General features: G+C 74.1%; 59 protein-coding genes and 1 pseudogene. 32 read left to right on the forward strand and 28 right to left on the reverse strand.

From position 1 onward, the window contains the following. Positions 1-434: 434 nt before the first annotated feature. Positions 435-2585 (reverse strand): alpha-galactosidase, encoded by a 2151-nt coding sequence (locus ACI78U_RS12425; protein ID WP_456875625.1) that lies wholly within the window; start codon positions 2583-2585, stop codon positions 435-437. Between the two features lie 573 nt (positions 2586-3158). Then, the gene (locus tag ACI78U_RS12430; RefSeq protein ID WP_456875626.1) at positions 3159-3398 is read right to left on the reverse strand and encodes a response regulator transcription factor; all 240 of its coding nucleotides are present in this window, start codon (positions 3396-3398) and stop codon (positions 3159-3161) included. Positions 3399-3596: 198 nt separating this feature from the next. On the opposite strand from ACI78U_RS12430, the gene ACI78U_RS12435 reads away from it, so the two are divergent. The 4 genes from ACI78U_RS12435 to ACI78U_RS12450 are packed head-to-tail and all read left to right on the forward strand — an operon-like array spanning position 3597 to position 7671. After that, positions 3597-4622, forward strand: a complete 1026-nt coding sequence (locus tag ACI78U_RS12435) for an AraC family transcriptional regulator (RefSeq protein ID WP_456875627.1) — start codon at positions 3597-3599, stop codon at positions 4620-4622. After that, entirely contained in the window at positions 4619-5989 is a 1371-nt protein-coding gene (locus ACI78U_RS12440) for an MFS transporter (protein ID WP_456875628.1), read from the forward strand. Before ACI78U_RS12435 ends, ACI78U_RS12440 begins: the two co-directional genes overlap by 4 nt. 10 nt (positions 5990-5999) lie before the next feature. Further along, positions 6000-6395, forward strand: coding sequence for a hypothetical protein (locus ACI78U_RS12445; protein WP_456875629.1), 396 nt, complete (start codon positions 6000-6002; stop codon positions 6393-6395). After that, a complete protein-coding gene (locus ACI78U_RS12450) occupies positions 6382-7671 on the forward strand; it encodes an ANTAR domain-containing protein (protein ID WP_456875630.1) in 1290 nt (429 codons plus the stop codon). The genes ACI78U_RS12445 and ACI78U_RS12450 overlap by 14 nt, the downstream gene beginning before the upstream one ends. Here the strand turns inward: ACI78U_RS12450 and ACI78U_RS12455 are convergent. From ACI78U_RS12455 to ACI78U_RS12465, 3 genes are all read right to left on the reverse strand, one after another. Continuing rightward, the gene (locus ACI78U_RS12455; RefSeq protein WP_456875631.1) at positions 7643-9571 is read right to left on the reverse strand and encodes a CheR family methyltransferase; all 1929 of its coding nucleotides are present in this window, start codon (positions 9569-9571) and stop codon (positions 7643-7645) included. The two genes, ACI78U_RS12450 and ACI78U_RS12455, sit on opposite strands and share 29 nt — an antisense overlap. 4 nt (positions 9572-9575) lie before the next feature. Next, the gene (locus ACI78U_RS12460; protein WP_456875632.1) at positions 9576-10598 is read right to left on the reverse strand and encodes a chemotaxis protein CheB; all 1023 of its coding nucleotides are present in this window, start codon (positions 10596-10598) and stop codon (positions 9576-9578) included. 78 nt (positions 10599-10676) lie between these two features. After that, positions 10677-11126, reverse strand: a complete 450-nt coding sequence (locus ACI78U_RS12465) for a hypothetical protein (RefSeq protein WP_456875633.1) — start codon at positions 11124-11126, stop codon at positions 10677-10679. A 205-nt stretch (positions 11127-11331) separates the two neighbouring features. Here ACI78U_RS12465 and ACI78U_RS12470 point away from each other — a divergent pair, with 205 nt between their 5' ends. The 5 genes from ACI78U_RS12470 to ACI78U_RS12490 all read left to right on the forward strand — a co-directional run bounded on the left by ACI78U_RS12470 (position 11332) and on the right by ACI78U_RS12490 (position 15221). Then, complete coding sequence (locus ACI78U_RS12470) at positions 11332-12012, forward strand: ATP-binding protein (RefSeq protein WP_456875634.1); 681 nt, start codon at positions 11332-11334, stop codon at positions 12010-12012. A 159-nt stretch (positions 12013-12171) separates the two neighbouring features. Beyond that, positions 12172-13014 carry a hypothetical protein gene (locus ACI78U_RS12475; protein WP_456875635.1) on the forward strand — a complete coding sequence of 281 codons (843 nt, stop codon included), beginning with the start codon at positions 12172-12174 and terminating at the stop codon, positions 13012-13014. A 64-nt stretch (positions 13015-13078) separates the two neighbouring features. Then, on the forward strand, positions 13079-13750 hold the full coding sequence (locus ACI78U_RS12480; protein ID WP_456875636.1) for a chemotaxis protein CheB: 672 nt from the start codon (positions 13079-13081) through the stop codon (positions 13748-13750). A gap of 54 nt (positions 13751-13804) precedes the next feature. After that, positions 13805-14530 carry a Crp/Fnr family transcriptional regulator gene (locus ACI78U_RS12485; protein ID WP_456875637.1) on the forward strand — a complete coding sequence of 242 codons (726 nt, stop codon included), beginning with the start codon at positions 13805-13807 and terminating at the stop codon, positions 14528-14530. A 124-nt stretch (positions 14531-14654) separates the two neighbouring features. Beyond that, positions 14655-15221: a dihydrofolate reductase family protein gene (locus ACI78U_RS12490; protein ID WP_456875638.1), complete on the forward strand. Its 567-nt coding sequence runs from the start codon at positions 14655-14657 to the stop codon at positions 15219-15221. A gap of 93 nt (positions 15222-15314) precedes the next feature. On the opposite strand, the gene ACI78U_RS12495 is transcribed toward ACI78U_RS12490, so the two are convergent. After that, positions 15315-16493, reverse strand: a complete 1179-nt coding sequence (locus ACI78U_RS12495; RefSeq protein WP_456875639.1) for an MFS transporter — start codon at positions 16491-16493, stop codon at positions 15315-15317. 257 nt (positions 16494-16750) lie between these two features. On the opposite strand from ACI78U_RS12495, the gene ACI78U_RS12500 reads away from it, so the two are divergent. The 5 genes from ACI78U_RS12500 (at position 16751) to ACI78U_RS12520 (ending at position 20967) form a co-directional block, all read left to right on the forward strand. Then, positions 16751-17719 (forward strand): AraC-like ligand-binding domain-containing protein, encoded by a 969-nt coding sequence (locus ACI78U_RS12500; RefSeq protein WP_456875640.1) that lies wholly within the window; start codon positions 16751-16753, stop codon positions 17717-17719. 161 nt (positions 17720-17880) lie between these two features. Continuing rightward, positions 17881-19116, forward strand: a complete 1236-nt coding sequence (locus ACI78U_RS12505) for an acyl-CoA dehydrogenase family protein (RefSeq protein ID WP_456875641.1) — start codon at positions 17881-17883, stop codon at positions 19114-19116. Between the two features lie 180 nt (positions 19117-19296). Then, on the forward strand, positions 19297-19785 hold the full coding sequence (locus tag ACI78U_RS12510) for an STAS domain-containing protein (protein WP_456875642.1): 489 nt from the start codon (positions 19297-19299) through the stop codon (positions 19783-19785). Continuing rightward, positions 19766-20539 carry a GAF domain-containing protein gene (locus ACI78U_RS12515; protein ID WP_456875643.1) on the forward strand — a complete coding sequence of 258 codons (774 nt, stop codon included), beginning with the start codon at positions 19766-19768 and terminating at the stop codon, positions 20537-20539. The genes ACI78U_RS12510 and ACI78U_RS12515 overlap by 20 nt, the downstream gene beginning before the upstream one ends. 17 nt (positions 20540-20556) lie before the next feature. Then, on the forward strand, positions 20557-20967 hold the full coding sequence (locus tag ACI78U_RS12520) for a hypothetical protein (protein WP_456875644.1): 411 nt from the start codon (positions 20557-20559) through the stop codon (positions 20965-20967). A gap of 14 nt (positions 20968-20981) precedes the next feature. Here ACI78U_RS12520 and ACI78U_RS12525 read toward each other — a convergent pair whose 3' ends face one another. The 8 genes from ACI78U_RS12525 to ACI78U_RS12560 all read right to left on the reverse strand — a co-directional run bounded on the left by ACI78U_RS12525 (position 20982) and on the right by ACI78U_RS12560 (position 27282). Then, positions 20982-21665 carry an ANTAR domain-containing protein gene (locus ACI78U_RS12525; RefSeq protein WP_456875645.1) on the reverse strand — a complete coding sequence of 228 codons (684 nt, stop codon included), beginning with the start codon at positions 21663-21665 and terminating at the stop codon, positions 20982-20984. A 227-nt stretch (positions 21666-21892) separates the two neighbouring features. Further along, entirely contained in the window at positions 21893-22618 is a 726-nt protein-coding gene (locus ACI78U_RS12530) for an ANTAR domain-containing protein (protein ID WP_456875646.1), read from the reverse strand. A gap of 181 nt (positions 22619-22799) precedes the next feature. Then, positions 22800-23837, reverse strand: a complete 1038-nt coding sequence (locus ACI78U_RS12535) for an alcohol dehydrogenase catalytic domain-containing protein (protein ID WP_456875647.1) — start codon at positions 23835-23837, stop codon at positions 22800-22802. 84 nt (positions 23838-23921) lie between these two features. Beyond that, positions 23922-24617, reverse strand: coding sequence for a PAQR family membrane homeostasis protein TrhA (gene trhA / locus ACI78U_RS12540; RefSeq protein ID WP_456875648.1), 696 nt, complete (start codon positions 24615-24617; stop codon positions 23922-23924). 750 nt (positions 24618-25367) lie between these two features. After that, complete coding sequence (locus tag ACI78U_RS12545) at positions 25368-25679, reverse strand: type II toxin-antitoxin system PemK/MazF family toxin (protein WP_456875649.1); 312 nt, start codon at positions 25677-25679, stop codon at positions 25368-25370. Further along, the gene (locus tag ACI78U_RS12550; protein WP_456875650.1) at positions 25669-25902 is read right to left on the reverse strand and encodes a hypothetical protein; all 234 of its coding nucleotides are present in this window, start codon (positions 25900-25902) and stop codon (positions 25669-25671) included. The genes ACI78U_RS12545 and ACI78U_RS12550 overlap by 11 nt, the downstream gene beginning before the upstream one ends. A 478-nt stretch (positions 25903-26380) precedes the next feature. Beyond that, positions 26381-26587: a hypothetical protein gene (locus ACI78U_RS12555; protein WP_456875651.1), complete on the reverse strand. Its 207-nt coding sequence runs from the start codon at positions 26585-26587 to the stop codon at positions 26381-26383. Between the two features lie 230 nt (positions 26588-26817). Beyond that, a complete protein-coding gene (locus ACI78U_RS12560) occupies positions 26818-27282 on the reverse strand; it encodes a hypothetical protein (protein WP_456875652.1) in 465 nt (154 codons plus the stop codon). Between the two features lie 189 nt (positions 27283-27471). Between ACI78U_RS12560 and ACI78U_RS12565 the strand changes: the two genes are divergently transcribed. The 3 genes from ACI78U_RS12565 to ACI78U_RS12575 all read left to right on the forward strand — a co-directional run bounded on the left by ACI78U_RS12565 (position 27472) and on the right by ACI78U_RS12575 (position 28312). Further along, positions 27472-27609: a hypothetical protein gene (locus ACI78U_RS12565; RefSeq protein ID WP_456875653.1), complete on the forward strand. Its 138-nt coding sequence runs from the start codon at positions 27472-27474 to the stop codon at positions 27607-27609. A 34-nt stretch (positions 27610-27643) separates the two neighbouring features. Continuing rightward, the gene (locus tag ACI78U_RS12570; protein ID WP_456875654.1) at positions 27644-27853 is read left to right on the forward strand and encodes a hypothetical protein; all 210 of its coding nucleotides are present in this window, start codon (positions 27644-27646) and stop codon (positions 27851-27853) included. 132 nt (positions 27854-27985) lie between these two features. Next, complete coding sequence (locus ACI78U_RS12575) at positions 27986-28312, forward strand: hypothetical protein (protein ID WP_456875655.1); 327 nt, start codon at positions 27986-27988, stop codon at positions 28310-28312. 68 nt (positions 28313-28380) lie between these two features. Here ACI78U_RS12575 and ACI78U_RS12580 read toward each other — a convergent pair whose 3' ends face one another. The 5 genes from ACI78U_RS12580 to ACI78U_RS12600 all read right to left on the reverse strand — a co-directional run bounded on the left by ACI78U_RS12580 (position 28381) and on the right by ACI78U_RS12600 (position 32358). Beyond that, a complete protein-coding gene (locus ACI78U_RS12580) occupies positions 28381-28650 on the reverse strand; it encodes a hypothetical protein (protein ID WP_456875656.1) in 270 nt (89 codons plus the stop codon). Then, a complete protein-coding gene (locus ACI78U_RS12585; protein ID WP_456875657.1) occupies positions 28650-29306 on the reverse strand; it encodes a class I SAM-dependent methyltransferase in 657 nt (218 codons plus the stop codon). The genes ACI78U_RS12580 and ACI78U_RS12585 overlap by 1 nt, the downstream gene beginning before the upstream one ends. A gap of 339 nt (positions 29307-29645) precedes the next feature. Then, positions 29646-30251 carry a dihydrofolate reductase family protein gene (locus tag ACI78U_RS12590; protein WP_456875658.1) on the reverse strand — a complete coding sequence of 202 codons (606 nt, stop codon included), beginning with the start codon at positions 30249-30251 and terminating at the stop codon, positions 29646-29648. Between the two features lie 371 nt (positions 30252-30622). Next, positions 30623-31153, reverse strand: a complete 531-nt coding sequence (locus tag ACI78U_RS12595) for an AAA family ATPase (RefSeq protein WP_456875659.1) — start codon at positions 31151-31153, stop codon at positions 30623-30625. 1025 nt (positions 31154-32178) lie between these two features. Next, positions 32179-32358: a hypothetical protein gene (locus ACI78U_RS12600; RefSeq protein WP_456875660.1), complete on the reverse strand. Its 180-nt coding sequence runs from the start codon at positions 32356-32358 to the stop codon at positions 32179-32181. A 282-nt stretch (positions 32359-32640) separates the two neighbouring features. Between ACI78U_RS12600 and ACI78U_RS12605 the strand changes: the two genes are divergently transcribed. Beyond that, on the forward strand, positions 32641-32946 hold the full coding sequence (locus ACI78U_RS12605; RefSeq protein ID WP_456875661.1) for an antibiotic biosynthesis monooxygenase family protein: 306 nt from the start codon (positions 32641-32643) through the stop codon (positions 32944-32946). Between the two features lie 263 nt (positions 32947-33209). Here the strand turns inward: ACI78U_RS12605 and ACI78U_RS12610 are convergent, their stop codons facing one another. Together ACI78U_RS12610 and ACI78U_RS12615 are read right to left on the reverse strand one after the other, a co-directional pair. Further along, complete coding sequence (locus ACI78U_RS12610; protein WP_456875662.1) at positions 33210-34094, reverse strand: MBL fold metallo-hydrolase; 885 nt, start codon at positions 34092-34094, stop codon at positions 33210-33212. A 50-nt stretch (positions 34095-34144) separates the two neighbouring features. After that, positions 34145-34810 (reverse strand): GntR family transcriptional regulator, encoded by a 666-nt coding sequence (locus ACI78U_RS12615; RefSeq protein WP_456875663.1) that lies wholly within the window; start codon positions 34808-34810, stop codon positions 34145-34147. 252 nt (positions 34811-35062) lie between these two features. Between ACI78U_RS12615 and ACI78U_RS12620 the strand changes: the two genes are divergently transcribed. The 11 genes from ACI78U_RS12620 to ACI78U_RS12670 all read left to right on the forward strand — a co-directional run bounded on the left by ACI78U_RS12620 (position 35063) and on the right by ACI78U_RS12670 (position 45927). Continuing rightward, the gene (locus ACI78U_RS12620) at positions 35063-36826 is read left to right on the forward strand and encodes a PEP-utilizing enzyme (protein ID WP_456875664.1); all 1764 of its coding nucleotides are present in this window, start codon (positions 35063-35065) and stop codon (positions 36824-36826) included. Between the two features lie 10 nt (positions 36827-36836). Then, positions 36837-37715 (forward strand): PEP/pyruvate-binding domain-containing protein, encoded by an 879-nt coding sequence (locus tag ACI78U_RS12625; protein ID WP_456875665.1) that lies wholly within the window; start codon positions 36837-36839, stop codon positions 37713-37715. 106 nt (positions 37716-37821) lie between these two features. After that, positions 37822-38667, forward strand: a complete 846-nt coding sequence (locus ACI78U_RS12630; protein WP_456875696.1) for an FAD binding domain-containing protein — start codon at positions 37822-37824, stop codon at positions 38665-38667. Then, a complete protein-coding gene (locus ACI78U_RS12635; protein WP_456875666.1) occupies positions 38664-40793 on the forward strand; it encodes a xanthine dehydrogenase family protein molybdopterin-binding subunit in 2130 nt (709 codons plus the stop codon). Before ACI78U_RS12630 ends, ACI78U_RS12635 begins: the two co-directional genes overlap by 4 nt. Beyond that, positions 40790-41245: a (2Fe-2S)-binding protein gene (locus ACI78U_RS12640; RefSeq protein ID WP_456875667.1), complete on the forward strand. Its 456-nt coding sequence runs from the start codon at positions 40790-40792 to the stop codon at positions 41243-41245. The genes ACI78U_RS12635 and ACI78U_RS12640 overlap by 4 nt, the downstream gene beginning before the upstream one ends. Next, a complete protein-coding gene (locus ACI78U_RS12645; RefSeq protein ID WP_456875668.1) occupies positions 41242-42090 on the forward strand; it encodes a fumarylacetoacetate hydrolase family protein in 849 nt (282 codons plus the stop codon). Before ACI78U_RS12640 ends, ACI78U_RS12645 begins: the two co-directional genes overlap by 4 nt. Before the next feature lies 1 nt (position 42091). Then, on the forward strand, positions 42092-42385 hold the full coding sequence (locus ACI78U_RS12650; protein WP_456875669.1) for a putative quinol monooxygenase: 294 nt from the start codon (positions 42092-42094) through the stop codon (positions 42383-42385). Next, positions 42378-43061 carry a phosphoglycerate mutase family protein gene (locus tag ACI78U_RS12655; protein WP_456875670.1) on the forward strand — a complete coding sequence of 228 codons (684 nt, stop codon included), beginning with the start codon at positions 42378-42380 and terminating at the stop codon, positions 43059-43061. The genes ACI78U_RS12650 and ACI78U_RS12655 overlap by 8 nt, the downstream gene beginning before the upstream one ends. Before the next feature lie 37 nt (positions 43062-43098). Next, positions 43099-43800 (forward strand): SRPBCC family protein, encoded by a 702-nt coding sequence (locus ACI78U_RS12660; RefSeq protein WP_456875671.1) that lies wholly within the window; start codon positions 43099-43101, stop codon positions 43798-43800. A 22-nt stretch (positions 43801-43822) separates the two neighbouring features. Further along, on the forward strand, positions 43823-45238 hold the full coding sequence (locus ACI78U_RS12665; protein ID WP_456875672.1) for an aldehyde dehydrogenase family protein: 1416 nt from the start codon (positions 43823-43825) through the stop codon (positions 45236-45238). 407 nt (positions 45239-45645) lie between these two features. Continuing rightward, positions 45646-45927 (forward strand): hypothetical protein, encoded by a 282-nt coding sequence (locus tag ACI78U_RS12670; protein ID WP_456875673.1) that lies wholly within the window; start codon positions 45646-45648, stop codon positions 45925-45927. 35 nt (positions 45928-45962) lie between these two features. Here ACI78U_RS12670 and ACI78U_RS12675 read toward each other — a convergent pair whose 3' ends face one another. The 5 genes from ACI78U_RS12675 to ACI78U_RS12695 form a co-directional block, all read right to left on the reverse strand. Then, the gene (locus ACI78U_RS12675) at positions 45963-46331 is read right to left on the reverse strand and encodes an adenylate kinase family protein (RefSeq protein WP_456875674.1); all 369 of its coding nucleotides are present in this window, start codon (positions 46329-46331) and stop codon (positions 45963-45965) included. A 49-nt stretch (positions 46332-46380) separates the two neighbouring features. Further along, positions 46381-47262 (reverse strand): alpha/beta hydrolase fold domain-containing protein, encoded by an 882-nt coding sequence (locus ACI78U_RS12680; protein WP_456875675.1) that lies wholly within the window; start codon positions 47260-47262, stop codon positions 46381-46383. A gap of 84 nt (positions 47263-47346) precedes the next feature. Continuing rightward, entirely contained in the window at positions 47347-47979 is a 633-nt protein-coding gene (locus tag ACI78U_RS12685) for a WS/DGAT domain-containing protein (protein WP_456875676.1), read from the reverse strand. Between the two features lie 54 nt (positions 47980-48033). Beyond that, the gene (locus ACI78U_RS12690; protein WP_456875677.1) at positions 48034-48303 is read right to left on the reverse strand and encodes a hypothetical protein; all 270 of its coding nucleotides are present in this window, start codon (positions 48301-48303) and stop codon (positions 48034-48036) included. 75 nt (positions 48304-48378) lie between these two features. Next, positions 48379-49350 (reverse strand): M12 family metallopeptidase, encoded by a 972-nt coding sequence (locus ACI78U_RS12695; protein ID WP_456875678.1) that lies wholly within the window; start codon positions 49348-49350, stop codon positions 48379-48381. Positions 49351-49944: 594 nt separating this feature from the next. On the opposite strand from ACI78U_RS12695, the gene ACI78U_RS12700 reads away from it, so the two are divergent. Further along, positions 49945-50472, forward strand: a complete 528-nt coding sequence (locus tag ACI78U_RS12700) for a hypothetical protein (protein WP_456875679.1) — start codon at positions 49945-49947, stop codon at positions 50470-50472. A gap of 645 nt (positions 50473-51117) precedes the next feature. Here ACI78U_RS12700 and ACI78U_RS12705 read toward each other — a convergent pair. After that, positions 51118-51618, reverse strand: a complete 501-nt coding sequence (locus ACI78U_RS12705) for an ATP-binding protein (RefSeq protein WP_456875680.1) — start codon at positions 51616-51618, stop codon at positions 51118-51120. 216 nt (positions 51619-51834) lie between these two features. Here ACI78U_RS12705 and ACI78U_RS12710 point away from each other — a divergent pair, with 216 nt between their 5' ends. Then, positions 51835-53082, forward strand: a complete 1248-nt coding sequence (locus ACI78U_RS12710; RefSeq protein WP_456875681.1) for a PP2C family protein-serine/threonine phosphatase — start codon at positions 51835-51837, stop codon at positions 53080-53082. A gap of 91 nt (positions 53083-53173) precedes the next feature. Here the strand turns inward: ACI78U_RS12710 and ACI78U_RS12715 are convergent. Beyond that, positions 53174-53437, reverse strand: a pseudogene (locus ACI78U_RS12715) (STAS domain-containing protein); the annotation flags it as partial. 121 nt (positions 53438-53558) lie between these two features. Here ACI78U_RS12715 and ACI78U_RS12720 point away from each other — a divergent pair. After that, the gene (locus ACI78U_RS12720; protein WP_456875682.1) at positions 53559-54908 is read left to right on the forward strand and encodes an ANTAR domain-containing protein; all 1350 of its coding nucleotides are present in this window, start codon (positions 53559-53561) and stop codon (positions 54906-54908) included. The last annotated feature ends 267 nt before the right edge of the window (positions 54909-55175 follow it).

Consider the following 55175-nt stretch of genomic DNA (forward strand, 5'->3'; position numbering starts at 1 on the left):
GAGGAGAGGATCCGCACGGCCACCGACCGTGCCGTCGCCCTGGCCGCCTGCCTGGTCGAGACCACGGTCCTCACGGGCCGGACCCTCGAGGCGCTGGCGGTCCGGGCGGAGGCGGGGGGGGGGCCCCCCCCGGCCCCCCCGCCCCCCCCCCCCCCCACGCGGCCGCCCCCCCCCCCCCCCCCCCCCCCCCCCCCCCCCCACCCCCCCCCCCCCCCCCCCCCCCCCCCCCCCCCCCCCCCCCCCCCCCCCCCCCCGCGGATCGGACACGGCCTGCCGGCGCCGCGGCGGCCGGCGGCTGTTCCGGGGTGCTCAGCGTGGCGCCGGACCTGCCCCGGACGCGCCGCTGCACCACCGCCCGCGGGCTGCCTCACCGTGGGGAGTGCGCTCCAGCGGGGTGGGGCCGCCTCTCACCCCGGGCGTAGGGGGCGCCGGGGTCAGCCGTCCTCGACCGCCGTGCAGCGCACCAGCAGCAGGTGCTCGGGGTGCACCGGCGGGACCTGCAGGCCGGCGACGGCCAGGCCGCGGCCGGTGAGCACGACGCCGGCCTCACCGGCGTCGGCCTCGCCGGCGCACCACGGCGGCAGGCCGGGCCAGGCGCCGCCGGTGTCGGTGCCCGGGGGCTGCAGCCGCACGCGGTAGCGGCGGTCGGGGTCCAGTCCCGGCAGGCGGGCGGGCCCCGGCGGCCAGGTCACCGAGCGGCCGACGGCGACCAGCGCGAAGAGGGCGTCCCCGCCGTCGGCCGCCACGACCCCGTGCACCTGCACGGCGGGGTCGGGGTGATCGCCGTTGACCACGGTGCCGCGGTGCAGCAGCGGGCGGAGCTCCTTGTGCAGCGCGATCCACGCGGCCAGCTCCTCGCGGTCCTCGGGTGAGGCACCGGCGAGGTCCCACTCGGCACCCATGTGCCCCCACAGCGCAGTGCCGGCGCGGAAGGACAGGTCGTGGGTGCGGCCGGTGGTGTGCGAGCGCGGCGGCCCGACGTGGGTGCCGACCAGCTCCGGCGGCAGCAGCAGCTGCGTGTACCGCTGGATGCCCTGCCGCTCGAGCGCGTCGTTGGTGTCCGACGCCCACACCCGGTCGGTGCGCTGCAGGATCCCCAGGTCCACCCGACCGCCGCCGGAGGCGCAGGACTCGATCTCCAGGCCCGGGTTGGCCGCCCGCAGCTCGTCGAGCAGCCGGTAGGTGGCACGGGTCTGCCCGTGCACCCCCGGCTCGCCGCCGGGGGTGTGCCCGGCGTCGACGAGGTAGCGGTTGTGGTCCCACTTCAGGTAGGCGATGGCGTACTCGTCGAGCAGCGCCTGCAGGTGGGAGCGGACGTGCTCGTAGGCGCCCGCGTGGGTCAGGTCGAGCACGTGCTGGTTGCGGGAGGGGTCGCCGACCCGCCCGCCGGCGCTGAACAGCCACTCCGGGTGCGCGCGGGCCAGCTCGGAGTCCAGGTTGACCATCTCCGGCTCCACCCACAGCCCGAACTCCATGCCCAGCTCGTGCACCCGGTCGACCAGCGGGTGCAGGCCCTCGGGCCAGACGTCGGCCGAGACGCGCCAGTCCCCCAGCCCGGAGGTGTCGTCCCGGCGGGAGCCGAACCAGCCGTCGTCGAGGACGAAGCGCTCGATGCCCAGCCGGGCCGCGATCTCCGCGAGCTCGGTGAGCCGGCCGAGGTCGTGGTCGAAGTACACCGCCTCCCAGGTGTTGAGCGTCACCGGCCGCGGCCGGGCGGGGTGGGTCGGCCGGGCCCGCAACCACGCGTGGAACCGGCCGGCGACCTCGTCCAGACCCTGCCCGTGGGAGGCGTACAGCCACGGGGAGGTGTAGGTGGCCCCGGCCGCCAGCTCGACCTCGCCCGGCAGCAGCAGCTCGCCGGCGCCGAGCACGCGCGCCCCGTTGTGCAGCCGTTCGGCGTAGTGCACCTGGTTGCCCGACCAGCCCAGGTGCACCGCCCACACCTCGCCCGCGCGGAACGAGAAGCCGGGGGTGCCGGCGCAGAGCAGGTGCACCGCGTCGAGCCCGGTGCGGCCGTTGCGCACCTCCCGGGAGTGCAGGCCCGCGGTGAAGGGGGTGCGCTGCGGTACCCGCTCGAGGGTGTGCCGGCCGGTGAAGTCCAGCAGCTCGCCGGCCTGCGGCGGCACCGGCAGGACCAGCCGCAGGGCGTCGAGGCGGAACGGCTCGCCGCCGGCCGCGCGGTCGCCCTCGGCCGTGTTCGTCACCGCGGCCCGGGCCCGCAGCAGGCCGGAGGCGGTGAGCTCGAGCTCGAGCACCACCTCCAGCCGGGCGACCGGGTCGTCCGCGCGGGCCACGAGCCGGGTGGTCCCCTCGGCGGTGACGGCGACCTCCCGGGAGCGGAGCCGCAGCGCCGGTGACCAGTCCCGGCCGGCGCGCGAGCCCTCCAGGCCGGGCCGGCCGACCCAGCCGCTCGCGTGCTCGGGCAGCAGGGTCAGCCGGCGCACCACGTCGGTCGGGTGGTCCCCCACCGACGGCGCCGCGGCCCGCGCCAGCCCGGCGAGGGCGTCGGCGGGGAGGTCCCCCAGGTCGGCGCCCCAGTACACGACCTGGGGCAGCAGACCACCGACCGGGTCCAGGGCCAGCACGACGCTGGTCCCGGCGGTCCGCCAGTGGACCAGCCGGTCGGCATCGCCGGACGGGCCGGGCAGCGACGGTCCGGTCGGCGCCGGGTCGGTGCTCTGGCGTTCGGTCGCCGCCTCGGAGGCCGTGGGCGGTGTCGGGGCGCCGTGGGACGTGCTGGTCAGGGTGGTCTCCGGGGTTCGGGCGATCGGGCCCGGCCCGATGCGGGACGGTCCGCGGGGCGGGCGGGCCGGCGGTCGGTGGACGGGTCCGGGACCGGACCTCCGGTGTCCCATGATGACGTCCTGCCGGGGACCCGCTGCACCCCGTGCGAGCCCGCCCGTCATCCCATCCCTCCCGGGTGAGTCGGCAGCGCCGATCCGGCGGGACGGTGTCGGCCATGGACGCAGCAGTGCGCACGTCGATGACGCGGACGACGACCTCTCGCGGGAGCGGCTCCACCAGCTCGCGGTGGCACCGGGACGCGGCGCGCTTCCTCGCCGGGTGCATCGGTACGGGAGCCGTGCTCGGGGTCGCGGTGGAGGCGGTCCGGAGACCGCACGAGTGAGCCGGCGGGCGCCGGCCTCCGCTGACCGGCGTCAGAACGCGCCCAGGGCACGCGCCGCGTCCACGACGCGGTCGCGGTCGGGGACGGCGAGCTTGCCCAGGAGCCGGCGCACGCGGCCGCGGACGGTGTTGGTCGAGATCGACATGGCGGCGGCGATCTGTCCCGTCGACCTCCCGGCGGCGAGGTGCCGCAGCGTCTCGAGGTCACGCTCACTCAGGGTCGGCGTCGCGACGGCGCGGACCGCACCGGCGCCGCTCGAGGGGTGCTGCATCGCTGTGCCTCGCTCCGTCCGGTCCGGCCGCGGCACGGGAGTGCGCGACCGGGCTCCTGGATCCGGTTCCGCTCCGGCAGGTCGGCGCGGCCTGCGCCGCCCGCTGCCGGTGCGCGCGACGATAGGGAGGCGACCGGGCCCCCGCTTCAGCGATCCGGACGGTGTACTTGCTGTTTTCGGACAGCGCTGGGGGGACCGGTGGACCGCCTCGTCCGCTACGCCGCGTTGACGGGCTTCCCGGAGGTGGCCCGCTCGTGCGGCCTCGACCCGGAGCGGTCGATGGCGGGCGTGGGCCTGGACATCGGCGGTCTGGCGATGCAGGACGAGTGGATCCCCGCCGTGCGGGTCGCCCGGCTGCTGGAGTCGGCCGCGGCCGAGTCCGGCCGCGAGGACTTCGGCGTCCGGATGGCGGGGACGCGCCGGCTGTCGACGCTGGGCCCGATCAGCGTGGTGCTCCGGGAGGAGCCCGACCTGCGCAGCGCCCTGGACCTGCTGATCCGCTACGAGCACGTCTTCAACCCGATCCTCGACCTGCGCCTGGTCGAGCACGACGGCCTGGCCACGGTGCAGACGTGGCTGGAGTTCGGTGAGCCCGTCCCGGCCCGCCAGGCGCTCGACCTCACCGTGGCCGGCCTGGTCGGGGTCGTCCGCGCGCTGGTCGGTGCCGACTGGCAGCCGCTGACGACCTGCTTCGCCCACCGGGCACCGGCCGACCGCGGCCCGTTCCACGAGGTCTTCGGCCCCGGGCTGCGGTTCGAGCAGGCGTTCACCGGTGTGGTCTTCCCCGCGCGCGACCTCGACGCCGCGACGGTGACCTCCGACCCGGTGCTGCGGCCCTACACCCAGCCGCTGCTCGAGTCGATCGCCTCCCCCCGCGCGGTGACCGCGGTCGACCGGGTCCGGGCACTGGTCGACCTGACCCTGCCGCTGGGTCGGTGCTCGATGACCCAGATCAGCCGCACCCTCGGCGTCCAGCCGCGCACCGTGCACCGGCACCTCGCCGAGGCCGGCGAGAGCTTCACCGGCATCGTGCAGGCCACCCGCGCCCGGCACGCCGAGCGCTACCTCGCCAACGACGGCTACTCGCTGACCGAGGTCTCCCGGCTGCTCGGCTTCGCCGCCCCCAGCACCTTCTCCACCTGGTTCCGCCGGCAGTTCGGCACCACGGCCAGCGAGTGGCGCAGCCGGTCCCGGGCCGACGCCACGTCCGGGTCCCGTGGGTGACCGCGCCATCCCCGGCCGCGGGTGGGGCCCGCCCGGCCTTCCCGCGGATCGTCTTCACCCTGTCCTTCGCGCTGCTGCTGTCGGACTTCATGTGCCGGCAGGTCCTGGCGGCCGTCTTCCCCCAGCTCAAGGCGGAGTGGGGGCTGTCGGACACCCGGATCGCCGCGCTGAGCAGCGTCGTGCCGCTGACCGTGGCCGTGCTGACCGTGCCCCTGTCGGTGCTGGCCGACCGGCTCGGCCGCCGCCGGGCCGTCACCGCCATGGCCGCCGGGTGGAGTCTGGCCACCCTGGGCTCGGCCCTCGCCGCGGACTACGGGCAGCTGCTCGCCGCGCGAGCGCTGGTCGGGGTCGGGGAGGCCGCGTACGCCAGCGTCGGCCTCGCCCTCGTCCTCGCCCTGTTCCCGGCCGACCGCCGCGCGACGCTGGCCGGGGCCTTCACCGCCGGCGCCTCCTTCGGCGCCGTGCTCGGCATCGCGCTCGGCGGCGCCCTGGCCGCCCGGTTCGGTTGGCGGTGGTCGGTGGCGGCCATGGCGGCGATCGGGTTCGTCCTCGTCGCGCTGTACCACCGGCTGGTCACCGACGAGCAGCTGGCCCGGCACGAGCAGGTCGACGGGGCGTCCGGCGCGCCCGCGGGCACCACGGGTCGGCGGGTGCGGCTGTCGGCCCTGGTCTCCCCGCCGGCGGTCGTCTGCGCCTACGTCGGCAACGGCCTGCAGCTCCTCGTCGCCGGGGCGCTGCTGACGTGGCTGCCCAGCTACCTGGAGCGCACGTACCGGGTGCCGCTGGGAGCCGCCGCCGGGCTGGCCGCGGCCCTCGTCCTGGTCATGGGCATCGGCATGATCGGCTGCGGGGTGCTCGCCGACCGGCTGGCCCGCGCCGCACCGCGGCGCACGTGGACGACCGCCCTCGTCTGCTCCGCGTCGTCGCTGGTCCTGCTCGGCGTCGCCTTCTCCCTCCCGCCGGGGCCGGCACAGCTGGCCCTGCTCGCCGCCGGGGCCCTCACCACCGCCGGCACCACCGGCCCGGCCGGCGCGCTGGTCGTGTCCCTGACCGCCGCCTCCGTCCGGGCCGGCGCGCTCGGCGTGCTCGCTCTGGCCGGCAACCTGCTCGGCCTGACCGCCGGTCCCCTGGTCGTCGGGGTGCTCGCCGACCGGATCGGCCTGGCCGAGGCGCTGCGATGGGTATCGGTCGTGTCCCTCGCCGCCGTGGCCGTCTTCGCGATCGGCCGCCGCGCGGCGCCGGACGGCACCACTCCACCGGCAGCGGCCCCGGACCCGGCTCGTCCGACCGTTCGGGTCCCCGTCCTCCGGCGGCGACGGCGGGGAGTCGGCAAGATGGACACCGGACGGTGCACGGAGCGGCCGTGAGGGGGTCGGTGTGGAACCCGAGGACCCGGGGCGCAGGGCGGCAGAACGCGCCGCGACGGCCGCCCGCCGGACGCGGGAGCTCTCCGAGCGGCTCGCCCGTCTGACCGCCGGGGAACCGCCGGACGCCGAGGACGTCCAGGAGGCCCGGGCGCAGGCCGCGCTCGCCGCCGAGCACGCCCGCGAGTCGGCCGAGCGCGCGCGCCTGGGCCACGAGCGCGCGGCCCGCTCGCACGAGCGGACGGCGGAGGTGCACGAGTCGGCCGCGCGGGCCGGCGTCGGCGACGTCGCCGGCCACCGCAGCCGGGCGGAGGGCCACCGTTCCGCGGCCGATGAGGACAGGCACGCCGCCGAGGAGGACGCGGCGGACACCCGGCACGGGGAGGAGGTGCCCGGTGGCCCTGCCTGAGCCCGGACCGGCTCTGCCGCCGGCCTCCGTCGACGAGGTCCTCGCCCTGCTCGCCGACCTCGACGTCCGCGACGAGGAGCTGCAGGTCGTCTCCGAGGAGCTGCGCGCCCAGCAGGAGCAGATCGCCTCCCTGCTGGCCCGCCACGAGAGCGAGCTCCGCTGGCGCAGCCACCTCGCCGCCCTCGTGCCGCTGGGACTGGCGCTCACCGACGGCAACGGCAAGCTGCTCGAGGTCAACCCCGCGCTGGCCACGACCCTGGGCGTGGGCTTCGGCCGGCTGCACGGCAAGCCCCTGTCGGTCTTCCTGGCGCCGGCGGACACCGCCGCCTTCCGCACCGCCCTGCGCCGGCTCGCCGCGGCGGACAGCGGCGAGCAGCACCTGACGGTCACGGTCCGGCCGCGCACCGGGCCGGAGGTGCGGTCGGAGCTGTTCGGCTTCCCCGAGCGGTCCGCTGCCGCCCCGTCCGCCGCGCGGGTGCAGTGGGTGGTCGCGCCGGCCGCTCCGGAGCCGGGGCCGGACGACGCGGGCGAGCCGGGTGCGGCCGACGTCCTGGGCCTGGCCGCCGCGTTCTCCCAGCTCTCGGCGCTGCCGGTCGCCGAACCCGACCGGCAGCGGATGCTCGGCCGGATGGCCACCCTCGTGCGCAGCGCGGTCCCCGGCGCCGACTGGGTCAGTGTCGCCCTCGGCTCTCCGCTGGACCCCCAGCGGCTGGGCAGCGACTCGGCGGAGGCCCAGGACTTCGACGGCCGGCAGGTCCAGGTCCAGGAGGGCCCCTGCCTGGACGCACACGCCACCGGGCGGCCGGTGACCACCCCGGACGTGAGCGCCGACGAGCGCTGGCCGCGGTTGGCCGCGGCCTCCGGCTCCGCCGCCGTGCGCAGCGTCCTCGCCGTCCCCGTCCTGGACGGCGACGAGAGCATCGGCGTCATCAACATCTACGGGGCCCGGCCGCACGCCTTCGGGCCCGCGAACCGGCGCATCGGCGAGCTGGCGGCCGCCGCGGCGACCGGGGTGCTGCAGAGCGTGGGCGAGCGGGAGTCGCTGCGCACCCTCGCCGCCCACCTGGAGCGCGCGCTCACCTCCCGGGCCGTCATCGACCAGGCCAAGGGGGTGATGATGGCCCGCCTGGGCGTGGACGCCGACGAGGCGTTCGCCCGGCTGGTGACCCTGAGCTCCCACCTCAACGTGAAGCTGCGCGACCTGGCGCGGCTCGTCGTCGAGGGCGACCGGGACGTGATCGCCCGGATCAGCGCTCGCTCGGGTCCATCACGATGACCGCGCCGCCGCGCTCGCCGGTCCGCTGGAAGAAGGCGCTGACGGTGACCCGCACGTGGACCGGCCGGCCCCGCCGGTTGACGCCGTCGAGTTCGACGGTGTCGTGCGAGGGACCCTGCTCGGCCACCTGACGGCGCAGCAGCGGGTGCAGCTGCGACACCGGCAGGCCGATGTCGAGGTTGAGCAGGTGCTGGCCCCTCACCTCGTCCTGGCGGATCCCCCAGAGGTCCTCGGCGGCGGCGTTCCAGGCCAGCACGCGCAGCGCCGGGTCGACCACGGCCACCCCGGCGCGGAAGCTGCCGAGGACGCCGGCCATGAACTCGTTGAGCGCGGTCACCTCGTCGGTGCTGCCCCGCAGCTCCTCGTTGGTCGCGTGGAGCTCGTCGTTCATCGACTGGAGCTCCTCGTTCATGGTCTCGAGCTCCTCGTTGGTCGACTGGAGCTCCTCGTTGGTGGTCTCGAGCTCCTCGACCGTGGACTGGAGCTCCTCGTTGGTGGTCTCGAGCTCCTCGTTGGTCGACTGCAGTTCCTCGTAGGCGGTCTCGAGCTGCCGGTTGGCGTACTCCAGTTCGGTCTGCAGCCTCCGGTACTGCGTCACGTCGACGAAGATGATCGTGGTGCCCAGCAGGGCGCCGCCCTCGCCGTACAGGGGGCGGACCTGGACGTCGAAGACGGTGACCTCCTGTCCCGGCCGCCGGCGCTCGACCCCGCGCAGCCAGACCGGCCGGCGCTCGGCCACCGCCTCGGCGATCGCGCCGCGCAGCTCGACCGGGCGGTAGGAGCTCTCGAGGTCCTGGAACGGGCGGCCGACGTCCCGGTCCTCGACGCCGAGCACGTGCTCGGCCTGGCGGTTGACCATCGCCACCCGCCCGTCGGCGTCGAGCGCGAGCTGGGCGGTCGGCGCCGAGAGCATGACCTCCTGCCGCAGCCGGGACAGGCTGCGCTCGTCGAACGGCGGCGCGTCGGCCGACTGTGCGGGGACCGCCGGCCGCTCCGGCGCCGGTCGCGTGCTCCGCTTGCGGAAGAACCGGCGGGTGAGGTCGACCGGGACGAAGAGCTGGTTGTGCGACAGCAGCATCTCCGCCTTGCCGAGGAACAGGACCCCCGACGGGTTGAGCGCGAAGTGCAGCCGGCCGAGGATCCGGCTCTGGGTCTCGGCGTTGAAGTACATGAGCGTGTTGCGGCACAGCAGCAGGTCGACGTGCGAGATCGGGGCGTCCTGCACCAGGTCGTTGCGGCCGAAGATCACCGACCGGCGCAGGTCCTTGCGGAAGGTGTACCGGGCGCCGTCGGCCTGGAAGTACGCCTCGACCTGCTCCGGGGTCAGCCCGACCAGCTCCCGCTCGGTGAACGAGGCCTGCCGGGCCTGGGCCAGCGCCTCCTCGTCGACGTCGGTGGCGTAGATCTTCACCCGCTGCCGGAACTCGTCGGCACCGAGGACGTCGGCGAGCAGGATCGCGAGGCTGTAGGCCTCCTGCCCGGACGCGCAGCCGGCGCTCCACACCCGGATCGTCGGCCCCGCCGCGGCCAGGACCTCGGGGAGGACGTCGTCGCGCAGGTGCTCCCAGGACGCGGCGTCGCGGAAGAAGCTCGTGACGTTGATCAGCACCGTGTTGAACAGCGGCGTGAACTCGTCGGGGTGGACCTCCAGGTAGTCCTGGTAGTCGCTCACCGACGAGATGCCCACGTCGGCCATCCGCCGGCGCACGCGGCGGACGAGGCTGGGCCGCTTGTAGCCGGTGAAGTCGAACCCGCGCTGCTCGCGCAGGTAGACCAGCAGGGCCTCGAAGTCGGGGTCGACGTCTCCCCCGCGGTCCGCCGGCGCCTCGTCGGCCGGCAGGTCGTCCCCGTCCTCGACGCCGTTCTCGACGTCGTCGGGCCCGGGCTGCTGGTGGGTCACCGGGTCACTGCTCCCCCGCCTGCTCGGGCACGGCGGTGCCCTCGAGCTCGCCGCCGCGCAGCAGGCGACGGATCAGCAGGGCGGCGGCGTGCGCCTCGTCGTGGCGCCGGGAGAACGTGTCCGCGGTGTGCGCGTGCCCGCGCCGGCGGGCCCGGTCCCTCATGCGCAGGCTCAGCGCCGCCCGCTCCTCGAGCCCGCGCAGTGCCATCCACAGCGCCCCCTCCAGGGCCTCCGACTGCTCGGCGGCCAACGCCTCCGGCGACCAGGCGTGGCCCACGCGGCACCGGTACCGCTCCAGGCCGCCCTCGGTGATCGTGAACAGGGCGCCGTTGCAGGACGGGCAGCCGAAGCCCGACGGGACGCCGGGCCGGTCGTCGTCGTTCAGCGCGGCGGCGTCGAACTCCGCCATCGCCGCCTCCTTGTCCATCAGCTCGGTCACGGCCGGGGGGTCCACCACGACCTCCTCGGTCACCAGGTCGAGGAGCAGGGGGCCCATCTTCGCCGCCGGGGCCACGTGGTCGACGGCGGCCTCCTCGATGGCGTGGGCGGGCATGCTCGGGTAGAGCGCGTCCTCGGGGTCCTGGGCCACGCACACGCCGCCGCGCTCGCGGACGGCGATCGTCCCCGCCGTCCCGTCGTCGAGCGCCCCGGACAGGACGACCGCCACCACGCGCGGGCCGGCGGCCCGGGCCGCGGAGCGGAACAGCGCGTCCACGGCCGGGCGGTGGCCGTTCTCCCGCGGTCCGCGCGAGAGCATCAGGCGGTCCTCCACGACCAGCAGGTGGTGGTCGGGAACGGCGACCGTGACCGCGCCCGACCGCAGCGGGGCTCCGTCGACCGCCCGGTGGACCGGCAGCGGGCAGACCCGGCCGAGGATCTCCGGCAGCGCACTGCGTCCGGTCGACGGGATGTGCAGCACCACCAGCACCGCCGCCGGGAAGTCCACCGGCAGGGTGCCGAGCAGGGTGCGCAGTGCCTCGACGCCACCCGCCGAGGCGCCGACCACCACGAGATCACGTCGCGCCACGACCGGACTCCGTCTCCGCACCGGACCCCTCGCGAGGTCCTGCGAGCACCGTAGTGCCCCCGTCGGCTGCCGCCCCGCTCAGTGGCTGCGCCACGGCTCGGGGCCACGGACGTCGCCGGTCCGCTGGGCCGCCCGCGCCTGCTTCCGGACGTCGCGGGCATCGGCGCGGGCACGGGCGCACCGCTGGAACAGCACCGTCAGCCGGCTCGTCTGGGCACGGGTCCGCAGCACCGCGGTGGCGGTCCGGCCCAGCCCGGGATCGTCCCCGGCGAGCAGGGCGTCCAGGACGGGGGCGTCCACCGGCACGGTGTCCTCGGGCCACATCCGCAGACCGACGTCGCGGAGGGCCTCGTCGGCGACCACCGCGAGGTACCGGTCCTCCTGCTCCGGCCACGCGGCCCCGGCGAGACGGGCGTCGAACTGGAACCGCGACCGGTCGCCACCCATCGCCAGGTACCGGCACCAGAGCTCACCGGCGCTCAGGCCGCTGAGCCGGCAGGCCAGCGACAGGTCATCGGGTGCCACCATGCCGCTCCGATCCCCCCCTACGGGCAGTTCCCGAGCCCCTCCAGACTAGGTCCGGCGGCGCGGCTGAGCACCTCCGTGCATGCGCCCGCTCCGGCTGGGTACCGCGGATCGGACGGAGCTGGAACAGACGGGTCCGCCGGCGTGCACCCGCCTGCGCGCGGACCGACCCGCGCCCCAGCGGAGCCCGACACGGAGGACGGGGCGCATGGGTGTGAGCGTGTGGGCGCGCCGACCCCCGCCACGAACGACCCCCGACGGCGGGACGGCGTGGCAGCAGCAGCCGGCCGACCTCGCCGCCCTCGCGGGGTTGCGGCGCGGACTGCGCGCGGTCCTGCGCAGCGGTGGGCTGCCCCGCGGCGCCGACGACGGTGAGCGGCTGCTGCTGGTCGTCGAGGAGCTGGCCTCCAACGCCCTGCGGCACGGCTGCCCCCCGGTGCACGTGGCCGTCACCGCCGCTCCCCTCGGCTGGCTGGTGGCCGTCGACGACGCCGCCACCGGCCGGTCGCCGGTGCCGGCGCTCGACCGCGATCCGGAACACGGCGGCATGGGCCTGTCCGTGGTCGCCCACCTCTGCGGGTCGCACGGCTGGGACGTCGCGGGGGACCACAAGAGCGTGTGGGCCCGGGTGCCCTACCTCGAGCTGCTGCCCGAGGAGAGGATCCGCACGGCCACCGACCGTGCCGTCGCCCTGGCCGCCTGCCTGGTCGAGACCACGGTCCTCACGGGCCGGACCCTCGAGGCGCTGGCGGTCCGGGCGGAGGCGGCTGGCCGCACCGACGCGGCCAGGAGGTACCGGGCCCGTGCGGCGCGTGCGCGGGAGGAGGCGCAGCGGGCCCGGGCGGTGGTCGAGGCGGCCGCGGGAGCACCCGGGCAGCACGCCGGCTGACGCGCCGTCCCACCCCGTCGCGTCCCGGCCACGGGACGCCGACGAGCGCCCAGCCGGCACCGTGCAGGACCTGCTCGCCCGCGGCCGTCGTGCTGCCGACACGGGCGACACCCCGTACCGGCCCTTGTCGACGGCCTCCGCCGGGGGAACCCTGACTGCATGGAGGGTCCCGAGGAGCGGCCCGCCCCCGAGCAGGCGCACGGTGGCGAGGCGCCCGGTGGCGACGCGCCCGGTTCCGCCCGGGACGCCTCCGAGCGCCTCCGGCGGGACGTGCGAGAGCTCCAGGAGCGGCTGCGCCGAGGCGCTCAGGCGGTCGCCGCCACCGAGGGCCGCATCGCCGCCACGCTCCTCGAGATGGCCGATCGGGCACTGCGGGAGACCCGGCTCGAGGACGCGCAGCGACTGCTACGCCAGGCCGCGGCGGCGTTCCGGGGTGCGGAGCACGAGCGGCTGCGGGCGGAACGCTGGCCGGCGGCCACCGCCCCCGACGCGGAACCGGCGGGTGCCCCGAGCCGGCCGCCCGCCGACGACCGGGCACGGGAGGACGAGGCCCGGGACCGCGACCGGGCCGCCCGTGATCGGGACGACGCGGCCGAGCGCCGGGAGCAGGACGCTCGCCGGCGCGACGAGGAGGCCACCGGACGCGACCACCGCGCCGACCTGCGCGGCGAGGAGGCCGACCGCAGGGAGGTCGCCGCCGCCGAGCGCCGTGCCGGACGAGCGAGCCGCGCGGCACCTCCCGGGGCAGGTGGTGAACAGCGAGCCGTCGACGCCGAGGTCGAGGCGAGCCACCGGGCGTGGACCGAGGCCGACCGAGCGCAGGCCGCGGCCGACCGGGCGGCCGACGCAGCCGACCGCCGTGCCGCGGAGGACGATCGTGCGGCGGCGGCCCGGGACCGCGCGGCCGCCCGGGCCGACCGCCGCCGCGCCGCCGGCGACCGCGCCGCCGCCCGGGCCGACCGCGACGGGTCCCCCGACGCCGGACCGGCAGACCGGTCGTAGCCGCGCCGCGCCGAGGACGCGCGCCGCTGTGTCAGGGACCTGACACAGGAGTACCGTCGATCGGGTGGGAACGCCGACCGCTCCCGACCGGCGCCCGGGCTTCTCCGTCGTCGTCCTGGCCGCCAGTCTCGGCGGTCCGCGGGCGCTGCGCACCGTCGTGTCGGGGTTGCCGGCCGACTTCCCCGTACCGGTCCTGGTGGTGCAGCACCGCGGTCCCGGCCACCCGGACCTGCTGACCGACCTGCTGCGCGCCCGGGCGGACCTCCCGGTGCGGACCGCCACACCGGGTCCGCTGGTCCCCGGGGTGACGGTCCTGCCGGCGGGGACCACCGCCGACCTGGCCGCGGACGGGCTGCTGACGCTGCGGTCCCACCCGACGGCGACGGCTGCGGACGCGCTCCTCCTCGGTGCGGCCGCCGCGTTCGGCCCGCGCGTGCTGGCCGTGGTACTGACCGGCCGGTTGTCCGACGGGGCCGCAGGCGTCCGCGCGGTGCGGCGGGTGGGCGGGCGGGTGCTGGTCCAGGACCCCGAGGACGCCGAGGCGCCGGGCATGCCCAGCGCGGCACTGGCCACCGGCTGCGTCGAGCACGCCCTGCCGCTGCCGCTCGTCGCCCCCGCGCTGGTGGCGTACACGATGGCACCGGGCGCGGCAGACCTGCTCGCCGTCCCCGTACCGCCGTGGGCCCGGCTGCCCCCCCCCGCTCGTGCCGGCCTGACCCCGGTCCTCCGGGAGTAGCCTGATCGCCCCGGAGACGACGGGAGCACCGCCCGACCGATCGGGAGGCGGCCCGTGCCGACCGACAGCACCGCACCGGATCCGCGGCGCAACGTCCTGCTCGGCCTCCTGCCCGCGGACGAGTTCCGCAGGCTGGAGCCGCTCCTCGAGGTCGTCCCGCTCGACGTCCGCGACGAGGTGTACGAGGCCGGGAAGTTCATCGAGCACGTCTGGTTCCCCGTCGACGCCGTCCTGTCGGTGGTCGCCACCGTCGAGGGCGAGGCGACGATCGAGGTCGCCACGGTCGGGTTCGAGGGGATGTCGGGCCTGTCGGCGTTCCTGGGGACCGCCGAGAGCCCACACGACTGCTTCTGCCAGGTCGCCGGCACCGCCGCGCGCCTGGCGACCGGCGACCTGCGCCGGTTCCTCACCTCCGACGGCGCGCTGCACGACCTGCTGCACCGCTACACGCAGGCGACGATGGTGCAGCTGGCGCAGAACGTCGCCTGCAACCGCCTGCACACCACCGAGGAGCGCTGCGCCCGGTGGCTGCTGCAGACCCGCGACCGGGTGGGTGCCGACGAGTTCAGCCTCACCCAGGAGTTCCTGGCCCAGATGCTGGGCGTGCGCCGCGGCACGGTGTCCCTCACCGCCGGGGTGCTGCAGCAGGCCGGGGTCATCCGCTACGCCCGCGGGCGGATCACCGTCGTCGACGCCGACGCCCTGCACGACGCGGCGTGCGAGTGCTACGACGTCATCCAGGCCGAGTACCGGCGCCTCACCGCGGCTCCCGGGCCCTGACCGCCGCCGCCGCACCGGCCCCACCCGCGTGGACTCCTGGCCGGTCGGGAACCGGCGCGACCGATGAGATCGGCTGCGTCCGCCGGTCGGAGCTCCCGGACCGAGCCGTGGACCGGGAGGACGCATGCGGAAGATCGTCGTGCAGATGATGCTGTCACTGGACGGCTACTCCGAGGGGCCCGATCACGACCTGAGCTGGCACCGCGTCGACGAGGACCTGCACGCGCACTTCAACGAGCACCTCGCGACCATGAGCGCCTTCCTCGAGGGCCGGGTCACCTACGAGCTGATGGAGGCGTTCTGGCCGACCGCCGACCAGGACCCGGACAACCCGCCCACCATGCGGCAGTTCGCCGGCATCTGGCGGGCGGTGCCGAAGATCGTCTTCTCCCGCACGCTGCAGGAGGTCGGCCCCAACGCCTCACTGCGGGCAGCGGTGGACCCCGAGGAGATCCGCGCACTCGAGCAGCAGCCCGGCGGGGACATGACGCTCGGCGGGGTCGACCTGGTCGAGACCTTCCGCCGGCTGGACCTCGTCGACGAGTACCGGCTCTACGTCAACCCGGTCGTCGTCGGCCGCGGCCGGCGGCTGTTCGAGACCGCCGACCACCCGACCGACCTGGAGCTGGTGGAGACCCGGCCCTTCGGCAACGGTGTCGTCCTGCTGCGCTACGCGGTCCGACGCGCGTAGGTGTCCCCGAGTGCCACCACGAGCGCGGCAGCCACCCCACCGCCGTCGCGGCGGTCCGCTCCGGGCGCCTCGGCGCTCCTGACCGGCTGCCGCTCACGGGAGGGCGCCGACCCGCGAGCTGCGCACGACGTCGAGGCTCAGCGCCGCGCCGGCGCCCGCCACGAGCCCGCCGAGCAGGAACGGGACGAGGAAACCACCCGTCGTCTCGGCGAGCCAGCCACCGAGCGGCGGGCCGGCGAGCTGCGCCAGGCCGAAGGCCAGGGTGCAGCGGCCGAAGGCGCCCGCGAACTCCCGCGGGGTCAGGGAGTCCGACAGGCGGGCGGCGATGACGGCCGGCAGCCCGGACATCGTCAGCCCGAACAGCAGCGCCGACGCCGACGCGAGGGGTTCCACGCCCAAGGGCACGAGCAGGATCGCCGCGGCCATGAGGAGGTAGCCGCCGACCAGCGTGGGACCGCGCCCCCACCGGTCCGACAGCGGCCCCAGGACGACCCCGCCGGCGACCAGCCCGACGCCGACGAGGGTGTACACCGCCGAGGCGTGGCCGGGCGAGAAGCCGGCGTCGTCCTCCAGCGCGGTGACCAGGTAGCTGGTGTAGACGGAGTAGGCCAGGCCGTAGGCGGCGTACCCGCCGGTCAGGCCGATCCACCCGGGGACCCGCCGCAGCGCGCCGGTGCGCACGGGGACGTCGTCGTCACGGTGCCGGGCCGGGCGGAGGAGCAGCAGGCACAGCACGAGGGCGAGGACGGCGATCGCCGTCTCCACCAGGTACACCGTGCGCCAGGAGGCGTCTCCGCCGGCGGCCTGCAGGGACCAGGTGAGGGCGCTGGCGAGGACGATGCCGCCGCCGATGCCCGAGCCGGCGACGCCGATCGCCGCCCCGCGGCGGGCGGGCCGGACGACGGAGCCGGCCAGGCCGGGCGCCGGCACCCAGATGAAGGCGCCGCCCACGCCGGTCAGCGTGAGCCCGGCCGCCAGGGTCCCGGCGCCCTCGGCCCGGGTGAGCAGCGCCAGCCCCAGCGCGCTGCAGGCCAGCCCGGCCTTGATGAGCGCCGCCGGCCGCGCGCGGCGCGACAGCGCGCTGACCGCCACGGTGCCGAGCAGGTAGGCGGTGACGTTGGCCGTGGCGACCAGCCCGGCGAGCGCGTAGGACCCGAGCAGGTCGCGGTTGATCGCCGGCAGGAGCAGGGCGTAGGAGAACCGGCCGAAGGCCTGCGCGACGGCGGAGGCGAGCGCCACGAGCAGGACGAGCCCCAGCGGACGCACCGGCACGCCGCCACCTCCGCACCCGTCGACGGACGACGCCCCAGCGGCGCCGCGCCGAGTCCACCACGCGCCACGCGGGAGACGTCGAGCGCTCCCCGTCCGCGAGCGGTGTCCGACCTGTCGACCCTCGAGGACCTCGAGTCGCTCGTGCCCCGGCGCGGCCGAGCCTTCCCCCGACCCGCCGCCGGCGGGAGGATCTCGACCGTCGTCCCGGCCTCCGCCGGGCTCCGCGGCCAGCGCACGTCACGTGGGAGGGACGGCCAGTGGCGGTCTGGGACGTCACACGCCTGCCGGAGAGGGACCAGTTCGACTACTGGCACGAGGTCATCTGCCAGGCGTTCGTCCCGCTGACCCCGCGCCGCGAGGGGAGCGGTCCGGGGTTCGCCGCCACGGTGGAGACCCGGCCACTGGTCGAGGTCAACCGCGCGCGCATCTTCTCCCAGCCGCAGGCCACCGACCACGGACCGCGCGAGGTCGCGGCGACCGACGGTGAGTTCTACTTCGTGAACCTCCAGCTCGCCGGGCGGTGCCACACCCGCCAGGGCGGCGAGGAGTCGGTCGTCGAGCCCGGGCAGTTCGTCGTCGTGGACACCACCGAGCCGTACCACTTCGACTTCGACACCGAGTGGCAGATGCTGTCGTTCCGGATCCCGCACCAGCAGCTGCGGTCACGGCTGGCCGGCCGGCGGCCACGGACGGGTGTGGGTCTGGACGGCACGGGCGCCGGCGGGGCGGTCACCGCCCTCATGACGGCGCTGTGGCAGGTGGGCGAGGCCGGCGAGCGGACGACCCTGCGGGACCTGGAGCAGGCCCTGGCGTCGGCGGTCGCCGCGGCCACGGCAGCTCCCGCCGGGAGCCCGGGCGCCATCGACCGCACCGCCCTGCGGGCTGCCGTGGTGCAGCACGTGCGGGACCACCTGACCGACCGCAGCCTGTCGGTGACCACCGTCTGCCGGCACTTCGCCATCTCCCCCCGGACCCTGCACAACGTCTTCGCCGGGTCCGAGGACTCCTTCGCCGCCACGGTGCGCGCCCACCGCCTCGACCGCTGCGCCGACCTGCTCGCCGATCCGGGGGTCTCCCGGACGGTCACCGACATCGCCGCGGCGCACGGCTTCGACGACCCCACCTCGTTCAGCCGCGCCTTCCGCCGCCGCTTCGGCGCCAGTCCCCGGGACGTGCGCCGGTCGGCCACGACCGGCCCGCGGACGTCGCACGCCACCACGCGCTGAACGGCCGGTCGGGAGGCGGGCCGACGGCGTCCCGGCCACGCTCCGCGGGGTGCACGAACTGCACGGGATCCGTGCACCCGGAGCCAGGACGGCCCGGGCGAGCGGGGCGACCCTGGCCGGTGCCCCGGGCACCGCCGGGTCCGTCAGCGAGGAGCACCGCGATGACCGTGTCGTTCACCCTCACCCCCGAGCAGGAGCAGCTCAAGGCGGTCGCCCGCCGGTTCGCCGAGGAGCACCTGCGCGACCTCGCCGCCGCCGTGCGGGCGGAGCCGGACCCGCTCACCCGGGCGGTGCTCGCCCGACCGGTCTTCGAGAAGGCGGTCACCGCCGGCTTCCTCAGAGGTCTGATCCCGGTGCCGTTCGGAGGTACGGCCTCCAGCGGGGTCGACGCGGCGATCTTCATCGAGGAGTGGGCCACCCGCAGCCCGGACTTCGTCATCTCGATGGCCGGCCCGCTGATCGCCCTGGCACCGGTGTACGAGGCGGGGACCCCGGAGCAGATCGAGCGGTTCGTCGCACCCTTCCTCGTCGACCACGGCGCGCCCGTCGCCGCGATGGCCTACAGCGAGCCGGGAGGGAGTGCGAACTTCGACGCTCCCGCCCCCGCTGAGGGCACCCGCACCACCGCCGAGCTCGACGGCGACGAGTGGGTGGTCAACGGGCGCAAGGCATGGGCGTCGCACCTGTCCGGGTGGGACGGCGACGGCCCCGACGTCATGACGATCGTCTGCCGCACCCCGGGCGGCATCTCCCTCGTCGTCGCCGAGCGGGCGCAGCTGGCCGGCCGGATCGAGGTGGAGGAGCACTACGACCTGGTGGGCCTGCGCGGCTGCCTGACCTCCCGGATCAGGCTGCACGACGTGCGGGTCCCGCGCGGCAACCTCATCGGCGCCGAGGGCCAGGGGGTCGCGCTGACCCGGAGCGCGTTCCTCGGCAGTGGCGCCTCGATCGGCACGTTCGCGGTCGCGGCCATGCGCGCGGCCTTCGACGTCGCCCATCGCTTCGCCCTCACCGAGAAGCGGGGCGGCGCGGTGCCGATCATCGAGCACCAGGCCGTCGCCGACGTGCTCGCCGACGCCAAGGGCAGGATCGAGGCGGTGCGCCTGCTGAGCTGGCGGGCGCTGGACGCCGTGCTGTCGCAACACCCCTCCGCGCTGGAGCTGGCCCTGCACGCCAAGGTCCTCGGTTCCGAGACCGGCGTCGCGGTCATCAACGACCTGGTCAAGATCGTCGGCGTCTCGGCGTACGACCGCAGCTTCCCGCTCATGGACCTCCTCGCCGACGCGTTGGCCTACCCGATCATCGAGGGCAGCAACACCGGGGTCCGGCGTCGCCAACTGCACGGCCTCCTCCGCCGGCCCGACTACGACCCGCTGGCGGCGTCCGGCATGGCGTGAGGCCGCCCCACGGTGGTGGAGACGGTGGCCGGCCCGGACCGCCACTGGCCGCCGGTACCGGGGACGGGCTACCGTGACGGACGGGTCGAAACACCCGGCCCGATTCGTGCGCGCTCAGCCGTCGTGAGCCCGGCGATCGGGGCCGGCTGCCGTGGCGCGCATCCGAGTCCAGGACGTGCCGTGACGACGACCTCCCTCTCCTCACCGGAACCGGCCGTGGCCGGGCTGCTGGTGACCCTCGACCTCCCGACCCGGCGGGTCGTGGTGACCGGTGAGCTGGACCGGGCGACCTGCCGGCACCTGACCGCGGCGTGTCCGGCGCTGGCCGCCGCCGCCGCGCCGGCCTGGGTCCTGGACGTGACCGGGCTGACCTTCTGCGACGCCTCCGGGCTGCGGGCGCTGGCCGACGTCCGGCGTGCCGCCGCGGACGCCGGTGCCACGGTGGTCGTGATCGGTGCGCGCCCGTTCGTGCGAGGGGTGCTGACGCTGGCCGGGCTGGGCGACGTGCTGACGCCGGTCGCGCGGACCACCCCGGCGCCCGCCGGCCGCCGTACGGGCCGGACCCCCGCCGCGCCTGCGGCAGCTCCGGACGGCTCCGCGGCCCGCCCGGCGCGTCCTCCCCGGACCGGAGCGCTCCCAGGAGGGCGGCATGCCTCCGGTCGGGCCTGACGCGGTCACGGGGCCGGACGGGCCGAGGGGCTCGGAGGGTCCGGAGCGGCTGGCGGCCACGCTGGTGCAGATGGCCGGCCTGGTGCTGTCGCAGGAGACGGTCCGGTCGGCGGTGGAGCTGGTCACCGCGCTGGCGTCGGCGACCGCGCCGGGCACCGACGGGGCGGCGGTCACCGTCGTCGACGAGCACGGCACCCGCACGATGGCCGCGACGAGCGAGCTGGCCACGCAGGCCGACGCCCTGCAGTACTCCCTCGACGAGGGCCCGTGCCTGACCGCCTGGCGCACCGGGCAGCTCGTGCGCATCGACGACGTCGCCGGCGACCGGCGCTGGCCGGGATGGAGCGAGCAGGCCACCCGGCTGGGCGTCCGGTCGGCGTTGAGCGCCCCGCTGGTCACCGACGGGACGTCGATCGGCGCGATCAAGCTGTACGGGCTGCAGCCGGGCCGGTTCGACGAGCACGACGAACAGGTGATGACGCTGTTCGCCCGGCAGGCGGCCATCCTGCTGGCCGCCACCCGGGACCTGTCCGGCGCCCGGGAGCTCGGTCGCCGGCTGACCGACGCCCTGGCCGGCCGGGACGTGGTCAGCCAGGCCATCGGCGTGCTGCTGGCCCGCGGCGCGCCGGACCGGGAGGTCGCCTTCGCCCGGCTGGCCGCCGCCGCCGAGGGCACCGGCCGTCCGGTGCACGACATCGCCCGGGACCTCCTCGCCGCGCTCCCCCGCGGCGTCGGCGAACCGCCGACGTCCTGAGTCGACGGGCGGCCGAGGTGACGGACCAGGACCGGCACGAGCGGGTGGAGGCCGCGCGGCTGCGCGCGGAGATGACCGTCCGCGAGCTGTGGCTGCGCTACATCGCCCTCGGCGGCAACGGCGACCTGTTCGACCTCGACGCCTACCTCAACGGGCTCCTGCCGCTGGCCGACTTCGACCAGAACGTGCTCGCCGTCGCCGTCAACGAGCGGCTCGAGGAGCTGTACCGCGCGGCCCGCGTCCCGCTGGCCACCCCACCGCCGGGCCCGACTCGCGATCCTGCGCCGGCGGAGGAGCTCCGCGCCGTCATCGCCAGGCTGCTGGACCTCGACGGCGCGAGCGGGACCACGCGGCCGCAGGCGGAGGACGCGCCACCCGCGTCACCGCGGCCGGCGACACGTCACGGGGAGGACAGCGCCACCGCCTGATCCCGGACGGGGCCTCAGCGGCCGAGGGCGCCGGTCCGGGTGAGCTCCTCGGCCACCACGTGCAGCTTCTGGTTCGTGTCCTGACTCGTCTTCGCCAGCAGGGCGAACGCCACCTCGGCGGTGATCTTGTACCGCTCCATCAGGATGCCCTTGGCCTGGCCGATCAGGTCCCGGCTCCCCAGGGCCGTGGCGATGTGGTCGAGGTCCTGGGCGTCGGCGACCGCGACGGCGGCGTGGGCAGCGAAGAGCAGGCCGACGTGCTCGGACTCGTCGGTGAAGGCCGCGGACCGGCGAGCCAGCAGGTTCAGCGCCCCGAGGTCGTTCTCGTGCACGAACAGCTGGAAGCACAGCATGCTCCGCACGCCCAGCTGCGCCAGGGCCCTCCGGCTCAGCTCCGGCCAGCGAGGGTCGGTGGCCAGGTCGTCGACGCGCACGGTCCGCTGCTCGTACATGGCGTCCAGGCACGGACCCTGGTGTGCCTCCTGCTGCAGGTCGTCGAGGCGTCGCGCGACCTCACCGGTGACCGCTGCCGACACCACCCGCCGCCGGGACTGCACCAGGCTGATGCTGGCCTCGTCGGCTCCCGGGATCGTCCCCCGCACGGCGGCGACGATGACCTGCATCACCGAGCTGGCGTCGGTGTGGCGCTGCATCTCCCGCGCGAGGTCGGCCATCACCCGCGAGAGGTCCGCCCGCACGGCCTCCCCGGTGGCCTGCGAGGACGGCCGCCCACGGTGGTTACGTCCGGCGGTCTCGGGTGTCTCGGGACGCTGCGTTCCCGGCCCCTGCCCGGGACGGGGACTGTTCTCATCCACCCCCGAACTGTGGCACGTGCGGCGGCCGACCGGAACGGACTCGCGCGAACACCCACGTCCGGTCGTCCGCACGCGAAGGACGTCGCCGGCGCCGCCCGCTGCGGGCTGTCTCAGGGGCGGCTGACGCCGTCGACGATGTCCTGGGCGATGTCGCGGACCTTGCGGTTGGACCGCTGCGAGGCGGCCGCGAGCAGGTGGAAGGCCGCTGCCGCGTCGCAGCGGCGCTGGCTCATGAGGATGCCCTTGGCCTGTTCGATCACCGCCCGCGTCTGCATGGCCCGGTCCAGGTTCTCGGCGAGGTCCCGGGTGCTCTCGTAGAGGTGCATGTTGTGCACCGCCACGGCGACGTAGGAGGCGAACGCCCGGGCGACGTCCCTGGCCTCGTCGTCGAAGGCGTCGGCCTCGACCGCGTAGAGGTTCAGCGCACCGTGCACGGCTTCCCGTACCGGTACCGGGACGGACAGGGAGCTCAGCGAGCCGCGCTCGACGCACACCCGGGCGTAGTCGGGCCAGCGCGTCTCCTCGCGGGCGTCGGTGATCTCCCGGATCTCCTCACCGACCGCCGCCTCCAGGCAGGGGCCGTAGCCGCGACCGTACTGGGACTCGTCGAGGTCGATCGCCAGCTTGCCGGTGTAGGCGGCGGTGGTGGCCCGGTCGTTGACCACCAGGCTGATCGAGGCCTCCTCGACGCCGGGTGTCACGCGCTTGGCGAGGTCGGCGACCTTCTGCAGCATCCCGTCCAGGGAGCTGTCGTCGAAGGACATCCGCCCGAGTTCGGCGAAGGCGTCGTGGACGTCCCCGGGTCCGGGCGGCGGCTGGTCGTGGTCGGTGCTCATCGCGGTCCGCTCCGTCGCGCCCGGCTGGTCGACGAGGGGTCGCGACCCCGGGACGGGCCGTCCCTGGCGGGTGGCCCGTGATCTGCCAGGCCGGCTGCACGACCTGTCCGGAGCCGCCGGCGCGGCTCCGTCAGCAACGTACCCGGCCGCCGGGTCGTCGTGCCCGGGCTCCCGGCCCGCGTCAGCGGCCGGGGTCGACCACGGTCATCCCGGCGACCGTCGCCCGGTCGAACACGGGCAGCAGGGCGGCCGCCTCCTCCAGACCGATGGTGCGCTCGACCAGCCGCTGCGGCTGCAGCGAACCGCGCTCCACGAGCGCCATCATCGGCGGGTAGTCGGCCGCGGCCATCCCGTGGCTGCCCAGCAGGTCCAGTTCCCAGCCGATCGCCCGCGCCATCGGGACCCGCGGGTGACCGTCGACCGGCGGCAGCAGCCCGACCTGCACGTGCCGCCCCCGCCGGCGCAGGCTCAGGATCGAGTCCGCGCAGGTCTGCTCGCTCCCCACGGCGTCGACGGCGACGTGGCTGCCGCCGCGGGTCAGGTCCACGACGGCCGCCGGGACGTCGCGACCGTCGGCGTGCACGGTGTGCTCCGCGCCGAGATCGGCGGCCACGGCGAGGGCCTCGGGGTTGCGGTCCACCGCCACCACCCGGGCCCCCAGCGAGCGGGCGATCGCCACAGCGCTCAGGCCGACGCCACCCGCACCCACCACGGTGACCCACTCCCCCTCGCCGACCCGCGCGCGGCCGACCAGGGCCCGGTAGGCCGTGGCGAACCGGCACCCCAGCGCGGCCGCGGCGACGGGGTCGACCCCGTCCGGGATGCGCACCAGGTTGGTGTCGGCCGCGTGCAGGGCGACGTACTCGGCGAAGGACCCCCAGTGGGTGAAGCCCGGCTGCTGCTGGTCCGGGCAGACCTGGGCCTCCCCGGCCCGGCACCACTCGCAGCGTCCGCAGCCGCAGACGAAGGGGACGGTCACCCGGTCACCGGGGCGCCAGCGGGTGACGCCGGCACCGACCTCGACCACCACCCCGGCGAGCTCGTGCCCCGGCACGTGCGGGAACACCACCTCGTCGTGTCCCGCCCAGGCGTGCCAGTCGCTGCGGCACACGCCCGTGGCCGTCACCCGCAGCACCACCCCGCCGGGCGGGGCGGTGGGCTCGGGCACCTCCAGCACCCGGGGCCGGGCCCGGACCGAGTCGACGACGACGGCGCGCACCGGCACATGCTGTCAGGCGTCGGCGCCAGGGCCCGGTGAGCCGCCCGGCGAGCGCTCCACTGGCGCCGGGTGCCGCGACCCGCCTCACGCGACGAGCAGCCCGATGGCCACGAAGTGGCAGGTGGCGGCGACGCAGACGAAGGCGTGGAAGACCTCGTGGTAGCCGAACACCGTCGGGAACGGGTCGGGGCGGCGGCGGTGGTAGGCGACGGCACCTGCGATGTAGAGCAGGCCGCCGACGATGACGAGCACCGCGGCGGCGACACCGCCGTCGGTCCACAGGGCGGGCAGGGCGAGCGCGTTGACCACTCCCAGCCCGATGAACGCCCCGCCGACGAGCCACTCGGGTGCGTCCATGCGGGCCAGGCGGACCCCGATCCCCACCGCGGTGAGCGACCACAGCAGGACCAGGCCCACCAGGCCGTGGCTGCCGCCCGCGGCGAGCAGCAACACGGGAGTGGCCGTACCGGCGATCAGCAGGAAGATCATCACGTGGTCGGCCCGCTGCAGGACGCGGCCGGCGACCGGACCCCAGACACCCCGGTGGTAGAGGGCGCTGACGCCGAACAGGCCGCTGAGGCAGCCGGTGTAGACCGCGACACCGACCACCTGCCTGGCCCCCTGGGCGGCGACCTGGAGCAGCGTCCCCGCGACCAGCGACGCCAGGAACCACAGCAGGTGCAGCCAGCCGCGCAGCAGGGGTCGGACGTACTGCACGCCGCGCCGGGCGTCGTAGTGCCACGTCACGCCCGCGCTCAGCTGCCCGTCCGTCCGGCTCACCTCCCCGGTCATCGGGCCACTCGGCGGTCGTCCTGCGGGACCGGGCGCCCGGTGCCCGCGCCGGGCTCGCGACGAGCGGCGGCACGGCGGCCGCTCGAAGGCGCACCGGGCCTCCACGACGTCGACGGCGGTCGGCCGCTCGGAGTGCGACGACGGGGCGGTCCCTCCCGCCGCCGGCACACGTCCGCGCCGGGGTGCACGGGCCGGGGACCTCGGCCGGCGGACACCGGTGACCGCTCGGTCACCGGGACCGCCCGGTGGCACGCATCCGTACGCAGGTGTCCCGGGTGATCCCCTCGCCGGCCATGTCACTCCCGGCCGGGATGTGCATCCCGGCGACGCGGGGTGGCCATCGCCACTGGTCTCGTGCCCGGCGGACCCCTCTGTGCGCAGCCGTCCTACCCGTTCGGGAGACCTGCGAATCCCGCCACCGACGCCCGGCACGCACACGCCACGGCTGTCGGGCCGACGGTGTGGACCTGCGCCCCTCGACCCCGGCCACCGGCAGCGGGTCCGCGCCTGTTCGCCGGACTCCTCTGCGCAGGTCGAGCCGCACACGGCACCAGGAGGGCGGTACCGCCTGTCGCCATGCCCTGAGTCCTACGCGGCGGTCAGGGGCGCTGCGCGATCCACAGGGAAGCCGGCACCGCGAGCAGCACCGGCACGGTGAGGGCGGTCCGGTCGTCGTGCGGGAGGATCATCGACAGCACTGCGACGCCACGCCCCGCCAGAGCTCCTCCGACCCGCCCGCTAGAGGCTCAGGACGAGTCGCAGCGCCGCGTCGACCCGCCGCATCTCCTCGGAGCCGAGGTGACCGGCGCTCGCCCCCAGCCGCTGCGGATCCACCGCGGCGGTCTGCTCGGCCAGCACCCGGGTCAGCCGTCCGCCGATCTCGACCTCGGGCCGGAAGCTGGCCGCCCGCGCCGATCTCGAGGTCGGTGCCACCAGCCAGGTCGACAACGGCAGCAGGTCCGACTGGACCACCACGGCGAACCGCTGCCCGGACTGTTCGTGACCACGGGTGTCGCGCGGCGCCCGGAGGCGGAACACCTCACCACGCACGCAACGTCTCCATGTCCCGCAAGACCTGCGCCGCCTCGGCGCGGTCGGCCTCATCGGCGGCCAGCTCGGCCGCCTCTGCCTGCAGCCGCTCGGCCGCGACCGCGCGGGCGGCCCGGATGAGCGCGCTGCGCACGGCCGCGGAGACGGGGGTGCCGTCCTGGGTCAGCACGGCCAGGGCGCGCAAGGCGTCCTCGTCGGGCCGGAAGGTGATGGTGTCCGCCATCCAGCCAGTGTCACACGAGTTGTAAGACGCACAGGTCCGGCGAGATCTCGCCGTCGCATCCCGCTGTCCGTCAGGCAGCGACCGGCCCGCCGTCCGGACGCATCACGCGCAAGGCGTTCGTGGACCTGACACGTCGTTGAGGCGATCGAGCCACCGGAGTAGGAAGCGGGAGACCGCTCCCCCAGGAGGCAGCCATGCGTGGCAGACACCGCCTGCTCCGCTCCGCGCTCGCAGCGGCCGCGACAGTCGCGGCCGGCCTGCTGAGCAGAGCGATGGCCAAGGCCGTCAGTGCTCCCGAGGACGGAACCGTCGGCCCCCTCCCGGGTCCTCAGGCGGGGATCCCTGGCTGAACGGCGGGCATGGTCCGCCCTCTGCGCAGGGGCTGGCCGATGACGTCAACACAGTCCGTCACCGGCTCTGTGTCCGAGGGCGCAGTCGGGCTGAAGGGTCCTGCGGCGAGGCGGACACCGAGCCGGTCCTACCTCCACATCCCGATCAGGTCGACCGCCACGAACGGGGCGGACCACAGCGCCACGGACACGCTCCACCACGAGCGCGCCGACAGCGGCGTGCGGCGCCGGAGGAACCCGGTCAGCGGTGCGGCGAGCAGGGCGAACAGCAGCCACAGCGTCCCCGTCGTCCAGAACGCCACGGAGAGGCCGTCGTCGAGGAGGGTGGGATCCACGGGACCCCAGCCGGCGAGCCCGTCAGGCAGGTGAACACGAGCGGAAGGCGGCACAGCATGCCCAGGGCCAGTCCCACCGCCGCGCACAGCACCCAACTCGCGGACGCCGGCAACGACCGTCCCGCGCCACCGGACAGCGGCGCTCCGGTCCCCTGCGACTCACTCATCCACGGGCCGACGGTTCGCGGCGCCGACCTCGCGCGCACCACGTCCGACAGCACGTCCCGTCATCAGGGGCAGGGATCACCGACCGGCACGGCCGACAGGTGGACATCGCCGGTGGGGGTGTCGTCGGACGAGTACGTCTCCGACTGGTTGCAGACCACCCAGTCCGGCAGGACCGTCCGGCCCCACGCGCGGGCGTCGTAGACGATCACCGTCGCTCCGGTCTCCTCCAGACCGACGACGGCCATCCCCACGGGCGCCCCGCGATAGCCCGGGAGGGGATGGCCCACCTCGGGGAGAGAGGTCAGGCCGGGGGTCGGCGCCGGTGCTGCGTCGATCACCGGGGACGCGGTAGGAGCGGTCGCAGCCGGCTGGGGCGTCGGCTGCGATGCCACGACGACCACCGTCGCGGCCGCGGAGGCCAGCACCGCCACGGTCAGTGCGGCGACGGCGGAGCGCGGCGTCCGGCGCGGCGGCGGCTCGGACGCCGCACCGAACAGATCGGCCAGGTCATCGGCCGGCTCGCTCATCCCGGTCCTCCAGAGGGGAGATGTGCGGAGGACCGTAGCGGTCCGGAAGCCGCCGTCGCGGCACGACCGAGTCGAAGCGGCGCCGCGCCGCCCGCGGAACGCGAGTGGGCGGGTGCCAGGACCACACGGATGGGAGCGGGTCGCGTGCGCAGGTGGATGGCGGCAGCCACGGGAACGGTCGGCGCGGCCGTGGGTGCAGGAGCCGTCCACCTCGGCAGCGACGACTTCCTCTACGGCGGCCGGGAGCACATCGACCTCGACCGCTGGGCCCAGGCAGAGGACGCGTGGGCGCAGGACATGATGCCGGGCGCGTCGGGCCACGGATGAGCTGTGCGGCGCCGATCTCCCGTGCATCCAGGCGGTGCAGTCGGAGACGCTGACGATGTACCGGTTCGACGACCGGGAGGACGCCGTGGCCGTGGCACGGGAGTTCGCCGGCGAGGCGTACCTCTCGGGCTGGATCGTCGTCCGCTTCGAACGCGATGGCCTGACGGCGGAGGAGCGGCGAGAGTTCGCCAACACCCTCGACTGCATCGACGTCGGGGTCCCCGGAGGTGGCCCGGAGTGTTGAGCGCTCAGCGCCTGACGGTTCCTCGGCAGGCGCCGTGGCGACCCGTCGATGGGAAGCCGGGTCGGGGACGTGTCCCTGGAGGGCCCACTCCGGAACAGCTCCCGGGGTTGCTCGGTGCAGGACGATCCCCACATGGACGAGGTCACAGCACCGGACCTGCGTGGACTCAGGCCTGATGACGCGAGGCTCGTCTGTTACGAGCGAGACCTCGCGTTGAACATCGTCGTCGATGACCTGGTCGAGGTGTGTGGGATCGACTCGTCGCGCGCACGCATCACCGAGCAGGAGCCGAGCCCTGGCAGCCGCACCGGTTCCAACGGTGTCGTCGCCCGGCTCGGCATCGTGGACGACGGCCCCGAGGTGGGGGTCCGAGAGCCTCGACGGCCGCCCCCGTCGCTGCACTCGCCGGGAGCGGCGCGCGACGATGGCCCAGCGCCCGGCAGCGCCGGCAACTGGTAGTCCCCGGTCGCACGAGTTCCTGGAGCCGCCCCCGCGGTGAGTCTGGCCGCTGTCCCCGAGCGGCCCGTTCACGGCGGCGGCTCGGAGGGGCCCCACACCGACCCGTCCCAGCGGAACGTCCGACCGCCGGGACCGTCCCACAGGTCGCCGATCTCAGGTGGGTCCCGGTCCGGCACGATCGGGATCACCACGCCCTCGTCCTCGGCAGGGTCGAGCACGTGCAGGTCCTCCCCCGGGGTGTAGGTCCGGCGGCCGTGGCGCAGGTCGTCCACCAGGCCGGCCAGCCGATCCCAGGCACCGTCGGTCACCAGGTCGTTGATCTCGCACCGGATGCACATCAGGGCTCCTCGGCTGTGCCTGCGCCCCAGTAGAAGGGGCCGCTGCCCGCCCTGACCGTGACGTCCCAGCCCAGGTCCCGGAGGCGTGTCTCGAGATCCGCGGGCTGGTGGGGGACCTTCACGGCGCGGTACGCGGTCCCGTCCCTGAGGCGACGTTCGATGACGGAGGACTCCTCGCCGTGGACGAGCTCCTCGGGCGTTCGGGCGTTGTCGTCGACGAAGAACACACGACCGCCGGGCCTCAGACAGTCACGGACCATCACCCAGAACCGTTCGAACCGGTGCAGTGGAACGTGGGAGAGCCAGAAGCCGAAGAAGACGACGTCGTACTCGTGCTGAGGCCTCCACGCGAAGAGGTCCGCCTGCACGAAGCGGACCCGCGCCGCGCCGACGCGGGCCTGAGCGCGGGCGAGCATCTCCGGAGAGGCGTCCACGGCCGTGACGGTCTCAGCGGTACGGAGCAGTTGCTCGGTCCACACACCGGGGCCGCAGGCGAGCTCCAGGACGTCGCCGGCCGGGCCGAACCGGCCCAGTGCCCCGGCCAGCTCGCGCGCAGCGTCCTCGTCCACGGCGTACTCGTCCACCGCCGCTCTGTAGTAGGCGGCCTGCTCTGCCAGCAGGTCGTCATCACCGTCCAACCGCTCAGTCTCGTGCAACCACCCTCCCGGCACCCTCGAGCGTGGGGACCGGACACCTGAGCTCAGTGGACGAGCGCGTGACGGCCCGGTCGGCGAGCACCGGGACGACGAGCAACCCGCCCCTCGAGGGTGTCCCTGGGACCGGCCTCCGTCCCAGAGCGGCCCACTGCGGGACACGCTTCGAGGCCGAGGGAGTTGCTGGGTCCGAAGTGGCGCTGCGACAGGAGATGGCGGAGCTCAGGTGCCGTGGAGCAGCCGCACCTGCCGGCTCACGATCAGGACCCACGCGGGAGTCCCAGGCCGGTCGACCGCGGTCTGTGGTTCTGGCGGCGGTCCGGACCGGCGGACGGGGCGACGTCACGCAGGGGCGCCGAGCGGCGGGTGCTCGAGCACGCGGGGCTCGTACTCGACCAGCTGGATGCGGCCGTCGAAGGTGCGGTGCCCGATCATCTCGAGGGCGACGTCCGGATAGCCGTCGTAGATGCGTTCTGCGCCCGTGGCCCCGGTGATCACCGGGAAGATCCCGACCCGGAAGCGGTCGACCAGTCCGGCTCGGAGCAGGGACCGGCACAGGCTGAGGCTGCCGATCGTGCTGAGGAGCCCCGAGCCGTTCTCCTTCATGGCGCGGACCGCTTCGACGGCGTCGTCGCGGACCAGCGTGGAGTTGGCCCACGTCAGCGGCTCCGCGAGCGAGGAGGAGAACACCACCTTCGGCGCTTGGGTGAGCTCGTCGACGGACGCCTCTTCCTCGGGCCTGAACTCGTCTTGACCATCCGGGACCTCGCCGGCGGCGAAGCCCGACATCAGGCGGTAGGTGTTCGCTCCCATGAGGTAGGTGACCTCGGGCTGCTCGCCGAGCCATGCGAGGTACTCCGGGCCCTCGAGGCCCCAGAACCCGGGCCATCCCTCTCCCGATGCGTAGCCGTCGAGGGAGGTGATGAAGTCGACGAGAAGCTCCGACATGGCGGTGTCCTTTCCTCGGGTGTCAGGAGGTTGGACCGGCCGGGGGCCACGAGTTCATCGGCCGCGCGGTGGGGTGCCGGGGAAACCGTCCTGAGCGGCCCACCACGGGACATCGGCCCTCGTCAGAGGATCACCCGCCGCTGCTTGCGTTCGAGTGCCCATCCTCCGAGGGAACGGACATCCACGGCCGTCTGACCGTTGGCGACCGTCAGCCGACGTGGCACTGGGGAGACGGACGGCCACCTGCACACGACGACTCTCGTCTCCCCCGACCTGTCCTCGAAGGGACACCGGCCCGTGGTGCACGCCGGCTGCGGCACCGCGGGCGGTCAGGACGGCGCCTGAGCGACTGTCACATGGGCGGGTCGAGGTCAGCTGTCGGTGCACGACGGCCATCGGTGTGCCGCCCAGGCCGTCCAGCCCGGCCAGCCCGCCGGCGGGTCGGGGATCTGGCCGCCCTCGAGTTCCCCGGCGTCCGGGACCTCGAACTGCTGCCGCCACTGATCGAGATCGGCTTCGCTCATCGGGAACGTCTGCTGTGGTGCCGTTTCCTGACGGTGCGCGATGCGGGCGACCTGGACGTCCTCGTCCACCGGCAGGTACACGACGCGGCACGCCGCCCGGTTCGCTCGGGCCAGCCACCGCAGTGCCGACCGTTCCTCGCGGGCCCAGAGCCCGTAGTCGAGCACGACGCTGGTCCCCAGCCGCAGCGCCTGCAGGGCGACCGAGATGAGCCGCCCCTCCAGGACGAAGCGCCTTCCACCGGCCAGGTTGTCGCCGAACAGCGGGATCATCCACTGGTCCGGGGTCAGCCGGAGCGCTGGGTGGGTCCTGGCGAGCTGCTCGGCCCGGGTGGTCTTCCCGGCGCCGGGCAGCCCGACCACGAGGAACAGCGTGGCCACCCGCTGGTCCGTGGTTCCCGGTGGCGAGCCGGCCTGGACAGCAGCCGACGGCGGCCCGTCGGGCCGGCCGTCGACGGCGGCGGATCCGGCTGCGGGATGAGCTGGGGCCGGCTCGTCGGAGGGTGGATCGAGACGCCGCGATGGAGGCATGGCTCCCCTGACCAGGCAGGATGGCCCGGCAGCACGGACGTGGGTGAGGGCTGCCGGCGGGACACCGATCCGGCGGTACGCCTGGGACCGCCACCACGAGGGCAGCGGAGCTGGCCGCCTCGGCGGCTGGCGCGGTACCGCCGCTAGACGGCGGTCCGGACGATCATGCAGGCGAAGCAACCCATGCCGTCACCGTAGCCGAGGGCAGCCGAGCGTCACCGTCCGCCGGCTGACTGCGGAGCGACTTCCCCTCCCCCACCTGGGGATGTCGAGATCACGAGCCGACACACCCGTGCACCTGACGCCCAGCGGGAGGCAGCCGACCGGCTCGACCAGGCGCTCCGCTGGTGACCGCTGCCGTCCCTCCGGCCGCGTTGCTGTACTCACGCGAGAGGCGGGCCACCCTCGTCGTGTGGCCCGCCTCTGACCTGCGGTCCCGCTGTCGGGCTGACAGGACGTGGACCTGCGACCCCTCGACCCCCAGTCACGGTCGGGCCATTCGCCCACATCCGCGCGGGTGCTGTACGTGCAGGTCAGCGGCTCACAGCGTGCGCCGCCACCCGCCGGCAGTCATGGCCGATCGGCGCGCGTTGCCGTACCCCTTGCCGTACTTCTCCCCCGCAGCCGGGCGTGTCTGCGACAGCAGTGACAGCTCAGGTGACCTCCCGCGTCGCTGCGGGCGGAGGCGCTCACATCCACGTGCAATCGGCACTGGTACCCCCGTCGAGGGCGAGCTGACTGTGCGCGGGGTCGGCCGTGCCCCGAGGTCTTCTCCAGCCGAAGCACTCCTGCCGCACGAAACCGAAGCGGAGGAGTCGCACGACGACGCCGGCGATCTCCGGTCCGGTCACAGCGACACCCTCGCCGATGGCTGGTCAGACGATGCGCAGATCGATGTGCACGTCCTGGCGGGCTGCGTGGGTCATGGCGACGACCAGTTCGAGTGCCATCTCCTCGAGGTCCTCGAACCTGCCGGCCTCGGTGGTACCGACACCCGGCACGTCGATCACCCAGTGGTCACCCTCGCTGATGGCGGTCGCGGTGAAGTCGGCCATCCGTCCTCCCCATCGCTGCCAGCGGCCGGTGCGACCGGGGTGTCGCGTCAGCCGACTGTCGACTACCCGCGTCGTCTGGGCAGCCGGAGCCTGGACGGGCCGGGCTCGTGTCGAGGTGGAACCTGGCCGCCGACCCCGCCTGACCAGTGGACAGCGTGACGCCCCGCGGCGAGACCCAGCCGGCCCCGGGACGACGGTGATCCCTGGCGTCAGGGTTTCACCGCCCGACCCACGGACACCGGAGAAGCTGCAGGAGCGGATCCTTCGGCGAGGGAGCGGACGATGATGACCGTGCTCACCACCAGCACGCTGCGGCCTGGAAGTGAGCAGGAGTGGGACGCAGTGATGCGGGATCGCCTCGAGGCCGCACGACGCATGCCGGGCTGGGTCTCCGGCCAGGTGTTGATCCCCGAGGACGACCCGCTGTCGCGGGTGATCGTCGGCACCTGGAACAGCCGCGAGGACTGGATGGCCTGGCACGACGATCCGGCTTTCCTCGACAAGCGCACAGTGCTCGAGGGCCTGGAGTCAGCGCCCAACGTGACCCGGTGGTTCTCCGTCGTGGCCGATGCCGGGGTGGGCGGGTGAGGCACCTGCACGTGGGCTCGAGATCGGTCCGCCTCCCGCTGGGTCGAGCCGCCCGCCTCGGCGGCAGCGGCGCCCGTGCCCGTCACCGACGACGGCCGCTCCGCCCCTCAGCGCGAGGCCAGCCGGCCAGACGAAGAGCGCCTCGCCTCCCCAGGCGACGACCACCGCAGGACCGGCAGGCTCCTGGTGGGCCCTCATCGCGGCCACGACGTCAGGGCCACTGGAGCGCTCGGGATGGCGCAGCTGCCACACGGCGTCGGGGCTCAGCAGCTGCGGGGAGGGACCGGTGCGGCTCGGCGGGCGGTGAACCTGTCGAACAGCGAGCCGGCGTTGAGGGTCTCGACGTACTCGAGCATGTACTCCTGGCCGACGTCGACCGGGCCGAGCTTCGGGAACTTGACCCGTTCCTGGGTCTCCTCCCTGGTCCAGCCGGCGGCCACGGCCTCGGCGACGGCCGCCTTCCAGCTGAGCAGCACCGCCCGCTGCTTGTCGACGTAGGACAGGTCCGTGACCGGCCCGTGGCCGGGCACGACGACGTCGACGTCGAGCGAGCGGATGATCTCCAGCGACGCCAGCCACTGGTCGACGTCGCTGGTCATCAGCCACGTCTGGCACTCGCAGAAGACGCTGTCCCCGGTGAAGACCATCCGCTCCTGCGGCACGTACACGGCCAGCTGGCCGGGTGTGTGCCCGGGCGTGTGCAGGAGGTGGAAGTCGTGGTCGCCGACGCGTAGTGACAGGTCGCCGGTGAAGACGACCTGCCCCTTGTTCGGGTCCTCGTAGTACTCGTCCCGGTCCGGGAACAGCTCGATGCCGTCGGGGTCGTCGGTGCCGAGGGCTTCCCGGGCGTACGCGAACGGGTCGAGCTCCGGGTAGACGGTCATGAAGTTGTCGTAGAGCCCCTTGTGGTTGACCACCGTGCCGGCGCCACGGAAGTAGTAGTTGCCGAAGATGTGGTCGACGTGGTGCTCCGTGTTGATCAGGTACTGGACCCGACCGAAGGACTCGACGAAGCGGCGCATCTCCACCGCCCGGGTCGGCAGCTGGGGCGTGTCGATCACGACCGGGCCGGCCGAGGTGACGACGAAGCTGGGATTGCACCCCCGCACCTTCGTCTCGGTGAAGACACGGTCGTTGAGCTGCTGCATCGAAGCCTCCGTCGGCTCGGGTCGGTGCTCGGAGAGGGAGGACGGGTCGGTCAGTCGTCCTGCGACGCGGTGATGCGCTTCACCACGGAGGCGCCGAAGAACTCGATGTGGGCGCGCATCTCCTTGCCCGCCAGGTCCGGGTCGCGGAACTGCACGGCCATGAGGACCGGGCGGTGGAGCTCGGCGATCGCGTGCAGGTCGGAGTGGCCGCGCAGGACGCTCACCACGGTCCGGGCTTCCACCCGCAGGGAACGCCAGACCTCGAGCAGCACCTGGTTGCCCGATGCCTCCACGATGAGCTCGTGGAACCGCGTGTCGTGGACCAGGAGCGCGTGGAGGTCGTCGTCGGCGGCGGCCTGCCGCATCCCGGCCAGCTGTTCCTCCAGTGCCTGCAGCTGCGCCTCGGTCATGCGCGTCGCGGCCTCGCGGCCGGCGACCTCCTCGAGGGCCGCCCGCACGGGGTAGATCTGGCCGAGCTCCTCGACGGTCACCTCCCGGACCCGGGCACCCTTGTGCGGCTGTGACTCGATGAACCGCATGGCCTCGAGGTCGCGCAGCGCCTCCCGGACCGGAGCCTGACTCACGCCGAACTCGGCGGCCAGGACGCTCTCCTTGACCCGGTCCCCCGGGCCGTAGGTGCCGTCGAGGATGCGCTCGACGATGCGGTCCTTGATCTGTTCACGCAGGGCACCGTTGCGGTGCAGTGGCCGGTCCACTCGTTCTCCCTGGGGTGCGGACCGCCCCCGGCGGCCTGTCTGGTCATCGATAGTACGGGCACGGATCGTGCTGTCAATTACGGTCATCGAGAGCCATGGCGGCGCCGCATGCGGTCCAGGTCACGGAAAATCGGGTCCAGGGGTTGACGCGCATCACACCCGTCCGCCAGATTATCGATAGTTCGGCCGACCCAGCGAGGTAGCCGACGTACCGCCCCTCACCGATCCCGACACCCCTACACCGGAGTGGGCATGAGCGACGACAACGTCCTGGCGACCTTCTTCGGGGACGACGAGTTCCCCGTGCAGTGGGAGGCCGGCCAGAAGGAACTGTTCTGGGTGCACGACGACCTGCACATCCCTAACCCGGTCTCCCCCATGTACGCCGACATCGGCGGGTGGTGGCTGAAGTGCGACTACATGTTCCGGCGCTTCGGTACCCCGTTCGCCTCCGACTGGATCTCCAAGATCGTCAACGGCTACGTCTACACCGCGGCGATCCCGGCGACGCCGGGTCTGTCGGCCGAGGCCTCCGAGTACGGCGCCCGCTACACCCCGCGCGTCCCGCTGGACCCGCAGGACCCCGCCGAGCTCGGCGGCTACATGGGCTGGACGCTCCCGTACTACGCGGAGAACTTCCTCGTCTGGTGGCGCACGCGCCTGCGGCCGGAGATGGAGCGCAACTTCGTCCGCTTCGACGAGTACGACTACGCCGGCGCCAGCCTGGTGGAGCTCGCGATCCTGCTCGAGGACGCGATCGACATGCACGACCGGCACTGGCAGATCCACTGGGTGCTGAACTTCGCCCAGTTCTCCTCCACCCTGGCCCTCAACGCCGCGATCGCCGCCGCCAAGGGCGAGGGCGACCACTCGGCACTGATGGGCCGGCTGCAGAGCTCCACGGAGAACCGCAACTGGGACTCCATCGAGGAGCTCTGGAACATCAAGGAGTGGGTCAAGAAGGAGCAGGGCGAGGTCGCCAAGGCCTTCACCCGCGCCACCGCCGGTGACGTGATCCGCGCCCTGGAGGCCACCGACGCCGGCCGCGCGTTCCTCGCCGAGCACATCGAGCCGTACCAGAAGGTCTTCGGCTACAAGTCCATGTACGCCCACGAGTTCTCCTTCACGACCTGGCGGGAGAACCCGGCGCCGATCGTCGAGGCCGTCCGCGGCTACCTGGAGTCCGACTACGACTACCCGGCCGAGCTCAAGGCCGTCGCCGAGGACCTGGAGAGGGCGAAGGCCGAGGTGTTCGAGGGCGTGGAGCCCGGCCCGGCGCGGGAGGAGCTGAAACGCGCGCTCGACCTGAGCCTGCGGATGAACCCGCTCACCCCGGACCACCACTTCTACATCGACCAGGGCACCAACGCCCGGGTCCGGCTGGTGCTCATCGCCATCGGCGAGAAGCTGGTCGGCGACGGCAGGCTCGACGACCCCGAGGACGTCATGTACCTCAAGTACAACGAGCTTCGTCGCCTCATGGCCGGCACCAACTCGTTCGACGCGCAGGAGCTGGTCGGGGACCGTCGCGACGCCCGCGAGGACGCCTACGAGCTGCGCCCCCGCGACTGGGTCGGCACGGCCACCAAGGAGGCCGTGGCGTTCCCCTACCTCGCGCTGTGGGCCTTCCCCGAGAAGCTGGAGCGCCCCGCGCCCTCGCACGCCGGCGAGATCCCGGGCCTGCCCGCGTCGGCCGGCGTCGTCGAGGGGACCGCGCGGGTCGTCCTCTCCCCGGAGCAGTTCAGCGAGGTGCAGCGCGACGAGATCATCGTCTGCCGGATGACCAGCCCCGCCTGGGTCGTGCTGTTCACCAAGATCTCCGGCCTCGTCACCGACGCCGGCGGGATGGCCTCGCACCCGGCCGTCGTCTCCCGCGAGTTCGGCATCCCGGCCGTCGTCGGCACCTCCGACGCCACCCGGCGCATCTCGACCGGAGACCGCATCCGGGTCAACGGCTCCACAGGCCGCGTCGAGATCGTCGGCGCCGTCCCGGCCGCGCCCGCCCCGGCCCTCTGAGGAGAACCCGATGACCGCGATCCTCCCGCCCCCGACCACGCAGCAGCCCGGCGCCGTGTCGACGCACGACCAGCCGCTCGTCCTGCCCTTCAGCGACCCTCGCTGCCGCGTGGTGGAGCTGACCGGCGGCAAGGGCGCCAGCCTCGCGACCATGACCGCCGAGGAGCTCCCGGTGCCCCCGGGCTTCGTCATCACCTCGGCGGCGTTCTCCGCCGCGGTGGACGAGGAGGCACTCCGCGAGGCCATGCGCCGCAAGGACATCGACGCCGCCCGGGCCCTCGTCGCCGCGGCGAGGCCCCCGCGCGAGCTCATCGAGCGCGAGTACGCGAAGCTGCAGGGCCTGGTCGCCGTGCGCTCCTCGGCCTGCGCCGAGGACTCCGCGGGCGCCAGCTACGCCGGCCAGCAGGAGACGTTCCTCAACACCGACGGCCTCGAGGCGGTGCTCCACAACGTCGTCGAGTGCTGGCTGTCCTTCTTCACCGACCGCGCCGTCTTCTACCGGCAGGAGAAGGGGTCGCTCGAGGACGTCGCGATGGCCGTCGTCGTCCAGCAGATGATCGACAGCCAGAAGTCCGGCGTCATGTTCACCGTCGACCCCGTCCACGGCCGCAAGGACCGGATGGTCGTCGAGGCCGCCCGCGGCCTCGGCGAGGCCGTCGTCTCCGGCGAGGTCACGCCCGACAACTACACGCTGTCCCGCCAGGGCGTCGTGAAGAAGTCGAAGGTGGTCGACGCCGAACGGGTCCTCTCCGACGACGAGTGCGTCGCCCTCGCGCAGATGGGTCAGAAGCTGGCCGACCTGCACGGGGTCCCCCAGGACATCGAGTGGGCCTTCGACGCCGCCGGGGACCTCTACCTGCTGCAGTCCCGGCCGATCACCACCGTCTGAGCGGCGGTTCCGCCCGGAGGCGCGGCGACCCGACCGCCGCGCCTCCGGCGGAGCACTGCCCGCCGACGTCCCCGAAACACGATCAGGAGCACACGACGTGACCTGGATGGCGCCCCGCACCGTCGCCGAGGCGGTGGAGCTCAAGGCCGCCCACCCCGACGCCACCGTGGTGGCCGGCGGGACCTTCGTCGGCATCCTCACCCGGCAGGGCCTGCTCGCCAGCGAGGACTGGATCTCGCTGCAGAACGTCCGCGAGCTGCGGCTGGTCTCGACCAGCGCGGAGCTGGCCCTGGGCGCGATGGTCACCCACCGGCAGATCGAGCTCCACCCCGAGATCGCCGCCGGGTGGCCGGGCATCCAGCGGGTCTTCGCCGTCGTCGCCAGCCCCCGGGTGCGCAACGCCGCCACCATCGGCGGCGTCCTCGGCGACGCCGACTACGCGTCCGATCCGCCGGCCATGCTCGTCGCCTGCGACGCCTGGGTGGAGGCGCTGAGCGTCCGCGGCCTGCGCCGGATCCCCGTCACCGACCTCATCGTCGACCACTACGAGACCAGCCTCGAGGAGGACGAGCTCATCACCCGGGTGCTCGTCCCGCGCGGCCGCCACCACACCACGTATCGCAAGCTGCTCACCCGCAGCCGGGAGGACCGGCCGAGCGTCTCGGTCGCCGCCGCCCTGCACGAGGGCACGGTCACGGTGGCCGTCGGTGCGGTCACCGGGCGCCCGCAGGTGTTCCCCGACCTGTGCGCGACCTGGGTGCCCGGCAGCGAGGACAGCGTCCGCGACATCGCCCGGGGCTACGCCGAGCGCATCGACCCGATCAGCGACAACCGCGGATCGGCCGCCTACCGCACCCGCGCCATCGCCGTCGAGGTCCGCCGCGCGCTGGAGGACCTCACACCGGCCGCCCTGAGCTCGCGCAAGGCCACCATCCAGGAGCACGTGGCATGACCGATCCCCGCATCCGCGCCCAGATCCGCTACCCCAACGACCTCACCGTCCCCGGCATGTGGCACGCCCGGCTGGTCCGCTCCCCGCACGCCGCCGCCCGCGTCACCGGCGTGGACACGTCCTCCGTCCCGGACGGCGTCGTCGTCCTCACCCCGGCCGACGTCGAGCACCTCGGCCGCTACGGCGCGCAGATCGCCGACCAGCACGTACTGGCCGGGATCGCCCGGCACGTCGGCGACCCGGTCGCCGTGGTCGCCGCCCGCGACGAGGCCACCGCCCGCGAGGCGGCCGCGCTCGTCGACGTCAGCTACGAGGAACTGCCCGCGGTCTTCGACGAGCGCGACGCCCTGCGCCCCGGTGCCCCGCTGGTGCACGAGACCATCCCGGTCAGCCGCAGCGACTCCGCCTACTTCGGCATGCGCCCCCTGGACGGGACCAACACCTGCCACCGGTTCCGGATCCGCACCGAGGGCATCCCGCAGGGCGAGCCCCACACCGCCGACCCGGTGCCCGACGACGTGGCCGAGGGCTTCGGAGCCGCGGACGTGATCGTCGACGAGACCTTCGCCATGCCGGCGGTGCAGCACGTGGCCATGGAGCCGCACGCCTGCATCGCGACCTGGACCGACGGGCGCCTGGAGCTGGTCACCGGCACCCAGACGCCGTTCAACATGCGGCAGGACCTCGCCGGGCTGTTCGACCTGCCCGAGACCGACGTCCGCATCGTCGTCCCGCCCATGGGCGGGTCGTTCGGCGCCAAGACCTTCGTCCGCACCGAGGCCATCGCCGCCGCCGTCGCCCAGCGGCTGGACCGGCCGGTACGGCTGGCCCTCGACCGGGACGAGGAGTTCGTCACCCTCACCCGCCACGCGGCGACCGTGCGGATCCGGCTCGGCGCCACCCGCGACGGGCGGTTCGTGGCCAAGCGGGTGTGGTGCTGGGTCAACACCGGCGCCTACGCCGACTGCGGGCCCGGCGTGGCGATGAAGATGGGCTACGCCGGCGTCGGCCCCTACCGGTTCGACGCCGTCGCCGTCGACTCCTACTGCATCTACACCAACCTGCCCCCGGCCGGCGCCTACCGCGGCTACGGAGCCACCCAGTCGGTGTGGGCCTCCGAGCGGGTCACCGACCTCATGGCCGAGCGGCTCGGGATGGACCCGGTCGAGCTGCGCCGCCGCAACCTGCTGGTCGACGGGGACGTCTACTGCACCGGCGAGACCATGCACGACGTCCACTTCGAGGAGCTGCTCGACGACGCGGCCCGGGCCGTGGACTGGCAGCCCGGCGGGCCGAACCCGGGCAAGGGCATCGCCGTGATGCTCAAGGGGATGCAGACCCCGAGCCGGGCCGAGGTCGGCATCCGGCGCACCGGCCCCGACCGCTACGAGGTGCTCAGCGCCACCACCGAGATGGGACAGGGCTCAGCCAGGGCGATCGCCCGGCTCGCCGCCGACCTCCTCGGCGTGGACGCCGACCGGGTCGACGTGCCGCCCCCGGACACCGACCGCGTCCCCTACGACACCCGCACGACCTCCAGCCGGTCGACGCACATGATGAGCCGCGCGCTCGAGGTCGCCGTCACCGACATGAAGGACAACGGCACCGACTCCGGGCACGGGCGCATCGCCAACGACGGTGGCCTCGACGTCGACACCGGCCAGGGCGTGGCCTCCTCGCACTGGCACCAGGGCGCCGCTGCTGCCCAGGTGGACGTCGACGAGGAGACCGGCGTCCTGACCCTCCGCCGGCTGCACGCCGCCTCCTACGCCGGGCGGGTGGTGAACAGGGCCGCCGCCGAGCTCCAGCAGGAGGGGTCGATGGTCATGGCGATCGGCACCACCCAGTTCGAGGAGATCGTCTTCGACGAGGGCCAGGTCGTCGGCCCCAACCTGTCGGACTACAACATCCCGTCCGCACTGGACTGCGCCGCGATCAGCCAGACCATCCTCGAGGTCGAGGGCGCCGAGGTGCACGGACTCGGCGAGACGGCCCTGCCCCCGGTGCCGCCGGCGATCGGCAACGCCCTGGCCAGCCTCGGCTACCGCCCCACCCAGCTGCCGCTGACCCCGGAACGGGTGCTCGCGGCGGCTCACGAGACGGTGAAGGAGAAGGAGCCCGCGTGAACATCACCCTGCAGATCAACGGTGCTCCGGTCGACGTCGACGTCGACGAGGGCGTGATGCTGCTCGAGGTCCTGCGCGACCAGCTCGGCCTGCTGGGCGCCCGCGGCACCTGCGGCGTGGGCCTGTGCGGCGCCTGCACGGTGCTGCTGGACGGTCAGCCGATCTCCTCCTGCATCCTGCTGGCCCCGCTCGCCCAGGGCCGGGCCATCACCACCGTGGAGGGCCTGCCCGACGACGACCCGGTGGTGCAGGCCTTCGACCGGCACCACGCCTTCCAGTGCGGCTACTGCACCCCCGGGATGGTGCTCACCTCCAAGGCCTTCCTCGGCGAGTGCTCGGCCGCCCGCACCTGCCCGTCCCGCGAGCAGATCGCCGAGGCCCTCGGCGGCAACCTCTGCCGCTGCGGCTGCTACGTCAAGATCATCGACGCGGTGCAGGAGGTCGGGTCGTGAAGTTCGTGACCTACGCGCCCCCCGACGGCGCGGCGAGGGTCGGCCGCCTCGACGGCGGGACCGTCCTCGACGTCGGCTTCGACGGCGACATGATCGCCTTCATCGAGGCCGGCGCCCCGATCGGGGTCGAGCACCCGGTGCCGGCCGCGCGCCTGCTCGCCCCGCTGCAGCCCCGCTCGTTCCGGGACTTCCTCGCCTTCGAGGGACACCTGAAGAACGCGTTCAAGAAACTCGGCCGGGACATCCCCGCCGAGTGGTACGAGGTGCCGGCCTTCTACCGCAGCGTGGGGACCACCGTCACCGGCCCGGACACCGAACTCACCTGGCCCTCCTACACCCGCCAGCTCGACCACGAGCTCGAGCTCGCCGCCGTCATCGGCCGGCCGTGCAAGGACGTCGATGCCGCCGAGGCGCTGGAGTACGTCTTCGGCTTCACCATCTGGAACGACGTGTCCGCCCGCGACGTCCAGCGCCGCGAGCTGCCGGTCGGGATGGGGCCGGCCAAGGCCAAGGAGTGGGACGGCTCCAACGTCCTCGGTCCCTGCATCGTCACCCCCGACGAGATCGACCTCAGCACCCTTGAGCTCGAGGTCCGCGTCAACGGGGAGCGCTGGGGCGGCGACAGCACCGCCGCCATGCACCACGGCTTCGGTGACCTCATCGCCTACGCCGCCCAGGACCAGACCCTGCTCCCCGGGGAGGTGCTCGGCTCGGGCACCGCCACCGGCGGCTCGGGACTGGAGCTGGACCGGTGGCTGCAGCCCGGGGACGTCATCGAGATGGAGGCCGGCCCGATCGGCGTCCTGCGCAACACCGTCGGAACACCCCACAGGAAGGACCACTGACATGGCGTTCGTCGTCGCGGCGATCTGGAAGGCCAAGCCCGGAGAGGCCGATCGGGTCCGCGAGGTCATCGAGAAGATGACGCCGCTGTCCCGCGCGGAGCCGGGCAACCTGTACTACCAGGCGCAGGTCAGCCCCGAGGACCCCGAGACGTTCTTCCTCTACGAGCAGTACACCGACGCGCAGGCCTACGAGGACCACAAGAACACGCAGCACTTCCAGGAGAACGTGTTCGGCTACGTCCTCGAGCACCTGGCCGAGCGCAACGTGAAGACCTACGAGACGATCGATGCCTGAGCGCAGCGACGTCGCGGTGGCGCACCGGCTCCTGCTGGTGCGCCACAGCGCGATCGCCTCCCACCGCGGCGACGTCCCCCTGACCGACGAGGGGGTGCAGATCGCCCTGCGCACCGGCCGCGAGCTGGGCAAGGAGAACCCCGCCTTCCGGGTGCTCACCGGCGGCACCCTGCGCACCCGGCAGACCGCCGACGCCGTGGCCGAGGGCGCCCGCAGCGAGGGCGCGCAGGTCGACGGGCCGCGGGTGGCGTTCGCCCTGCGCAACCCCGACGTCTACGTCGCCGGCGAGCGGGTCGACATGGTCAGCAGCGCCGCCGCCCTCGCCGAGCAGGTGCCCGGCATGAGCGAGGACGAGGCAGCCGCCAACCCGTTCTTCGCCGGGTTCTTCGACCACCCCGACCGGATCGGCTGGTGGCTGCGGCTGTCCGCCGTCCCCGGCGACGACGCGGCCACCCTCGCCCGCCGCATCGACGTGTTCGCCGGAAGCCTCGCCGACCCCGGCGGGCCCGCCGGCGGGCTGACCGTCGCGGTCACCCACTCCCCCGTCCTGCGGGCCTGCGCGCTGGCCCACCTCGGCGACGACCCCGGCGAGCCGCCGTGGGTGGGCGGCCTGGAGTACGCCGTCCTCCCCGACCGCACGCTGCGGGTCAGCCCCTTCGCCGTCGACCCCACCTGACGTCGCCGGTCCCCGGCACGACGCCCCGGAAGCAGACATGGAACTCCAGCAGACCTTCACCGTCCCCGTTCCCCTCGACATCGCGTGGAAGGCGCTCAACGACCCCGAGCGCATCGCACCCTGCATGCCCGGCGCCACCCTCGAGGCGGTCGAGGGCGACGCCTTCACCGGCAGCGTCAAGGTCAAGCTCGGCCCCATCGGGCTCACCTACCGGGGCAGGGCCCGGTTCGTCGAGGCCGACCCCGCGACCAGCACGGTCGTCATCGAGGGCACGGGCAAGGACGCCAAGGGCAACGGCACCGCCAGCGCCACCGTCACCGCCGTCCTCACCGAGGACGCCGGGAGCACCACCGTCACCACCACGACCGACCTGGCCATCACCGGCAAGCCCGCCCAGTTCGGCCGCGGGGTCATGAACGACGTCGCCAACAAGATCGTCGGCCAGTTCGCGGCCAACCTCGCCGCCCTGCTGACCTCGGACACCGGCGCCGCCACCGGCTCGGCCGAGCGGGCCCCGACTCCGGCTCCCTCGGCCGCGGGCTCGGCCGCACCGGCCACCGGACCGACCGCGGCACCGGCTCCCCGGACCGTCGCGGCCGTGCCCGCGGCCGCCGAGCTCGACGCCTTCGCCCTGCTCGGCATCACCCCCGCGGTCCGCCGGCGGCTGGCCGCCGCACTCCTCCTCGCCGACGTCTTCGTCCTGGGCTGGGCCATCGGCCGGCTCGGCAGCCGTCGCTGACCCGCCGACCCCAGGAGCTCCCGTGCCCTCCACCGTCACCACCGTCGACCCGGCCACCGGCCAGACGCTGCGCACCTACCCCGGCGCCGACGTCGACACGGTGTTGTCGGTCCTGGCCTCCGTCGCCGCGGCCCAGCCCGCCTGGGCCGCCACACCCCTCACCGAGCGAGCCGAGGCCGTCCGGGCGATCGGCGTCCGCTTGCGCAAGCAGGCCGACGAGCTCGCCGCCCTGATGACCGCCGAGATGGGCAAGCCGATCGGAGAGGCGCGCGCGGAGGTGGAGAAGTCCGCCACCGCCTGCGACCACTACGCCGACCACGGGCCCGCGGCGCTCGCGCCCATCGAGGTGGACACCGGCGACCAGCGCAGCTGGGTGGCCCACGAGCCCCTCGGCGTCGTGCTCGCCGTGATGCCGTGGAACTTCCCGTTCTGGCAGGTGCTGCGCTTCGCCGCGCCGACGCTGCTCGCCGGGAACAGCGCGGTCCTCAAGCACTCCCCCAACGTCACCGGCTGCGCGCTGGCCATCGAGCAGCTCTTCGGGGAGGCGGGCCTGCCGGAGGACGTCTTCCGCAGCATCGTGGTCGCGGAGGAGGACGTCCCGGCGGTCACGCAGGCCCTCGTCGAGGACGACCGGATCGCCGCGGTCAGCCTCACCGGCAGCGAGCGGGCCGGCGCCGCCGTGGCCGCCGCGGCCGGACGGGCGGTCAAGAAGAGCCTCCTGGAGCTCGGCGGCTCGGATCCGTTCGTCGTCCTCGACGACGCCGACCTCGATGCCGCGGTCGCCGGAGCCGTGAAGAGCCGCTTCATCAACTCCGGGCAGAGCTGCCTGGCGGCCAAACGGTTCGTCGTGCACCGGGCCGTCGCCGAGGAGTTCACCCGCCGCTTCGCCGAGGCCGTCGCCGGCCTGCGCGTCGGGGACCCCGCGGACGAGGCCACCGCCATCGGCCCGATGGCCCGCGCCGACCTCGTCGACGGCCTCGAGCGGCAGGTCCGCGAGTCGGTCGACGCCGGCGCCACGGTCCTCGTCGGCGGCCGGCGCCTGGACCGTCCCGGCGCCTGGTTCCCGCCGACGGTCCTGGCCGACGTCACCCTCGACATGCCCGTGATGGCCGAGGAGACCTTCGGCCCGGTCGCCGCCGTCGTCACCGTCACCGACGACGACGAGGCCGCCCGCGTCGCCGACGCCACCCGCTACGGGCTGGCCGCCAGCGTGTGGAGTGCGGACCCCCAGCGCGCCCTGGCCGTCGGCCGGCGCATCACCTCCGGGGCGCTGTTCGTCAACGCCGTGGTGGCCTCCGATCCACGCCTGCCCTTCGGGGGCACCAAGCGCAGCGGTTACGGCCGCGAGCTCGGTGAGGCCGGCGCGGTCGAGTTCACCAACGCCCGCACCTACGTCATCGGCACCGGCTCGGTGCCGGCCGGCCCGGCCACGGAGTGAGGTCCGCGGCCGGCCGGGAGCCGCGGTCACTGCCCCAGGACCAGCTGCACCAGCAGCGCCTCGACGGGACGCCGAACGCTCGATGAGGGTCACCCATCCGAGGATCCGCGGAGGCAGCCATCGGTCCGTCTCGGGAGCACCCACCGCCTTCGGCGAACGGGATGGGCCGGGTCCTCGTCGGCTTCGGCACCGTAGAGCGGCCCGGCCGCAGCAGCGGGCTCGCTCACCCTCGTCGATGGTGTCGAACCGGCGGCCGAGGAAGCCGAGCAGCTCGGACGTCCGGTGCGCGGTCACCGCGCGGATCCCTGTCGGCTGTCCACGGCGTCCATGGACAGCGGAGGCAATCAGGGACAGGCTGGGCGTTCCCCGACCACGGTCGGACAGTCGACCCGAGAAGAGGGCACCTCATGACTGGTGACACCAGGCAGACCGTGATCTCCGGCGTTCCCTACGTCGTGACGTCCGTCGCCGACGGCACCCCAGCGACGCTGAGCGCGTTGATCGACGACGCGGAGTTCACCATCGCCCGGAAGGACCAGCACCACCTGGTGCGCGGCCACGGACGCGGGCTGGACGGCAAGGTGGTCTTCTTCGAGAAGGACCACCTCGGGGGCAAAGACGTGAGGGTCTGGCATGTCACGGTTGATGAGTCAGGAACGTTGAAGGCTGAGGCGGTCGCGGCGTTCTGAGCCGCCGTGCGTGAACGACCGACGCCACAGCGACTTCACCAGGCAGCCGCTGCGGTGGTGCACCGCGGTCGATCGAGGCCGCGGTCGGGATGGTGAGCCAAGCGGCTGGGGATCCCGCGCTCGGCCTGCGTGAGCGTGCGGGGGAACCCGTCGGCGATGTACCCCCCGGATGCCGCCACCACCGCCTCGACCAAGGGCACCATCAGGCGGAACGGGAGATGGTCGGCGACCAGGTCGCCGCGGGCGACACGAGCGGCCGGCTCGCGCCCCACGGGGGTCCGCCCGGCGATCTCGGCGCGCAGGACGTCGCCGGACGAGACCTGGTCGACTCCCGTGTCCGCGGCCAGTCGGGCGCCGTGGGTGCCCTTCCCGCAGCCGGGTGGACCGAGCACCAGCAGTCGCATCGACCGCGCCCTTCCCTGGTGTGATCCAGCGCGTGGCGCCGGGAGGCGGTCACGCCGCCATCTCGTGCACGATCGCGGCTGCGGCGGCGCGACCTTCGGGGGTCGGGGTCAGCGGGTAGACGTGCACTCCGCCCTGGCAGACGGTCAGCGTCAACGCGTGCTGCTCGTCGGCTGCCCGCTGCTGCAGCCGGAGCGCGTCGGGGTGGAAGAGGTCACGGGTGCCGACGTGGACGTCGATCGGCGGGAGGCCGGTCAGCGGTCCGTGGATCGGGCTCAGCCTCGGGTCCGCCGGGTCGTCACCGCCGGCCCACGCGCGGCCGACCTCGCGGAGACCGGCGCTGCTGAGCCACGGGTCACGCCGCTCGCTCGCCGGGATGTCGGGGTTGGCCAGGGCGAGGTCCAGCCAGGGGGCGATCAGCTGCAGCCGCCGGGGCTGAGGAAGCCCGACGTCGGGCAGGGTCTGGGCGACGCCGAGGGCCAGGCCGTCGCCGGCGGAGTCGCCCGCGAGGGTGATCGCCGTGGGTTCCGCCTCGGCCAACAGCTGCCGGTACACCTCCACGACGAACGGATAGGCCTCGCGGTAGGTGTGCTGGGGAGCCAGGCCGTAGTCGGGGACCTCCACCCGGACGCCGGCATCGGCCAGCCGGGAGACCAGGGTCCAGTGCTGGGGCGACATGGGGCTGATGTAGGCGCCGCCGTGCAGGTAGACCGCGGCCCGCTGCGCGCGGATCCCGCGAGGAGCCACGGTGTGGCAGGCGAAGCCGCCGACGTCCCGGGTGCGCACGTCGTGTCGCTGCCGCAGGGCCTCGGGCGGTGGGGCGGCCTTCTTGGGTGCGGCCATGCGTTCCCGGGCCCGGGCAGGGGTGGACAGCGACCGCTTCCGGGTCACTCGCAGGAAGCTCCCGATGACGAGCATCTGCAGGCTGCTCACGTCGCATCTCCAATCGACCGTGACGACGGTGGGGATCCCTGCCGCCGCGGAGGCCGCGCCGGGTCCAGCACCTCCTCGAGCCCGTCACGGAAGCACTGTTCCAGCACGTCGGCATCGGCGACTGCGGTGCCGTCGATGGTGAGGCCGATGCTGCAGCTCCCGGCGTGGGACGTCATGACGGCCATGACGGCGACGCCGGGGAGCGGGCCGAAGGGGGATGCAGCGGTCGATGCGGGCCCCGGCGAGGAAGACCTTCTCGCGGATGCCCGGGACGTTGGAGGCGGCGAGGTCGGTTCGTGCGCCGCCGTGCTCCATGATCGTCGCACCGACGACGGCGGGCAGCCGGCTGACCACCGGGGCGAGCACCGAGATCGTGTCGAGCGCGGGTTCGGTGACGACCGAGAGCACGAGTCCCCGGATGACGGCGATGCGTTCGGCCGGGTCCTCGACTCCGGCGGGGGCGCCGAAGACGGCTCCGGCGAACTCGTTGCCGCCCAGGGGGTCGTCGGCGCGGCGCAGCGAGTCGGGCATGGGGACGGGTAGGTCGCCGACCGGGGTGCCGTGGTGCTCGTGGTAGCGGCGCAGGCCGCCGAGGAGGGCTGCGAGGTAGGCGTCGTCGACGGAGCCGCCGGCTGTGCGTCCGGCGTCGCGCAGGTCGACGAGCGAGCAGTCGAGGGTGCGGAGGACCCAGGCGCGGCCGGTGCGATGGTTCAGCACAGGGCGCCCGGACCTCCGCCACGAACGCCTGGCCCGGCCACCGTCTCTCCCAGGTCACGGCACGACACGGACGACGACGCCGCGGGTGACGGGTGCCCGAAATGGGTCACCCGAGATGACGTCGACGACCGCGAGCCCCGGCGACCGGGCACGGATGAGAACCGTGCCCGGCGCGCCGAGCGGGGTGAGGACTGAACCATCGGTGCCGACGACGCTCTCGGAGAGGACACCGAGCAGCTCCACCGCAGTGCCCGACCGGATGCGGCCGCCCGTCGCGGCGAAGCGCACCACATCGCCCACGACGATCACCAGCTCGGACGGCATGCCCTCCTCGTCCGGCCGGACGTCGATGTAGCGGCTCACCTCACCCGACCTCCGGCCAACGTGCCGGACCCTCCCTCAGGAGACGCTTGCGACGTCCTCACTGGGGTCCCAGTCCACCGCGACGGGAATGCGGGGCGTGGGCACCTCCGCCTCGGCGCCGGTTGTCGGGACGACGTCCGCGGCACGGAGAACCTTGGGATAGATGATCGCCACGGCGTTGCCGTCCATCGTGTTGATGTCGGCCCCACCGCGAATGGGCTGACCGTCCTTGGTGATCTCACCAGGCAGCCGATAACACATGATCGAGTCCTGGTCGGGCTCGGTGCCCATGATCTTGGACGGGTCCAGCGGTGTGAGCACCTGCTGATCGACCATCTCCTTGGACCAGCCCTGAGTCCGCCAGAAGTAGTCGTAGGCCTTCTGCCTGTCGATGCGCTCGACCAGCGCCTGACGCATGTGCTCGTGTGGGAAGCCCAGCGTGTGGCCGGCCTCATGGCGGACGACCCGGCGGTACTCCTTCTCCTCAGTGCTCATCGAGAAGCCCTGCAGGTTCATCGTCGGCCGATTCTGTGGGATGAGCTTGATGTCGGTGCCCAGGTAAGACCAGTAGCCTCCCGGTCCCCGAGAGATGCGGACGTCGCCGGTTCCCGAGGTCTCGACGAAGGAGATGCCGCCGTACTGGGCCCAGGCGTTGAGGTGGCTGACGATGCGCGCCCGTAGGTCGGCCGCGGTGGTCTCCATGAAGCTCACCGTCAGCGCCTTGGGCTTGGGCCCCCAATACTTGGTGGTGAAGAAGGTCAGTCGCTGCGGAGTGAGCACGCCTTCGCCGACGACCAGCAGCTCCTGCAGAGGCGCGTTCACCGGGTTCTCTGCCGCCGCCACCTCGGCCGCCTTCACGTGCAGCCGTGGCGGCAGGGGCATGACGTGACAACCCGCGCCGATGTCGAACCCGTCGGCGCTGTCGGGCGATGTGGTGTGGCCCTCGGCCGCTTGACCCGCTATGCGCGCGATGTTGCGCAACGCCTCCCGGTAGCGGTTCTCGTCCATATCGGGTCTCCTCGTGTCCGGTGATCCTCGGGTGGCGTCGGGAGACTGCCGAGGTCCTGGGCAGCGACCGCCCGGCACACGTACTCCCGACAGCACGAGAGTCCGAGTCGCCCGTCACCACGTCGTCAACGCCCCGTCACGCCCATCACCAGGACACGTCGCCCTCTCGAGCGCTCCAGGGCCGGCACCCAGGGGACAGTTCGGTATGTCGAGCACGACGCCTTCGGCCGCATCGCCGGCTGGCTGCGCAGGAGACACCTGCGACTCAACATGCACGCCCTGGTCCGTCGATTCCTTCCAGGTTGGAGGATCCGCGCGCCAGAGCGGAGGATCCGCGCGGAGGGCATCGAGTTCTTCCGGGCCGAGGCGGTCGCCATCGACCGCTACCGCAACCGCAGAACCCGCATTCCGGCCCCATGGGCAAGCGCCACCTCGGCGGCATGAACACGCAGAGAGCCGGCTGCGGTGGAAGCTGCACGAGGAGGATGACGTCCGATCGTTCCCTCGTCCAAGCGAGGCCGGGGAGGTGGAGCGGGACCTTTTTGAGTCTGGGGTCTGCTTTCGACATGACTGGGGGACCGAAACGGCCAACACATGCTCAACCTCACCTGGGGCGCAGTAAAGAGGAGTTCCTTCGTGTTCGTGGCCATTGGCGAGGGCGCGCCGGGCGGCGGCAGGTTCATCGGGAGCGCGCGCTACACCGTCCACAACGTTGCTCCGAGCGAGGGCAGAGTATCGATGTGGGTCAACATTGAGTACTATTCGCCTATACGTCGACTATTTGTTGGTCAACGTCTAGACTCACTCAAGGACGGGTGGCTGCACACCCTCCAGCACCGCGCGGCGGGTTTCCTGCTCGTAGCCGGCACACACACCAAGGTCGTCCGGGAGCACCTGGCCCACTCGCCCTACGTCATCACGGCGGACATCTACAGCCACGTCGGTACGGTCCAGCAGCGCGAGGTCGCCGACCGGCTCGACCAGGTGCTCCGCCGGCGACCGTGGCTGTCGGCGCGCCGCGTTGCTGTACTCATGCGAGGCGGGCCACCCTCGTCGGGTGACCCGCCTCTGACCTGCGGTCTCACTGTCGGGTTGACAGGATTCGAACCTGCGACCCCTTGACCCCCAGTCACGTCCGGGGCGTTCGCCGTCGTCCGCCTCGGCTCCGTTCCTGCAGGTCGGCGCCTTGTGACGTCCCGGGGGGTCCGCCAGGGTTCGCCTCCATGCGGAGCACGTTGCTGTATGCGTTGCTGTACGGCTCCCCCGCGCTCGGGCGTGTCACGGACTGCGCCGGGACGGTACCGCCCGGCCTCGCCTCCGTCTCTGGAGGCGGCTTCAGAGCCATCGCCAGGCCAGGGCTCTCAGGTGCCCCCCTGGTCGGCATCGCTGATCGAGCTGGGTGACCCCGCAACGGCCATTCGCCAGCTGGCGGCCGGCCCAGACGCTGGAGCTCGGCCAGGTGCTCCTCGGTCAGTTCGCACTCGGAGTAGCAGGCGGCCTCGACCACATGATCGTTGGTCCATCCCACGGCGGCCCGCTGACCACAGCTGGGACATGACTCCCACGTCAGCCGCTCGCTCACGTTCGTCCCTCTTGTCCGACGCGCCCTGTCACGGTTCTACCCACCTCCGAGGGCGCCACCGCATCCTCGCTCTGAGTGGGCCGCTCAGAGACACCGCCGATGGCGCTTCCGTTGCGGCGGTATGCGGCGGCTGTCGGGGGCTCGCGCGCCCTGTGCCTGCTGACCGGCGCGGCGACGCCGCCGCCTCAGAGGCGTGGGCGGCCACCCGGCGGCGGTGATGTCCTTGACGCGACGTCTGCAGGTGCGACGTACGCCCAGACGTACTTGCGGCCGTCGCGAGGGAACCACCCGTGCGCGGCGCAGAGCCGCGCGACCAGATGCAGCCCGTGGCCACCGCGGGCGGGGTCCCGGCCGGTCGCCGGGGTGGGCGGCCGGTCGGCGGCGGCGTCGCTGACCTCCAGCAGCCAGCCGGCGCCGGCGGCGGTGACCATGACGTGTACTGGCGGGCGGCCGTGGCGCAGCCCGTTGGAGGCCAGCTCCTCGAAGGTCAGCAGCGCGGTGTCGATCGCATCGGCGGCGGCATCAGCGGCGGCGGTGACGGCGCCGGTGGCCAGCGGCCCGTCACGCAGGGCGTGGTGCAGGTCCGCGCGCAGCGCGGTGAGCTCGGCGGCGGTGCGCGGTGCGCCCTGCCACGCCGCGCCGGTGGCGAGGTCGGGAGGTGGTCGCTGCTGCCAGTGCGCGTTCATCTGCCTCGGTTCGGTCCAGGGGTGGGCTGCCCTGTGCGCAGTGGGCCACGGCCGGGGAGGCCGTTGCGCTGCCGCGTGGAACGAGCCGGTTTCGTCTGCTTCGTTCCGCGGCGCCCGCCGTACCCGGCCGCGACCGGCGCCAACCGGCGCGACCGGCCGGATGGCCTGCCGGAGCAGTGCCGCCGCGGGCCCTCGTCGCCCGGCTAGGGTCGGCGCGTGGGTGGACCGGGCGGGGGTCGGCTGGATGTCGGTGGACTGCTGCACGAGGTCGAGGCGGCAGCGCCGGTCGACGCGGTGCCGGCGGTCGCGGCCGCGCTCGCCGAGATGGTCGACGCCCGCCAGGTGCACCTGCTCCTCGTCGACTTCAGCGGCCGCGCGGTCGTGCGGCTGACGTCGGCCGACCGGGTCGACGGCGCCCGCAGCCGGGGCCCGGAGCAGGCCGAGACGCTTCCGCTGCCGGGCACCGTCTACGACCGCGTCCTGCGGACGCAGCAGACCGACGTGCAGCGGGTCACCGGCGGCGCCCGGCTCGTCGTTCCGGTCACCGACCGCGGCGACGCCATCGGGCTGCTGGAGCTGACGCTGCCCCGCTTCCCCTCCGCCCGGGAGGTCGCCGACATCGGCGACGCCGCGCACGCGCTGGCCTACGTCCTGGTCGCCGCCCGCCGGCACACCGACGTGTTCGAGTGGGGCATGCGCACGACTCCGTTCTCCCTGGCGGCGGAGATCCAGCGCCGGCTGCTGCCGGCCGCATACACCTGCGAGGCCGGGCAGTTCACCCTCGCCGGCTGGCTGGAGCCGGCCGCCGCGGTGGGTGGGGACACCTTCGACTACAACCTCGACCGCGACGTCCTGCAGCTGTCGATCACCGACGCGGTCGGTCATCAGGTCGCGGCAGCCCTGCTGGCCACCCTGCTGGTCGGCGGCCTGCGCAACGGCCGCCGGAAGGGGCTCGACCTCGCCGCGCAGGCCGGCTACGCCAACGACTGCCTGGCCGAGAACGCGCCCCCGGGCCAGTTCGTCACCGGTCAGCTCGTACGCGTCGACCTGCGCGAGGGCACCGCCGAGATCATCAACGCCGGGCACACCCTGCCGCTGCGCCTGCGCGGCGGCGCCGTGGAGGAGATCGCCCTGCGCGTCGAGGCACCGTTCGGGGTGCTGCCCGGAAAGGCCTTCGACGTGCAGCGTCTCCCCCTCGAGCCGGGCGACCGGATCGTCTTCCTCACCGACGGCATGCTCGAGCGCAACGCGGCAACGCTGGACGTGGCCGCGGCGCTGGCCGACACCGCGGACCTGCACCCGCGGGAGGTCGTGCACGCCCTCGGGGCCGCCGTGCTGAGCGCGACCGGCGGGAAGCTCCGCGACGACGCCACGATGGTGTGCTTCGACTGGTACGGCGGACCGCCGCGCGCCCGCACCACCGAGCAGGGGGCCGACCCCGACCGCACCTCGCCGAGCGCCTGATCCGCACCTCGGAAGCCCACAGCGACACGGCCGGCACCGGCAGCAGCCGGCACGGATGCCGGGCGCGCGGAGTGGGGATCGGCACGTCCGCCAGGTCGACCTGCGGCAGCAGCCGCCGCAGGAACGGGCGCGCACCGACGAGGACGATGACCGCACCCGCCTCGGTGGCCGCACGGTGGGCCGCCGCCAGCGCCCGCAGCCCGGCGGAGTCGCAGAAGGTCAGCTCCGTCAGGTCCAGCACCATCACCGGCGCGGCCGCGGCAGCCAGGATCGAGCACGCCGCGGCCAGGTGCCCGCAGGTCTTCCGGCGGTGCTCCGGCGCCGGTGAGCCGGTCCGGCCGGCGAGCCCGCCGATGCGTCGACGTCACCGGGTCGATGCGGTGGGCTCGACGGCGCTCTCCGCATCGGCACGGCCGGCCGTACGCTCGGTGGCGCACGAGCTCCGCGCTGACATCCGACCTCGCGGGGAGGGCACCGTGGCCGAACCGCCGACGCAGGTGGACTCCGCCGTCATCGCCGCCGCCCTGGGACGGCTCCGGGGCGCTCCGCCGGCGCCGGAGGAACAGCTGTCGAAGGCGCTGGGCGAGCTCGAGGTCGCCTACGAGGAGCTGCGGGTCGCCGAGGAGGAGCTGCGCACCCAGCAGGAGACGATCGCCGAACTGCTGGCCACCGACCGGCGGCGCCGGGAACACCAGCTGGCCGACACGCTGCCGGTGGCGCTGCTGCGGACCGACGCCGAGGGGCGGATCTTGCACGGCAACCCCGCCGCGGCGCAGCTGCTCGGTCTGCCCGCCGCCCGGCTGGCCCGGCGGGTGCTGCTGGCCTCGGTCGAGCTGGCCGACCGCGGCCCGCTGCGCCGGGCGCTGTCAGCGCTGGCCACCGGCGAGCGTGGCGAGGCCCAGGTCGACGTCACCTTCCACGGTCGGGACGGGCGGGCCCGGCCGGTCCGGCTGTTCGGCTGGCCGGAGACCACCTCGCCGGGACGGGCGGTGCTGCGCTGGCTGGGCATCGAGGCGCCCGCCACCGGCAGCCCGGCCGCGCTGCCTCCGGCCGGCGAGGCGGCAGCCACCGAGCCGGTGGCCACGGAGGCGGCCGGCGAAGCCGGCGGCGCGGGGATGGCGATGGCCCAGGCGTTCGCCGAGCTGGTCCTGCTGCCGCTGGACGCCGGTGACGAGCAGCGGCTGCTGCACCGGATCGTCACCGTCGTCCGCGGAGCAGTGCCCGGCGCGACCGCACTGAGCATCAACGTCGGCCCGCCGATGGAACCACAGCTGCTGGCCAGCGACGACACCGTCGCGCAGGTCTTCGACGGCCACCAGATGGTCGCCGGGGAGGGCCCCTGCCAGGACGCCTACGAGCAGCGAGCCGTCGTCGTCACCGCCGACGTCACCACCGACGCCCGCTGGCCGCGGCTGCGCGGCCTGCTCACCGATGCCGGCGTGCGCAGCGTGCTGGCCGTGCCGGCGCAGCTGCCCGACCAGCGGTGGATGGTCCTCAACGTCTACAGCGACCGTGCGGGCGTGTTCACCGGCGGCAGCGTCCGGCTGGGGGAGATGGTCGCCGCGGCGGTCGCCGCCATCCTGCGGGAGGTCGCCGAGCGGGCCGCGCTCGGACAGCTGGCGGCCAACCTGGAGCGGGCGCTGACCTCCCGGGCGGTCATCGACCAAGCCAAAGGCGTGCTGATCGCCCGCACCGGCGGCTCCGCCGAGGACGCGTTCGACCGGCTGTCCCGGCTCAGCCAGGCGCTCAACGTCAAGCTCCGCGACCTGGCCCCGATGGTGGTCGCGGGCAATCCGGACGTGCTGACCATCCTCGACCGCATCTGACCGGGCCGCAGGTCGCCGTGGTCGTCCACCTCGCCGAGTCCCGGGCACTGAGTGCTGTGGCGCAGCCTCGTCCGATGTCGGCGGCCCTCTGGCGGCGTGCTCCGTTTCCAGGCGAGTCCGCGGTGTGGACCGTTCGCCCGCAGGGGTAGCCGGCCGGTGGCGGGCTGCGCACGCTCACCCCGTGACGGCAGCACCCGAGCGGTCACCGCTCAGCTGTAGGCGGGCCGCGGCCGTGCGCCAGTCGGTCGAAGCGGTCCGGGCGGCGGC

It is taken from the genome of Geodermatophilus sp. SYSU D00710, assembly GCF_054050195.1.

What these genes read in the sequence shown, in the direction of transcription:
- ACI78U_RS12430 (WP_456875626.1), bottom strand. Translation starts at nt 3,398, where the DNA reads ATGCAGCACCCCTCGAGCGGCGCCGGTGCGGTCCGCGCCGTCGCGACG.
- ACI78U_RS12465 (WP_456875633.1), bottom strand. Translation starts at nt 11,126, where the DNA reads ATGGTGGCACCCGATGACCTGTCGCTGGCCTGCCGGCTCAGCGGCCTG.
- ACI78U_RS12470 (WP_456875634.1), top strand. Translation starts at nt 11,332, where the DNA reads ATGGGTGTGAGCGTGTGGGCGCGCCGACCCCCGCCACGAACGACCCCC.
- ACI78U_RS12475 (WP_456875635.1), top strand. Translation starts at nt 12,172, where the DNA reads ATGGAGGGTCCCGAGGAGCGGCCCGCCCCCGAGCAGGCGCACGGTGGC.
- ACI78U_RS12490 (WP_456875638.1), top strand. Translation starts at nt 14,655, where the DNA reads ATGCGGAAGATCGTCGTGCAGATGATGCTGTCACTGGACGGCTACTCC.
- ACI78U_RS12505 (WP_456875641.1), top strand. Translation starts at nt 17,881, where the DNA reads ATGACCGTGTCGTTCACCCTCACCCCCGAGCAGGAGCAGCTCAAGGCG.
- ACI78U_RS12515 (WP_456875643.1), top strand. Translation starts at nt 19,766, where the DNA reads ATGCCTCCGGTCGGGCCTGACGCGGTCACGGGGCCGGACGGGCCGAGG.
- ACI78U_RS12530 (WP_456875646.1), bottom strand. Translation starts at nt 22,618, where the DNA reads ATGAGCACCGACCACGACCAGCCGCCGCCCGGACCCGGGGACGTCCAC.
- ACI78U_RS12550 (WP_456875650.1), bottom strand. Translation starts at nt 25,902, where the DNA reads ATGGCGGACACCATCACCTTCCGGCCCGACGAGGACGCCTTGCGCGCC.
- ACI78U_RS12560 (WP_456875652.1), bottom strand. Translation starts at nt 27,282, where the DNA reads ATGAGCGAGCCGGCCGATGACCTGGCCGATCTGTTCGGTGCGGCGTCC.
- ACI78U_RS12575 (WP_456875655.1), top strand. Translation starts at nt 27,986, where the DNA reads ATGGACGAGGTCACAGCACCGGACCTGCGTGGACTCAGGCCTGATGAC.
- ACI78U_RS12580 (WP_456875656.1), bottom strand. Translation starts at nt 28,650, where the DNA reads ATGTGCATCCGGTGCGAGATCAACGACCTGGTGACCGACGGTGCCTGG.
- ACI78U_RS12590 (WP_456875658.1), bottom strand. Translation starts at nt 30,251, where the DNA reads ATGTCGGAGCTTCTCGTCGACTTCATCACCTCCCTCGACGGCTACGCA.
- ACI78U_RS12600 (WP_456875660.1), bottom strand. Translation starts at nt 32,358, where the DNA reads ATGGCCGACTTCACCGCGACCGCCATCAGCGAGGGTGACCACTGGGTG.
- ACI78U_RS12605 (WP_456875661.1), top strand. Translation starts at nt 32,641, where the DNA reads ATGATGACCGTGCTCACCACCAGCACGCTGCGGCCTGGAAGTGAGCAG.
- ACI78U_RS12610 (WP_456875662.1), bottom strand. Translation starts at nt 34,094, where the DNA reads ATGCAGCAGCTCAACGACCGTGTCTTCACCGAGACGAAGGTGCGGGGG.
- ACI78U_RS12620 (WP_456875664.1), top strand. Translation starts at nt 35,063, where the DNA reads ATGAGCGACGACAACGTCCTGGCGACCTTCTTCGGGGACGACGAGTTC.
- ACI78U_RS12625 (WP_456875665.1), top strand. Translation starts at nt 36,837, where the DNA reads ATGACCGCGATCCTCCCGCCCCCGACCACGCAGCAGCCCGGCGCCGTG.
- ACI78U_RS12630 (WP_456875696.1), top strand. Translation starts at nt 37,822, where the DNA reads ATGGCGCCCCGCACCGTCGCCGAGGCGGTGGAGCTCAAGGCCGCCCAC.
- ACI78U_RS12635 (WP_456875666.1), top strand. Translation starts at nt 38,664, where the DNA reads ATGACCGATCCCCGCATCCGCGCCCAGATCCGCTACCCCAACGACCTC.
- ACI78U_RS12650 (WP_456875669.1), top strand. Translation starts at nt 42,092, where the DNA reads ATGGCGTTCGTCGTCGCGGCGATCTGGAAGGCCAAGCCCGGAGAGGCC.
- ACI78U_RS12655 (WP_456875670.1), top strand. Translation starts at nt 42,378, where the DNA reads ATGCCTGAGCGCAGCGACGTCGCGGTGGCGCACCGGCTCCTGCTGGTG.
- ACI78U_RS12660 (WP_456875671.1), top strand. Translation starts at nt 43,099, where the DNA reads ATGGAACTCCAGCAGACCTTCACCGTCCCCGTTCCCCTCGACATCGCG.
- ACI78U_RS12670 (WP_456875673.1), top strand. Translation starts at nt 45,646, where the DNA reads ATGACTGGTGACACCAGGCAGACCGTGATCTCCGGCGTTCCCTACGTC.
- ACI78U_RS12675 (WP_456875674.1), bottom strand. Translation starts at nt 46,331, where the DNA reads ATGCGACTGCTGGTGCTCGGTCCACCCGGCTGCGGGAAGGGCACCCAC.
- ACI78U_RS12690 (WP_456875677.1), bottom strand. Translation starts at nt 48,303, where the DNA reads ATGCCGTCCGAGCTGGTGATCGTCGTGGGCGATGTGGTGCGCTTCGCC.
- ACI78U_RS12695 (WP_456875678.1), bottom strand. Translation starts at nt 49,350, where the DNA reads ATGGACGAGAACCGCTACCGGGAGGCGTTGCGCAACATCGCGCGCATA.
- ACI78U_RS12700 (WP_456875679.1), top strand. Translation starts at nt 49,945, where the DNA reads ATGCTCAACCTCACCTGGGGCGCAGTAAAGAGGAGTTCCTTCGTGTTC.
- ACI78U_RS12705 (WP_456875680.1), bottom strand. Translation starts at nt 51,618, where the DNA reads ATGAACGCGCACTGGCAGCAGCGACCACCTCCCGACCTCGCCACCGGC.